Source organism: Mycobacterium sp. FW102-FHT13B02 (genome assembly GCF_058790275.1).
Genome location: NZ_JBYTCM010000024.1, coordinates 1 through 57,364, shown reverse-complemented (window position 1 = coordinate 57,364; position 57,364 = coordinate 1). Strand labels below are relative to the sequence as shown.

At 67.2% G+C, this 57,364-nt stretch carries 51 protein-coding genes and 3 pseudogenes (1 of these 54 cut by a window edge); 39 read left to right on the top strand and 15 right to left on the bottom strand.

Features of this window, described 5'->3' with window-relative positions; all coding sequences use genetic code 11:
* The 9 genes from AC3WTE_RS27915 to eccE form a co-directional block, all read left to right on the top strand.
* A protein-coding gene (locus AC3WTE_RS27915) for a PE domain-containing protein (RefSeq protein ID WP_492442744.1) crosses the window boundary here: on the top strand, positions 1-141 show its end. 159 nt of this gene lie to the left of the window's left edge; 141 of the gene's 300 nt are visible here — the last part of the coding sequence; its start codon lies beyond the left edge, outside the window; it ends in the stop codon at positions 139-141.
* Between the two features lie 4 nt (positions 142-145).
* The gene (locus AC3WTE_RS27910) at positions 146-1,516 is read left to right on the top strand and encodes a PPE domain-containing protein (protein ID WP_492442743.1); all 1,371 of its coding nucleotides are present in this window, start codon (positions 146-148) and stop codon (positions 1,514-1,516) included.
* Positions 1,517-1,599: 83 nt separating this feature from the next.
* On the top strand, positions 1,600-1,899 hold the full coding sequence (locus AC3WTE_RS27905) for a hypothetical protein (protein ID WP_492442742.1): 300 nt from the start codon (positions 1,600-1,602) through the stop codon (positions 1,897-1,899).
* 55 nt (positions 1,900-1,954) lie between these two features.
* Positions 1,955-2,239, top strand: coding sequence for a hypothetical protein (locus AC3WTE_RS27900; RefSeq protein ID WP_492442741.1), 285 nt, complete (start codon positions 1,955-1,957; stop codon positions 2,237-2,239).
* A 52-nt stretch (positions 2,240-2,291) separates the two neighbouring features.
* A complete protein-coding gene (locus AC3WTE_RS27895) occupies positions 2,292-3,209 on the top strand; it encodes an ESX secretion-associated protein EspG (protein WP_492442740.1) in 918 nt (305 codons plus the stop codon).
* A 122-nt stretch (positions 3,210-3,331) separates the two neighbouring features.
* Complete coding sequence (locus AC3WTE_RS27890; RefSeq protein ID WP_492442739.1) at positions 3,332-5,149, top strand: MinD/ParA family ATP-binding protein; 1,818 nt, start codon at positions 3,332-3,334, stop codon at positions 5,147-5,149.
* The gene (eccD, locus tag AC3WTE_RS27885; protein ID WP_492442738.1) at positions 5,146-6,660 is read left to right on the top strand and encodes a type VII secretion integral membrane protein EccD; all 1,515 of its coding nucleotides are present in this window, start codon (positions 5,146-5,148) and stop codon (positions 6,658-6,660) included. The genes AC3WTE_RS27890 and eccD overlap by 4 nt, the downstream gene beginning before the upstream one ends.
* The gene (mycP, locus tag AC3WTE_RS27880) at positions 6,657-8,387 is read left to right on the top strand and encodes a type VII secretion-associated serine protease mycosin (RefSeq protein WP_492442737.1); all 1,731 of its coding nucleotides are present in this window, start codon (positions 6,657-6,659) and stop codon (positions 8,385-8,387) included. Before eccD ends, mycP begins: the two co-directional genes overlap by 4 nt.
* On the top strand, positions 8,384-10,039 hold the full coding sequence (gene eccE, locus AC3WTE_RS27875) for a type VII secretion protein EccE (protein ID WP_492442736.1): 1,656 nt from the start codon (positions 8,384-8,386) through the stop codon (positions 10,037-10,039). Before mycP ends, eccE begins: the two co-directional genes overlap by 4 nt.
* 25 nt (positions 10,040-10,064) lie before the next feature.
* On the opposite strand, the gene AC3WTE_RS27870 is transcribed toward eccE, so the two are convergent.
* The 3 genes from AC3WTE_RS27870 to AC3WTE_RS27860 all read right to left on the bottom strand — a co-directional run bounded on the left by AC3WTE_RS27870 (position 10,065) and on the right by AC3WTE_RS27860 (position 12,179).
* A complete protein-coding gene (locus AC3WTE_RS27870) occupies positions 10,065-10,964 on the bottom strand; it encodes a hypothetical protein (protein WP_492442735.1) in 900 nt (299 codons plus the stop codon).
* A 68-nt stretch (positions 10,965-11,032) separates the two neighbouring features.
* Positions 11,033-11,815: a hypothetical protein gene (locus AC3WTE_RS27865; protein WP_492442734.1), complete on the bottom strand. Its 783-nt coding sequence runs from the start codon at positions 11,813-11,815 to the stop codon at positions 11,033-11,035.
* Positions 11,805-12,179: a helix-turn-helix domain-containing protein gene (locus AC3WTE_RS27860; RefSeq protein ID WP_492442733.1), complete on the bottom strand. Its 375-nt coding sequence runs from the start codon at positions 12,177-12,179 to the stop codon at positions 11,805-11,807. Before AC3WTE_RS27860 ends, AC3WTE_RS27865 begins: the two co-directional genes overlap by 11 nt.
* A 115-nt stretch (positions 12,180-12,294) precedes the next feature.
* Between AC3WTE_RS27860 and AC3WTE_RS27855 the strand changes: the two genes are divergently transcribed.
* The 18 genes from AC3WTE_RS27855 to AC3WTE_RS27770 all read left to right on the top strand — a co-directional run bounded on the left by AC3WTE_RS27855 (position 12,295) and on the right by AC3WTE_RS27770 (position 30,859).
* Positions 12,295-12,717 (top strand): hypothetical protein, encoded by a 423-nt coding sequence (locus AC3WTE_RS27855; RefSeq protein ID WP_492442732.1) that lies wholly within the window; start codon positions 12,295-12,297, stop codon positions 12,715-12,717.
* A gap of 481 nt (positions 12,718-13,198) precedes the next feature.
* On the top strand, positions 13,199-14,347 hold the full coding sequence (locus AC3WTE_RS27850; RefSeq protein ID WP_492442731.1) for a hypothetical protein: 1,149 nt from the start codon (positions 13,199-13,201) through the stop codon (positions 14,345-14,347).
* Between the two features lies 1 nt (position 14,348).
* Positions 14,349-15,278 (top strand): conjugal transfer protein, encoded by a 930-nt coding sequence (locus AC3WTE_RS27845; protein ID WP_492442730.1) that lies wholly within the window; start codon positions 14,349-14,351, stop codon positions 15,276-15,278.
* Positions 15,279-15,337: 59 nt separating this feature from the next.
* Positions 15,338-15,595, top strand: coding sequence for a hypothetical protein (locus AC3WTE_RS27840; RefSeq protein ID WP_492442729.1), 258 nt, complete (start codon positions 15,338-15,340; stop codon positions 15,593-15,595).
* Positions 15,596-15,680: 85 nt separating this feature from the next.
* Positions 15,681-15,962, top strand: a complete 282-nt coding sequence (locus AC3WTE_RS27835) for a hypothetical protein (protein ID WP_492442728.1) — start codon at positions 15,681-15,683, stop codon at positions 15,960-15,962.
* A 136-nt stretch (positions 15,963-16,098) separates the two neighbouring features.
* Positions 16,099-16,458: a hypothetical protein gene (locus tag AC3WTE_RS27830; RefSeq protein ID WP_492442727.1), complete on the top strand. Its 360-nt coding sequence runs from the start codon at positions 16,099-16,101 to the stop codon at positions 16,456-16,458.
* Entirely contained in the window at positions 16,458-19,001 is a 2,544-nt protein-coding gene (locus tag AC3WTE_RS27825; protein WP_492442726.1) for an ATP-binding protein, read from the top strand. The genes AC3WTE_RS27830 and AC3WTE_RS27825 overlap by 1 nt, the downstream gene beginning before the upstream one ends.
* Complete coding sequence (locus AC3WTE_RS27820; RefSeq protein ID WP_492442725.1) at positions 18,998-21,076, top strand: hypothetical protein; 2,079 nt, start codon at positions 18,998-19,000, stop codon at positions 21,074-21,076. The genes AC3WTE_RS27825 and AC3WTE_RS27820 overlap by 4 nt, the downstream gene beginning before the upstream one ends.
* A gap of 3 nt (positions 21,077-21,079) precedes the next feature.
* A complete protein-coding gene (locus tag AC3WTE_RS27815) occupies positions 21,080-22,870 on the top strand; it encodes an AAA family ATPase (RefSeq protein ID WP_492442724.1) in 1,791 nt (596 codons plus the stop codon).
* A 2-nt stretch (positions 22,871-22,872) separates the two neighbouring features.
* Entirely contained in the window at positions 22,873-23,172 is a 300-nt protein-coding gene (locus AC3WTE_RS27810; RefSeq protein WP_492442723.1) for a hypothetical protein, read from the top strand.
* Positions 23,173-23,270: 98 nt separating this feature from the next.
* Positions 23,271-23,495 (top strand): hypothetical protein, encoded by a 225-nt coding sequence (locus AC3WTE_RS27805; protein WP_492442722.1) that lies wholly within the window; start codon positions 23,271-23,273, stop codon positions 23,493-23,495.
* Between the two features lie 6 nt (positions 23,496-23,501).
* On the top strand, positions 23,502-24,983 hold the full coding sequence (locus AC3WTE_RS27800; RefSeq protein ID WP_492442721.1) for a serine/threonine-protein kinase: 1,482 nt from the start codon (positions 23,502-23,504) through the stop codon (positions 24,981-24,983).
* A 39-nt stretch (positions 24,984-25,022) separates the two neighbouring features.
* Positions 25,023-26,531, top strand: a complete 1,509-nt coding sequence (locus tag AC3WTE_RS27795) for a site-specific integrase (RefSeq protein ID WP_492442720.1) — start codon at positions 25,023-25,025, stop codon at positions 26,529-26,531.
* On the top strand, positions 26,528-27,010 hold the full coding sequence (locus AC3WTE_RS27790) for a hypothetical protein (RefSeq protein WP_492442719.1): 483 nt from the start codon (positions 26,528-26,530) through the stop codon (positions 27,008-27,010). The genes AC3WTE_RS27795 and AC3WTE_RS27790 overlap by 4 nt, the downstream gene beginning before the upstream one ends.
* A 145-nt stretch (positions 27,011-27,155) precedes the next feature.
* Positions 27,156-28,316 carry a hypothetical protein gene (locus tag AC3WTE_RS27785; protein WP_492442718.1) on the top strand — a complete coding sequence of 387 codons (1,161 nt, stop codon included), beginning with the start codon at positions 27,156-27,158 and terminating at the stop codon, positions 28,314-28,316.
* Positions 28,313-29,338 carry a hypothetical protein gene (locus AC3WTE_RS27780; RefSeq protein WP_492442717.1) on the top strand — a complete coding sequence of 342 codons (1,026 nt, stop codon included), beginning with the start codon at positions 28,313-28,315 and terminating at the stop codon, positions 29,336-29,338. Before AC3WTE_RS27785 ends, AC3WTE_RS27780 begins: the two co-directional genes overlap by 4 nt.
* Positions 29,235-30,455: a hypothetical protein gene (locus AC3WTE_RS27775; protein ID WP_492442716.1), complete on the top strand. Its 1,221-nt coding sequence runs from the start codon at positions 29,235-29,237 to the stop codon at positions 30,453-30,455. Before AC3WTE_RS27780 ends, AC3WTE_RS27775 begins: the two co-directional genes overlap by 104 nt.
* A complete protein-coding gene (locus AC3WTE_RS27770; protein ID WP_492442715.1) occupies positions 30,452-30,859 on the top strand; it encodes a hypothetical protein in 408 nt (135 codons plus the stop codon). Before AC3WTE_RS27775 ends, AC3WTE_RS27770 begins: the two co-directional genes overlap by 4 nt.
* 349 nt (positions 30,860-31,208) lie before the next feature.
* On the opposite strand, the pseudogene AC3WTE_RS27765 reads toward AC3WTE_RS27770, so the two are convergent.
* The 3 genes and pseudogenes from AC3WTE_RS27765 to AC3WTE_RS27755 form a co-directional block, all read right to left on the bottom strand.
* Positions 31,209-32,713, bottom strand: a pseudogene (locus AC3WTE_RS27765) (multicopper oxidase family protein).
* 217 nt (positions 32,714-32,930) lie between these two features.
* On the bottom strand, positions 32,931-33,128 hold the full coding sequence (locus tag AC3WTE_RS27760; protein WP_492442771.1) for a cupredoxin domain-containing protein: 198 nt from the start codon (positions 33,126-33,128) through the stop codon (positions 32,931-32,933).
* A gap of 583 nt (positions 33,129-33,711) precedes the next feature.
* Positions 33,712-33,891: a hypothetical protein gene (locus AC3WTE_RS27755; protein WP_492442714.1), complete on the bottom strand. Its 180-nt coding sequence runs from the start codon at positions 33,889-33,891 to the stop codon at positions 33,712-33,714.
* 271 nt (positions 33,892-34,162) lie between these two features.
* Between AC3WTE_RS27755 and AC3WTE_RS27750 the strand changes: the two genes are divergently transcribed.
* The 4 genes from AC3WTE_RS27750 to AC3WTE_RS27735 all read left to right on the top strand — a co-directional run bounded on the left by AC3WTE_RS27750 (position 34,163) and on the right by AC3WTE_RS27735 (position 36,976).
* The gene (locus AC3WTE_RS27750; RefSeq protein ID WP_492442713.1) at positions 34,163-34,468 is read left to right on the top strand and encodes a hypothetical protein; all 306 of its coding nucleotides are present in this window, start codon (positions 34,163-34,165) and stop codon (positions 34,466-34,468) included.
* 169 nt (positions 34,469-34,637) lie between these two features.
* Positions 34,638-35,039, top strand: a complete 402-nt coding sequence (locus AC3WTE_RS27745; RefSeq protein WP_492442712.1) for a BlaI/MecI/CopY family transcriptional regulator — start codon at positions 34,638-34,640, stop codon at positions 35,037-35,039.
* A gap of 42 nt (positions 35,040-35,081) precedes the next feature.
* Positions 35,082-35,960 (top strand): M56 family metallopeptidase, encoded by an 879-nt coding sequence (locus tag AC3WTE_RS27740; protein ID WP_492442711.1) that lies wholly within the window; start codon positions 35,082-35,084, stop codon positions 35,958-35,960.
* An 86-nt stretch (positions 35,961-36,046) separates the two neighbouring features.
* Positions 36,047-36,976: a heme o synthase gene (locus AC3WTE_RS27735; protein ID WP_492442710.1), complete on the top strand. Its 930-nt coding sequence runs from the start codon at positions 36,047-36,049 to the stop codon at positions 36,974-36,976.
* A gap of 198 nt (positions 36,977-37,174) precedes the next feature.
* On the opposite strand, the pseudogene AC3WTE_RS27730 reads toward AC3WTE_RS27735, so the two are convergent.
* The 6 genes and pseudogenes from AC3WTE_RS27730 to AC3WTE_RS27705 all read right to left on the bottom strand — a co-directional run bounded on the left by AC3WTE_RS27730 (position 37,175) and on the right by AC3WTE_RS27705 (position 42,059).
* Positions 37,175-38,170, bottom strand: a pseudogene (locus tag AC3WTE_RS27730) (COX15/CtaA family protein).
* 155 nt (positions 38,171-38,325) lie between these two features.
* A complete protein-coding gene (locus AC3WTE_RS27725) occupies positions 38,326-39,567 on the bottom strand; it encodes an NAD(P)/FAD-dependent oxidoreductase (RefSeq protein WP_492442709.1) in 1,242 nt (413 codons plus the stop codon).
* Positions 39,564-39,824, bottom strand: coding sequence for a ferredoxin (locus AC3WTE_RS27720; protein WP_492442708.1), 261 nt, complete (start codon positions 39,822-39,824; stop codon positions 39,564-39,566). The genes AC3WTE_RS27725 and AC3WTE_RS27720 overlap by 4 nt, the downstream gene beginning before the upstream one ends.
* Positions 39,825-39,828: 4 nt before the next feature.
* Positions 39,829-40,458, bottom strand: coding sequence for a ferric reductase-like transmembrane domain-containing protein (locus AC3WTE_RS27715; protein WP_492442707.1), 630 nt, complete (start codon positions 40,456-40,458; stop codon positions 39,829-39,831).
* 199 nt (positions 40,459-40,657) lie between these two features.
* Positions 40,658-41,323 carry an MspA family porin gene (locus AC3WTE_RS27710; RefSeq protein ID WP_492442706.1) on the bottom strand — a complete coding sequence of 222 codons (666 nt, stop codon included), beginning with the start codon at positions 41,321-41,323 and terminating at the stop codon, positions 40,658-40,660.
* A gap of 64 nt (positions 41,324-41,387) precedes the next feature.
* Entirely contained in the window at positions 41,388-42,059 is a 672-nt protein-coding gene (locus tag AC3WTE_RS27705) for an MspA family porin (protein WP_492442705.1), read from the bottom strand.
* Positions 42,060-42,271: 212 nt separating this feature from the next.
* Between AC3WTE_RS27705 and AC3WTE_RS27700 the strand changes: the two genes are divergently transcribed.
* The 8 genes and pseudogenes from AC3WTE_RS27700 (at position 42,272) to AC3WTE_RS27665 (ending at position 48,629) form a co-directional block, all read left to right on the top strand.
* Entirely contained in the window at positions 42,272-42,664 is a 393-nt protein-coding gene (locus tag AC3WTE_RS27700) for a BlaI/MecI/CopY family transcriptional regulator (protein WP_492442704.1), read from the top strand.
* A gap of 121 nt (positions 42,665-42,785) precedes the next feature.
* Positions 42,786-44,102 carry an MFS transporter gene (locus AC3WTE_RS27695; RefSeq protein ID WP_492442703.1) on the top strand — a complete coding sequence of 439 codons (1,317 nt, stop codon included), beginning with the start codon at positions 42,786-42,788 and terminating at the stop codon, positions 44,100-44,102.
* Positions 44,103-44,220: 118 nt separating this feature from the next.
* Positions 44,221-44,760, top strand: a complete 540-nt coding sequence (locus AC3WTE_RS27690; RefSeq protein WP_492442702.1) for a DUF3558 domain-containing protein — start codon at positions 44,221-44,223, stop codon at positions 44,758-44,760.
* Positions 44,757-44,921, top strand: coding sequence for a hypothetical protein (locus AC3WTE_RS27685; RefSeq protein WP_492442701.1), 165 nt, complete (start codon positions 44,757-44,759; stop codon positions 44,919-44,921). The genes AC3WTE_RS27690 and AC3WTE_RS27685 overlap by 4 nt, the downstream gene beginning before the upstream one ends.
* A 43-nt stretch (positions 44,922-44,964) precedes the next feature.
* Positions 44,965-45,344 (top strand): annotated as a pseudogene (locus AC3WTE_RS27680) (YkvA family protein).
* 746 nt (positions 45,345-46,090) lie between these two features.
* Positions 46,091-47,521: a type IV secretory system conjugative DNA transfer family protein gene (locus AC3WTE_RS27675; protein ID WP_492442700.1), complete on the top strand. Its 1,431-nt coding sequence runs from the start codon at positions 46,091-46,093 to the stop codon at positions 47,519-47,521.
* A gap of 113 nt (positions 47,522-47,634) precedes the next feature.
* Positions 47,635-47,826 carry an ATP-dependent DNA ligase gene (locus AC3WTE_RS27670; protein WP_492442770.1) on the top strand — a complete coding sequence of 64 codons (192 nt, stop codon included), beginning with the start codon at positions 47,635-47,637 and terminating at the stop codon, positions 47,824-47,826.
* Positions 47,827-47,852: 26 nt separating this feature from the next.
* Positions 47,853-48,629, top strand: a complete 777-nt coding sequence (locus AC3WTE_RS27665; RefSeq protein ID WP_492442699.1) for an ATP-dependent DNA ligase — start codon at positions 47,853-47,855, stop codon at positions 48,627-48,629.
* Between the two features lie 65 nt (positions 48,630-48,694).
* Here AC3WTE_RS27665 and AC3WTE_RS27660 read toward each other — a convergent pair whose 3' ends face one another.
* From AC3WTE_RS27660 to mobF, 3 genes are all read right to left on the bottom strand, one after another.
* Positions 48,695-49,987 carry a hypothetical protein gene (locus AC3WTE_RS27660; protein ID WP_492442698.1) on the bottom strand — a complete coding sequence of 431 codons (1,293 nt, stop codon included), beginning with the start codon at positions 49,985-49,987 and terminating at the stop codon, positions 48,695-48,697.
* A 210-nt stretch (positions 49,988-50,197) separates the two neighbouring features.
* Entirely contained in the window at positions 50,198-51,169 is a 972-nt protein-coding gene (locus AC3WTE_RS27655) for an IS481 family transposase (protein ID WP_492442697.1), read from the bottom strand.
* 100 nt (positions 51,170-51,269) lie between these two features.
* Positions 51,270-57,116, bottom strand: a complete 5,847-nt coding sequence (mobF, locus tag AC3WTE_RS27650; RefSeq protein WP_492442769.1) for a MobF family relaxase — start codon at positions 57,114-57,116, stop codon at positions 51,270-51,272.
* Between the last annotated feature and the right edge of the window lie 248 nt (positions 57,117-57,364).

Here is a 57,364-nt window from a genome sequence, read left to right as displayed (position 1 = left end):
ATCCAAGCGCATAACGCGCAGTTCCTCGCTGAGACGACGGCCAACGTTGCCGATCGCGAAATGTTCGCTAGCAACGTCGGCATCTCCGGGGTGATGTCGGTGGCGACCGAGGCCGTCAACCAGGCCTCACTGCTGCTCTGAGCATATGGTCGCCAACTACTGGGGCATCACTCCCGAGATCAACGCGATCCGGTTGACCACCGGACCCGGCGCAGCGGCCATGACTTCGGTCATCGCCGGTTACCAAGCCGCGGGCGTTACTCACATCGAGCAGGGTGCCCAGATGATGACCACCGCAGCCACCACGGCCGCCGGCAGCTGGTGGGGCCAGGGCGGCACGGCCATGCTGGCCGCCGCGGTGCCCAAATCAGAGTGGCAGATCCAGGCCGGCGCACACGCCCAGGTGGCGACGGGCCTTATCGGGGCCGCCGCTGCCGCGCACACGGCGGCAGTAGCCGCGACCATTCCCTACCCGGTGGTCATTGCCAACCGCGTCCGGGAAGCGACCCTTCAGGCCACCAACTTCATGGGGTTCAACACCGGAGCCATCCTGCAAGCCGACACTGAGTACGGCGAGTACCACGCGCAGAACGCAACGGCGATGACCGGGTATGCCACTGCCGGGTTGGAGATAGCCACCGGACTGAGCACGCCATTGCCACCACCGATGGTGAGCGGAGCCAACCCCGCCGCGCTGGGCGCGGGCTTGGCCAGCATGGGCGCGCAAGGGGCGCAGGCTGGGGTTCAGGCGTCCATGCAGGGACTCAGCGCCCCACTGCAAGCAGCCGGTCAGGTGGCCTCGGCCGCGCCGGCCGCCTTGTCGGCGGCCACCAACGCGGGCACCGGCCAGTCGGGTGCCGATGGTGACGTGGGCACGACCGGGGCGCCTCAGCTCGCTCAGCCGGGGGGAAGCGATCTACTCGGCTCCAGCCAGTCGATGATGGGCATGGCCAGCTCGCTGCCGTCCATGGCCCAGGGTATGACGCAGCCGCTCTCGCAGCTTGCGCAGGCTCCGATGCAGATGGGCGGCCAGCTCAGTGGCCTGATGGGGTCGATGGGCGGGATGGGCGGTGGGCCGTTCGGCGGTCTGTCGGCCAGCGCTCCAGGCGCCAACCTCGCCGCGTCGATGAACGGTGTCAGCGGAGGCTTCGGCTCCGGCGGCGGACCGGTGACGGCAGCGTTCACCAAACCCGCTGGCGTCGGCATGGGCGGCGGCCCGATCGGGACGCCCTCCGCCTGGTGGGGGCCGGCTGCCGTTGACGGATCGGGCGCAGCGGGCCAGAACAAGCCCACCGCGGGCGCTCGGGCCGGCATGCCCGGCATGGGCACGGGAAGCCCGATGGGCTCCGGCATGGGCGGCATGATGCCGATGGGTGCGGCCCGGGCCGGTCAGCGCCGCGATCAAGGCGCAAGCCGCGGCCAAGACGACACCTCGCTGTCGGTGGTGCTCGACGACGCGGACGCCATCCCCATCCTCACCGCCAACGGTGTGGTCTACACAGACGGGGGAGGGTGATCGCCCGGCGGCAACCGGCCCAACACATGACATCAAAACAGAACAGACAGCACGTAACGGACTATCGAAAAAGGAAGTGAAGCATGGCATTTCAGACAGACTCAACCAAGATGCGCGAGGCGGCGCAGCGCTTGGATGACATCAAGACCGAGACACTCAACTCGTTGGGCCGCTACATGTCGATGAACCAGGATCTCGGCGGTGCGGCGTTCCAGGGCATCGCCTCGCTGGCGTCGATGAAGACGACCGAGGACGTCGTCACCACCGGACGCCACGTGTCCGCGCGGTTCGATCAGGTCATCCAGGCCCTGAGGACCGGCGCCGACGAGTACGACCGCGTGGAGCACGAGAACCAGGCCAGCCTGTCCAGCGTCCAGACGTAACCCCCAGGTACTGACAACTACTTTCGAAAGGAGCCCCCCCATGATGGGTGGAGGTATGCGGTACGACCAGGCGGCGATGATGGACCACGTGGCGGCCCAGGGCGGCGTGGTCAATCACATGAACGACCTGAAGCAGCAGGCGCTCGGCGTGCTGGCACAGACGGCCGACTTCTGGTCCGACAAGGGCGCGAACGCCTACGCCGAGGCGCAGCGTTCGGTCGTCGTGGCCTACGAGCAAGTGTTCGAGACGATCACGCGCCACGGCGGTGCGCAGAGCGGGGCCGTGCACAACACCGATCAGGGCGACGCGTCCAGCGCCGCGCGGTTCGTCGGGATCTGAGCACGGACTGACCATGGGAGCGCAGCTGTCAACCACGTCTGAAGGCTTGTGGTTGACAGCTGCGCTCTCGGGCGTCACTCGGCTTCCCGCAGCGCTGCGGATACGCCCTGTAGGCGGCACCGAGGCCACCCTGGCCTCCCATCCGGGCCTGCAGGCCCTCGAAGAGGCGGGGGTGTGCCAGGGCCGCACACTCGACGCCGACGTGCAGGAATGGCTCTTGACCCTAGGCCGGTGCGACATCGACGTGTCGATCAGGGTGACCCGTCCGGACGAACGAGCCGAGCGACTCACCGGCCCCCCAGCACTTTTCACGCCGCCGGCGGATCCGCTCAAGGAACCCCTCGCCGCCGCGGCCGCGCTACGCGAATGGCGCGCGCACCAATCTGCCGATCGTGCAGCGGTTCTGTGCCGCCGCGACGGCAAATGGGTTGTCGCAGCGCGCGTGTGGCAGAGCGGCGCGGAGCCGCTCGACGAAGTGACCATCAGCCCCCTAGAGGGCGACACCACGGTCTTCCAAGCCGTCAACGACCTGCTCGGCGACGAGCCCGGCGCCGAATTCGAAGGCGTCAACATCGAGTCGCAGCGGCTGGAATCGGTACTGAGCAGCTGGCAGGCCGATCCGCCGGCCTACGACGTCATCGGTGAGTTGCTCAAGTTGGGCCTCACTGCCCGTCAGGCCCGCGTGATCGTCGCGGTGTCCGACACCGGCGCGGTGCGTGCGGCAATCGGCGCAACCCAATACTCGATCGACGGCCCTGAGTTTGCCACCACGGGAGCGATGGTCGTCGACTCGCTGATGGGCCGGGTCGTCATCTCCTCGAGCACCACTGATGATCAGCAGAGCTGGACGATGCTGTTCCCCGGTACCACGGCGCGGGTCGCTCGGGCCGTCAGCGACGTGTTGAAGCAGCTGCCCAGTGGCGAGGCCTGGGAGCACCACCAAAGAATTCAAACATTTCACGCACACTGATGTGGCTAACGTCGTGGACGCTTGAAATGTGTGGTTGGTAGTCTTTCTGCGACGGTGATATTCACCGATTCGAGGAGCCTTGAAGGTGCTCCCCGGTGAAGATCGCAGGAGGGCGGGGCTAGATGACCGAGTCCAGAGACCAACAGTTCTTCGAGCGGCTGAGCAGCACGGGCCGCGGCGACGACGAGGCGCACACGGGTGCACCAGACACCTCGGACGCCGCAGACCCCGCGGCACCGGCTGAACCGGTCGGTCCACAGGGGCCATTTGCTGCAGACGATCCGGGCGGCGACCCTGCCGGCGGTCGCCACCACGTCGACCCACCCACTCCCACGGGCGGCGCGTGGGGCCAACCGTTCCCGCCGGCAGGGGACACCGCTGCACCGCCGTGGCACAACAGCGCGCCACCTCAGGGTTCCTCCGTACCCGCGTCGAGCCCTGACATGCCCGCCTCCCCACCACCGTGGGGGCAGAGGCTGGACGGGCCCTTCCAGAGTATCGACGCGAGCCCGCTGCAGTCTGCGCCGGGATTCTCCGAACCGCCGAATGAGCCGCATTCCCAGCAGATTTCGACCGGCGAGCCGACAACCGGGGCCGAGGGTCCAGGTCATCCCGCTGCGGCGGAGGGGACGCCGCTGCGTAGCCCGCAGCCGAGCAGGCCGCCAGCCAGCGAGCAGCGCCAGCAGACCGAACCGCCGGGGCGGCCCACCCCCCGCCCGGTTCCTCCTGAGGAACGCACGCAGTTCCTCTCGCGTGAGTCGCTTCGAAGTGCGCTGGGCCCCAACGCCGCACCGCCCCCACCTCCAGGGTGGCCAGCTCCCGGTGGGCCGCCGCAACCTGGCGGGGTGCCGCAGCCCGGCGGGTGGCAACGCGCCACCCAACCCCCGATGTCCACTCGGGGCCCCGACATGCGGCCCGCCGAATCCACCCCGCCGCCGGCCGGGCCGCGACCGCCGGAGTGGAACTGGAGTCAGGGCACCGGGGGCGCGGAACTGCGCAGTGAGCAGATCTCGGCGTCCGAACTCAACGCGCCACGCAAGATCCCGTCGTCACGGGGATGGCGAAAGTGGCTGTACTACGGGACGTTCAAGCTCATCAACACTGGCGAGTCGCCGGACGAGCAACTGCTGCGCAACCTCAACGCGACGGTGGCCGGCCACCTGCGAGGCACCTATTCGATCGTGGTCCTGGGCGGTAAGGGCGGCGTGGGCAAGACCACGACAACCGCCTCGATCGGGTCGACGTTCGCCGCGCTGCGCAAGGACAAGGTGATCGCGATCGACGCGAACCCCGATCGCGCCTCCAACCTCGCCGACCGGATCGACCCGAAGGCGACGAACTCGTACACCGATGTGCTTGCCGACCGGAACCTGAACGGATACAGCGATATTCGGTCTCACGTCGGCATGAACGAAGCGGCGGGCCTGGATGTCTTGAGCAACCGCTACCAGCCCGACCGCCCACCCCTGTCGGCCACGGTCTACACCGACACCCATGCCGTGCTGCAGCGCTTCTACAGCGTGCTCATCAGCGACTCGGGCACCGACGTCGACCACCCGGTGATTCCCGGCCTGATGGGCCGTGCCGACGCGCTGATCATGGTCGCCTCGACGGCACCCGACGGCGCCAAGGGCGCTGCCGAGCTGATGGACTGGGCGTACGAGGCTGGCTACCACAGACTGCTGCAGCGCACCGTGGTCGTCATCAACGACGTGCGGGGCGAGAGCGGTAAGGCCCACCGCAAGCTAGTCGACTCCCTCGTCGAGAAATTCTCACGGTGGGTCAGTCCGCAGCGCGTATTCGTCGTCCCGTTCGATCCTCACATTGCCTCGGCTGGAGTGATCGACATCAACGAGCTCCGCCCGGAGACCCGCCGGCGATACCTGGAGATCACCGCGCGTTTGGCCTCCGGCTTCAACAGCAGTGAGGGCGCACAGTGAGCCCCGCGGAGTCGGCCCCCGCGCTGTGCCGGGTGGCGCTGCTGGTGGGGGAGGACTTCGAAATCGACTACTCGCTGCCCGCGGGGGTGGCGCTGATCGCGGTGACCGAGGACCTGGTTGCCCGCGTCAACGAAGTGCTCGGCGAACGCGGGCGCCCGCTGCTCGACGCCGAGCAGAGCTACCGGCTCTGCCGCGCGGACGCCCAGCCGCTGGACCCCCAGAAGACCCTCGACGAGTGCGGGGTTCTCGACGGGGAGCAGTTGTGGCTCCTGCCGGCGACCTCGGCCGAGACCTACGAGCCGGTCACGGAGATGGTGTCGACGGCCATCGCCCGCGCGGCCAACCAGCTGCTGGCCACCATGACACCCGATGTGGGTCGCAAGGTGGTCAGCTGGCTCACCGCGGCAGTGGTGGGCTGGGCCTGCCTGATTCTGGTGAACTGGTGGTGGAGCAGCGGCGGCACCGATTCGCCCTACGGCTGGGTCGGCGCGGCGACGGCCTGGGCGATGCTGATGGCGTTGGTGGCCGCAGCACGGGGGTTGTCGAGGGCCGATGCGTCCACCACGGCGGGGCGCGAGCGCCGCGCGGCGGGGCACGCGCTGTCTTGGGTCGCCCTGCTTCCCGCGGCCGCGGCGGCAGCCATGTCGCTGCCCGGCACACCGGGGCTCTGGCACGTGGCCGCACCGCTGGTCGCGGTGATCGCGGGCGTCATCATTCTCGCCGCGATCTGGGGCCGCCACATCGTCGCCATCGCCGCCATCCTGACGGTGAGCGTGTTCGCCTTCGGCGCCTCGGTGGTCGGCGCCTCCACCTGGGAGGTCCGCCCCGAACGTGTTGCAGTGATTGCCCTTATCGCAGTGATCGTCGCAGTCACCTGGGCCACCAGCACGGCCGTGGCCGCCTCGGGCGTCCCCACCCCGCTGTTTCCCTCGGTGACCAACCGCGGGGTGTTCGAGCGGCTGCCCGGCCAGCCCGCCGACACCGTGTCGCCTGTCGGGCCGACAGGGGTGGCCACCGCCGAGCAGGTCCGCAACTGGGTGATGCGCGGCAACAACACCTTGACGGGGCTGATGATCGGCTTGGCCGTGGTGACGGTCGTCGCTGCGCGCTACGCCGTGGTGCCCGGTCAGCCCGGCGGCTGGCGCTACACCGCATTCGTCGGTGCGGTCTCGGTGATCCTGGTGCTTCGTTCCCGCTCGTTCGTGGATCGCTACCAGTCCGTCACGTTGCTGGTCGCGGGGATGGGAGCCGCAGCGGTCACGATCGGCCGCTACGCCGCCAACGACGCCACCAGCTTGAAGGTGGCGATGATATGTGTCGCTGTCACCCTCGGGTTGGCCGCGATGGGCCTAGTGACGGCGCTTGTGATGCCGTTCCGTGAATACACCGCGCCGATAAGGCGATTCGTCGAGATGATCGAGTACGTGCTCTTGCTGGCCCTGTTGCCCTGGGCGCTGTGGTTGCTCAACCTGTACCCGGTGATCCGCAATGCGGTCAGGCACGGGATATGAGCCGCAGGCCTTTTCGGGCCCGCGCGCGGGTCGGTGCCGCGTTGGTGGGTACGGTCGCCCTGTTGGCGGCCACAAGCGTGGGGGCGAGCTGGGCGGTCACCCCGCCGGTGGTGCCTCCCGGCCCGCCGCCGGCTGATCCTGCGCCAGGCCCGGACTGGCCGATGAAGCAGACGCGTGCCTGCACGCTCACCGGAGTGATGCCGGGCAGCGATCTCCGCGAGATGCCCCCGGCACTGCCGCTGCTCGACATGCCCGCGGTGTGGCAGGAGTCGACCGGTGCTGGAGTGGTCGTCGCCGTCATCGACACCGGAGTTGCGCCCTCCCCACGCCTTCCGCATCTAGTGGCCGGCGGCGATTACGTGATGGGCCAGTACGGCGACGGCCTGGCAGATTGCGATGCCCACGGAACCCTGGTGGCGTCCCTGATCGGGGCGGCACCCTCCGGAGCGCCGCTGCCGGTGCGTCCGGAAGGCGCACAGGTCGCTCCGCCGCCCCCCGCAGCTCCCGCGCCCGAACCAGTCCCGCCGCCCCCACCGCCGCCGACGATCACCATCACCAAGACCACCGAGGCGCCGCCGCCTCCGCCGCCCCCGCCGCCCCCGCCGCCGCCGACGATCACCATCACCAAGACCACCGAGGCGCCGCCGCCTCCGCCGCCCCCGCCGCTCCCGCCGCCGCCGGGAGATCTGCCGCCAGGGCCACCCCCGGCCTGGGGTCCCAGCGGCCCGGTCGCCCAGGCACCACGGCTGCCCGCGCCGCAGCTGCCCCCTCCGACCGGCGGACCGGACGGCTTGATCGGAATCGCCCCGGACGCAGTCATTCTCGCGATACGCCAAAGCTCACAGAACTTCGGCTTGAAGGACCCGCGTCTGGATCAGGACGCGGAGCAGACCCGCAGAACCGGCGACATCAACTCACTGGCGCGCGCCATCGTGCACGCCGCCAACCTCGGCGCGCGTGTCATCAACATCTCGCTGGTGTCGTGTATCCCGGTCACCAAGCCCACAGACCAGTCGGTGTTGGGTGCCGCCCTTCGCTACGCGGCCGTCGACCGCGACGCGGTGATCGTCGCCGCAGCGGGCAACGCGGGCACCCAAGGGTGCACCCAGAATCCGCAGCCGCCGAGCGGGGCGTCCGGGTGGGACGAGGTGACGACAATCGCCTCACCGGCCTGGTTCGACGATTACGTGGTGGCGGTGTCGGCCACGGACAATTTCGGTGCGCCGCTGATGGGGCAAGCCGCCTCGCTGCACGGGCCGTGGGTCGACCTTGCCGCGCCGGGGGCTGACATCGTCGGCCTGTCGACGTCGGGCAACGTCATCAACGCCTCGATCGACGAGGACAAGTTCAAACCCATCATCGGCTCCTCGTTCTCGGCGGCCTACGTCTCCGGTGTGGCCGCACTGGTGCGGGCCAAGTTCCCGCAGCTCTCCGCGGCCGAGGTCATTCACCGGCTCACCGCCACCGCGCACGCGCCCGCCGGCGGGCGCGACAACGTGATCGGCTACGGAGTGGTCGACCCGCTCGCGGCACTGACATGGGATGTACCCCCGGCGCCCGCCAAAGCTCCCACGGCCACCGAAATGCCGCTGCACGTTCCGCCGCCGCCACCCCCGCCCGATCCGCGCCCAGCGCGCATGCTGGCCGCCCAAATCGGCGCCGGTGTGGTGCTGGTCGGTGCGGTGCTGTGGGGAACGACTGTCTGGCGAAAGAAGAAGCAACGATGAAGGAACGCACCTGGAGTGCACGCGCCGATCTGCGCGCTGCACTGCCCACCGAGATCCTCGCCGTGTTGGGAACCGGCATCGCCGTCGCGTTCGGCGCACCGTGGTGGGCCGGGGCCGCTGGCGGGGCGGTCCTGGGGGCCCTGCTGTTCATGGTCAAAGCGGCCCGGCTGACCCCCTGGCAGTGGTTCACGCGGTCCATCGCCCGACTGCGCCACAAAGAGCACCGAGTCCACACCGGTGAGCCCGCCGACAACGACGCACACGGCAAAACCGGTGAGTCCGCCGACAACGACGCACACGGCAAAACCGGTGAGTCCGCCGACAAGCGAAGCCACGCCAAAACCGGCGGGTTCGTCGACGTCGACAGCGACGGCCAGCCGCTGGGACTGCACACTGACGGACACACCCTGGTCACCATGATCAACGTCTGGGGTCGGCCCTACATCCCCACCCTGCTGCGCCCGCAAGGTGCCGAAACCCCGAACACGCTACCTCTGACCGTGGTTGCCGAACAGATGCAGCGCGTCGGCCTCGGAGTGGACGTCGATGTCATCGCCCAGGGCCGCCGCACCGCCAGCGACAACTACGGCCAGTTCTACGCCCAGCTGCTCGCCGACCGGCCCGCCGCCGGGCAGCGCAGCACCATTCTCATCATCCGCATGGACACCCGCGCAGCGGACACCGCGGCCGGGTTGATGTGGCGCACCGATGCCGCGGCCGCGGTCGCCGCGGTCACCCGACGCATCACGCGCGCGCTGCGCCAAAGTGGTTGTCGCGCCGAACCAATGACGGCCGAGGACATGCGCCAAGCCGTAGTGGACATGCACGGCGGAAGCCAGGAGGACATCCAAAGCACCTTCCACGAAGGATGGAAGGACCTCACCCACCGCGGCACGCACGTCACCAGCTACTACCTCAGCGCCGAGGACCTCACCGCCGAACGCATCGACGACATGTGGGCGATCGCCTCCGATCACACGCTGCTCGCGCTGCACTTGCGCCGCTCGAGCGAGGGGATCACGGTGTCGGCCACGGTGCGCTTCACCACCGCACAGCCGCTGCTCACACCGCCGGCGGTCATCCTCAACCGCTACACCGGCCGCCAGTGGTGGGCGCTGTCGGCGTTGCTGCCCGGTTCGGAGCGGATCACCGGAATGCCGGCACGGCCGCTGACCGACGATCTCGACGCCGCGGTGGCCATCGGCTCCTCGGGGGTCATGCTCGGCAAGGTCGACGACGCGCTGCTTCTCATGCCGCTGCGCGATCCGGCCGGACCCACGCGCATCGTCATCGACGCCGACGACGACCTCGCGGTCCGGCAGATCATTCGCCGCGCGTCGGCCAGCGGTGAAATGGTCGCGGTGTACGACCCGCGCCGCCGCTGGGCCATGGGCGCGCCCTCATCGAGGATCTGGAACACCGCCGACCTGCGGGCTCAACCACCGCGACCGCCAACAGTGGTGGTGCACAACGGCTCCAGCAATCCCTATCCCGGCGCGCCGGTGAGCATCAGCGTCGGCGCCGGCACGCGGTCGGCTGAGCCCGATGTGCGAATCACTCAGCGCAACGGGCGGATTCGCATCGAAACCGAGCGGTTCACCGCACGCGTCGATGCTGTGAGCTTCCGCAGCGAGCAAGTCTTCCTCAACTAGGGGCCAAACCGCCGATGGCCCTGCCTCACTCACCGCCAGGGGTCTGGAGCCGACTCCGGGCCAGGTCGATCACCCGCTGAGACCATGGTGTGTACGCGGGGATGTGAGGTCCGGGCCCATCGCCAGGCGAGTTGGCGATGGCACGCAGGCCGGACTTACCTGCGAACATGTCGTCGAACTCCGCCACGGCTTGACATGCCGACGACATGCTGTCCAACAACTTGGTCTCGATGGCCTTGTTCACCGTGGCCAGCGGCTCGGTGATCTCATCGGCCAAGTCGAGCAGGCTGGGGTTATGACTCAGGGCCACGATTTCGGTCTTGACCGGTTTCTTCATGTCGGATTGAGCAACGAAGGTCCGGTCGACGGTCACTTTCCAGTTGGATTGGACCTTGCCGCCGACTAGAAGCTGCTTGACGGCCGCCGTGACCGCTTCCATCGACTCGTGCACCATGACGTTGCGCAGGTCGTACAAGAATCGATAACCGGCGAATCCGTCGTACAGTCCGTGAAAATCACCTTTGACCTGGCTGTATTCCGGGCTTTCCTCCCCGTAGGCCTTCTCGATACGCCGCAGCATTTGGTCCTGGTGATAGACGACCGACAGCGACAGCGCGGTTGCGCGCAAGCTGGTCAGCCACGTGGCGAACGAATCGGGAGCCGAGTTGAACTGGACCAGGCCGACGTCCGAAGCCTGGTTTGCAGCCATCACGGCCGACCGCAGCAAGCTCTTCGACGAGCTGAAGTACGTGTAAATCGAGCCAAACACAAGCCCGGCGATTTGCTTGTAGGCGTCTTTGAATCGCGTGTATTCGTCACTCGACAACACACATATCTGCTCGAAACTCACGGCCTGGCCCGAAGAATCGGTCGTGATCAGTAGGGCGCCGCGTTCATCGGTCGGCGGGCCGCCAGGATTCGTCATGCCTCCAGCCTGCCCCGCCTGTCCCGCACCCGAGATGGCAGGCTGCGGTTCTGGGCTGATGGCCGCGGCTACGTGCCGGCGAGCGCGGTGGCCGGAAAGTGGGCGAGGGTCGTCGCAACCGCGGCTAGGTACCAGAGGCTGCCCAGGGCAGCGACGGCGGCGGGCATGGCCAGCCGGGTCCAGTTCACGGGTGCTGGTCGTCTGCGTGGGACACGCAAAGCGTCTGACAACGGCTTATCGGCGGCTGGGTCGGGGTCGAGCAGGGTCGGCATGGAGACGGGAGCCGGGCCAAGGATGAGGGTGTCGTCGACATCGCGCTGGGCGGGTGCCAACGGCCACCAGTCGCTGGAACCGTCGATGGCCAGCCACCCTTCGAGAACACCGTAGGCGGCGGCCGAGGCGAAGGTGGCGGGAATCTGGGCCAGCAGCCACGGGATGATCAGGGTGCTCATCAGCGACGGGTTGGGGTCGTAGAGCAGCGGTAGGGGAGCCCCGCAGAGGATCGCAGCGCCGAGCAGCGCCGCGATCGGATAGGCCTGCAGACGCTCGGGGATCAGCCCGGTGATCATGGTGTAGAGCATCCGGCCGGCCGGCCACCCGATGGGGGCGGCTGCAGCAAGGGCTGCCGCGACTCCGGTTTCGACGGCGCCGGTGGTGGTGGAGGACGTACGGAAGATCAGCGGCGGTGTCACCTGGTCGTCGTGCGGGTCGGGGCGGGCACCCACCTTGGCACGGCTACGGGCCCGGATGCGTTTGCCTAGCAGTTCCGCGCGGCGCTTCTGGAACATCCAGATTCCGGCACGCGCGGCGATCCAGGCGCGGCGCTCCTCGTCGTAGATCTCAGCGGGCATGGCCGGACCCGAGCAGACCTTCCACCAGCTCCAGGGCGGTATGCAGCTGTGTTCGGGTGCTTTCCAGGACGGTGACGACGTGTTCGTGCGCCGGACAGGCCGCCTCGCTGGATGCCGGGATGCGTGAGGTGGGGGTACCGCCGTCCATCACGGACTCCGCTGAGCCCGGCGCCCATCCCAGTGCGCGATCGATGCGCTCCAGGGTCGATCGCGACAGGCCACGGTCTCCGGTGAGGGCCTTGTTCATCGTCGATGGCGACGGCCCGCCACGGGCGAACATCTGCGTGCGGCTGATTCCCAATGCGCGGCGACGCTCGGTCACGAAGTGGTGCAACCGCTCGATGCCCTGTTCTGGTGCCTCCATGAGCTAACAGAACCATATTTCGCCCTTAGTCGTCCATGAGTGTGGACACATTTACTCCTTAGTGGATACGGTGCGGCTACAGAGTTGGTCATTGATCGAACCGAGGAGGCTAGCCGTGAAGACCGTGCTGATGGTGGCGGCAGGGGTGGTGGTCGGGTTCACCGTCGTCATCGCCGTGCTCGTCCAGATACTCGTGCAGCTCGCTCCAATCCTGTTGGCGGCAGCGGCCGCGGTCCTGGTGCTGCACCTGGTGCGCAGCCGCCGGCCGCGTCGGAACGGCCAAGTCCTTCCCGCTGCACCGTGGACGCCCCCGTACGTCGCGCCCGCGACCCCGGCGCCCATCTCGGCTCCCCGCGCTGCCGCGCTGCCGGCGGCCGCTGCTGCCCCCGTGGAGGACCTGTACCTGCGATGGGGCGCGTCCGAGACGGAGGGCCTGGACGCCGCTCCAGAGTTCACACCACGCGCCGCGGTGCCGCCGGGCCGGCGTACCCGCGCGGGCAACCGCCCGACCGGTAGCGACCGGGGTCGACGGCCATGACGCATGCGCTGACGACTTGGCATCGGGCCAGGCGAGACTTTTCAACGGCATCGCGGGATCTGTACGCCTCCATCTCCACGGCGACGGGGCAGTCGAGGCCCGCACCGGGGCGAACCGCTGCGCAGCACGGCCGAACCGACACCGAGGAGTGGCTGAGGCAGATCGACGCGCTCACCTTCCTGGACTCTTGCCCAAGCGTCTATACGAACGACCGTGTCGCTCAACAGCTTCAGGAGTGGTTCGCAGCGCGCGACGTCCTCACGAACGCGCCGTGGAACCTGAGGGAGCGGTTGCGGCGCAGCGTTGCCGCTCGATGGTCGTTCACCGTCATCTGGGGGCCGACTGTGCGAAACCTTGTCCTGCGACCCCGGTCGTGGCGTCCATCGACGGTATGCGCCCTCGCCGCCGTGATGGGGGTCGATCTGATCGAAGGCAGTCGCCTTATGGCGCGTTGGCGAGGCGTGGTCGATGCGAGGCTGTCATGACGGGCCACATCGACAACGACGAGTGGCTCAAGCACATCGGGGCGATCAGCGTTCACGACGGTGACGAACACGACGACGGCCGGGACCAGGGCGGCGACCTCGCCACCTCGGCCACGGTTCGGACGCCGCGCACCGCGACGGCGACGAGGAACCCCGACCTCGAATCGACCGACATCCTGCCGCAAGCGACCCCCTCGGAGGAGTCCGGCGACGACGCCGAGGAAGAAACAACATCGGAGTACGGCGAATTCGATTACGACGACGATGACTACGACCCCTCCGGGCACGACATGCTGTCCGGTTCGCCGCTCGACGTCCGCGGGCCGGCGGTGGAACTGGACAACGGCCCCGCCGACGCCCGTTCCCAGGATGGGCCGCCGCGCCGGTTCACTCCATGGGTTCTCGCCGCGTTCGGCGCCGTGGCCGTCATCGGCACCGTCATCACGCTGGTCGTGACCATGGCCAACTCACCCAGCGAGCAGCCTCCTCGACCGACTGCCGCGCCGGTGGCACCTCGGACGGCCGACGTGGCGCCGCCGACCACGCCACCGAATACCGATGGTCCGCTGCCCTTTACGGCGTCCTCGGACTGCCCACCGGGCTCCACGTCGGCGCAGTCGGTAGCCGACCCCGCCTCGACCACCCCGTGGATCTGTGTGCGATCGGTCGACGGTCAGGTCCTGCAGATCGACCTGGGGCGCACGTTCGTCATCACGGCGGTGTCGATCGTGCCGGGCGCGGTGAACAAGACCGACGTCGGCCCCGACCAACCCGATCCGTGGCTCCAGCACCGCGTGGTCACGCGGGTGCAATGGCAGTTCAACGACACCGACCGCACGGTGAAGAATCAGAACACCGGCAACGTCCGTGGCGAAGCCGTGGAGTCGATTCGGCCCGGCGTCCTGGCATCCAAGATCACCGTGATCATCCAGGAGACCAACCGCCCGCCCGCCATCGCACCGTCTAGCACCGGTCCCACACCCCCTCCCGGCGCAGGACCGTCGATCCTCGGCGACATCCTCGGCGGTGATCACGGTGCGGCAGCTCCGGCACCCGTGCTGCCGGGTGGGGACTCCTCGCGCGATCCGGCGGACGGAACCTTCGCGGTATCGACTATCAAAATCATTGGGCACAAGGCGGTTTGACATGCAGCTGACGAATACCTGGCGGCGGCGCCTGACCACGACCGGCCAGGGCGGCGCCAAGGTCATCGTGACCATCCTGGTGGTCTGCTCGGTGGTCAGCGGAGCGTCCACGCTGTGGCGGTGGGTCTTTCCACCCGACGAGACACCAGTGGCGGTGACGGCGCGCTCGGTCGGCAACGAGACCGCCTTGGTGGAAAGTTACGCGATCGACTGCGTGACGGTGCTTTTGACCGCCAGCAGCAGCCGGGCCGCAGAGGTAGCACGCTGCTTCCCCGACACCAGCGACATGTCGCTGCCCACGACCTCCCCGCTGATCGTCTCGGCGCAGGCCGCCTCGGCGACGTTCGTCGGGGAGACAGCACCCAGCGTCGCCACCTACGGCGTCATCGTGGCCGTCACCGAGCAGTCCTATACCAACGCCCCTCCGGTTCGGAGCTACTACCAGCTGCCGGTCAGCGTGTACAACGGCGGCGCGCCCCGTGCGATGGCCAAGCCCGCACGCCGCGACCCCCCACCCCCAGGGGTCGACGTGTCGCTGGACTATCCGGTCACCATCACCAACGACGCCGTGCTGGCCGGGGTCATCACCGGCTTCGTGACGTGCTACCTCACCGATGCCAACGGCATCGAGCGGTTCGTCACCGTCGACTCGGGGCTCGGCCCGCTGCGCGCCTACGCCACGGCCACCGTGACCTCAATTCGCGCCCAGCATCAGGTTCCCGACGCCCCGGCCGAGGGCACCGAGCTGCGCGTCTGGGTGACGGTAAGTGCCCGCGCCGCCGACTACACCACGACCCCGCTGCAGTACCCGCTAACCCTGCGAGCGAGCGCCGGCGCATGGTCGGTCGCCGCAGTCGACGTGGTCCCCGCAATCGACCCCGACGCCCCGCCAACCCCCGTCGCCGGCGGCACCGCGATGAGACCCCGCTAGCCGCTGATGGCGCCATCTCATCGGCTCAGTCCATCCAGTCCCACACCGAAGGAACCACGATGATCATCCACTCGGGCACAACACTTTCCACGACGCAGGCCATCGCGGGCGTGGCCCCGGAAACCGTACGGCTAGTCGTCGTCATCGGCTGCCTGGCCAGCACCGCACTCGGACTCCTGGCCAGCGTGACACTCGGAGTCACCGTAGGACGCCGCGCCGGCGTGCAGCACGGCCTCGAAGCGGCGATCGGTGGACTCGTCGCCGGGACGGCGCTGTGCCTGGTCTTCGCCAGCACTGCGAGGTGCCTCGGTTCATGAGGCCCCGCCACCTCCAGTCCCCGGCGCCGGCACCGGCACCGCGCCATCGGCATAGAACATCCAACATCACACGAAGGGAAGCGTAATGATCATCCACTCGGGCACAACAGTTCTGGCGGCGCAGGGGATCGTGGGCATGTCCCAGGAGATCTTCTCCATCGTCGTCGTCGTGGGCGGCTTGGCGGCGATGGCGCTGGGCATCGCGGTCGGCCTCCGCAACGGGTTCAAGCAGGGCATCGGATCGGCCATCGCCGCCGTGGTGGGTGGCATCATCCTGTCGCTGATCATCGCCAACGTCGCGGGATTCCAGCAGTCTGGAAATCAGGAGCTGCAGCAGCGCGGCATCGTGTCGGTCTACGGGCATTGACGAATCGACCGGCTGAGATGAGCGCGTCCCTTCTGGGCGCCCTCGTCGTAGCCGCTCTGATCTACGGAACCACTGAGCTAATCGACGATACGAACGACCAGCCCATCCTCATCAGCAATTACGAAGAGAGCTGACCATGCCAAACGAGGTTCCCACCGGAGAGCCGGCCAAGGTCTTCACCGGAATCCGCGATGTCCCGATCTACGCGGGGGAGTCTTCGACGGGCAATCGACTGCCCGGCGGGCCCTACCGCGCTCCCGAGCTGATCGCCATCGGCATGATCGTGCTGCCCGCACTGTGGTGGTTCCGAACACACGAAGGCTCCGGGTTCGGGGTGCTCGGCGGCGCGGCCGTCGCGGCGGTCCTGGTGACAGTGATCCTACGAATGGTGCTGCCCAAACGGCGGCCATCCCTTTCTGCCCGCGTCTCTTTCGCCTTGACGACGATCCTGCCCAAGCATTCGTGCGCGGCACGCACCCACGCCAAGGAGCGCTGATGGCCCGCAACGCTGAACCGCGCGTCGATCATCTCTACGATCCACCGCTGGCGGTGATCGGCAACCTGCGTTTCACCCGCGGCGGGGTGTACGCCGACTACCTCATCGACGGGCTACCCCTGGTGCTCAGGCCGCTGCGCACCCATGAGCGGGGAAGCCGCTACTACCGCAACCTGGCTCGCGCGCTGCCCTCCGGATGGTCGCTGTCCGGACTCTTGGACACCACCGATCCGAACCGCCTGCTGCGCAACATGGTTGGTAACCACGGCCACCAACCGGGCTGGGTGGAGCACTGCCGACTGTGGGAGCCCACCTTCAATCCCGCCGCCGCACCGGCTGGCGCGCCGGTCTTCCTCGAACAGCGACGGCGCGGGTGGCTGACGTTCCCGGTCGACAGCGGCCGGGGCGGGCGCAACGCAGCCGGAGCGGCCACCAAGGCCAAGGACTGGGTCGTGGGCCGCGACGTCGACTCCGACACCTCGGTAGCCGCCTACGCGCGCCTGGCCGCTGAAGTGGTCGCCTCACTGCCCGCACAATTCAGCGTCCGTCCCGCCAGCCCGCTGCAGATCCTGTGGCAGCACCGCCACCAGGTCTTCCGTGGTGCACTGCACGAACCGATGCCTCCGTCCGCGGTCGGCCCGGACCGGCTGACCTCTGCTGCCTTCGTACGCCCCGGCGTCGACGAGGGCGCCAACGCCGTGCGGTCGTCATGGTGGCCGACGATGCGCCCCATCGTTCGCCTGTACGACGCCGATCGCCCCGATGGTCCGTGGAGTTACCAAGCGCTTCTGCCGGTGACGCACTTTCCGGACACCGGCCTACGGTTCACCAAGGCCGCCTACCTGTACGCACTCGATAATGTCGAGACCGACGCGGCCATCGACTGGATGCAGCACGTCACGGTCCGCAGCCCCGACCGCGCCGAGGCGCTCAACGCGCGCGCGGCCAAGAACATCAAGGACCAGATGCGCCAGCGCGGCCGCATGATCGAAGAGGACGACGAACTCGACATCAAACTGGCCAACACCCGTGAGTACAACGCGCAGATCAAGGCCAATCCCAGCGAGCGCGAGTTGGACGTCGCGACGCTGATCGCCGTGGGCGCACCCACTTTGGAGATGTGCGAGGACGCTGTGAAGCAGGTCCGCCACGAGCTGGACCAGGCCGAGATCGCCGTCAGCCGCTGGCGTGGCGCGCAATCCAAGCTGTGGGCGGCGTTCACGCCCGGCAGCGAAAAGCATGCTCACCTCGACGAGTTCCGCGATCCGACCTCGGCGCACCTATGGGGACGATTCACTCCACTGATCTCCACCCGAGTGGGTGACTCCCGCGGGACACCGCTGGCCGAGAACCAGAACACGTTGCGGCGCAGCCTGATCCTGCACGATCCGGAGGGATGCGCCCGCCGGCAGAAGAACACCGGACTCATCGTCATCGGCGATCCAGGGGCCGGCAAATCCAACCGCGCCAAGCTCTCCGGGATCGAGGTTGTGCTGCGCGGCGGCAAGGTCGACGTGTTCGACCCCGGAACTCACGGCGAGTGGGGCCAAGCCTTCCGCAACGTCACCGACACCACCACCGTCGACCTCGGGGATTCCCGGTTCAGTCTCGATCCGCTGCGCATGTTCCCCTTCGAGGAAGCCGGAGACGTCGCGGCCAACCACATCCTGCCGATGATCGGTGTCCCCGCCGACAGTGACATGGAGAACCGCTTCACCCTTCTGGTTAGCCCAGACATGCGTCACAGCAATGGAATCCACTCCATGCGCTCGTTGATCGGCTATCTGCGTGACCAACCCGACGCCAGCAACGACATGCTGCTCGCCCGTCTGGAAGCCTGGGCCACACAGCCAGCAGCGCGGGCCATCTTCGACGAGACGTTGCCGCCGTACTCGACATCGCAGTCCCTGGCCACGATTTGGCTGACCAACCGGCTCGGCCTACCCGACGCCGACGACATCCTCAATCCCCACCTCTACGACAAGCTGCCCAAGAGCGCGCGGGCCGGGATGGCGATCTACGGGCTGATCATCGACACTGTGCAGCGCCATCAGTTCCTGCGCCGCGAGCAGTTCTCGACGATGATCTTCGAAGAGGCAGCCGAGCTGATGGCCTACCCCGCCGGTGCGCGCACCGCGCACCGCATCACCCGCCAGGGCCGCAAGCACGCCACCGGCATCTGGCTGATCTCCCAGGACTACCGCGACTTCGAGCGGATGGGCGACAAGTTCATCACCCAGAAATGGCTGTTCGCAATCCGCAACGAGGAGTTGGCCACCAAGACGCTGGAGTGGGCCGGTGTCGACCCCGCGCTGTACCCCGAGGTCGTGCAGTCCTACTACGAGGACACCAGTCCGGCCGAGTCAGCCGACGACGAGGACAGCGACGACGACGCCTTCGGCAAGGTTCACCCCTCGCGGATGGGGGAGGGATTCATCGTCGACGAGCGCGGCCGGCGGGCGCGCTGCCGCTTCCTGGGTGCCCCGACCACCCAGCTCGCCGCCGACGTCGACAGCACCCCACCCCAGGCGGTATTCGCATGACCTCGGGCGCTCTCACGCTGTGGCTGGCCGACCACCCACGGGCACGCCGCACGGTCGTGACGATGACGGTGACCTACACGCTGTCCTTCGTGGCGCTGCTGTGCGCGCCGAACGCCGTGGCCGCGGGCGGTTCGGCCGCGCTGGGCTGGACCGGGCTGCGCGACACCGATGGTGTCCCGCTCGCGTTCTACTTCCTGTCGATGGTGTCGGTCCGAGAAGCCGCGACCAACAACGGGCAGGACGTCTCGATGCTCGACCCGAGCACGTGGATGCCCTGGATGGCTGCGGCCATGGAACGTGCCGTCGACAACGCGACGGCCTCGTGGTGGTTGGGCATGATCGCCGGAACCTTCATCTTCATCATGGCCGCCGCGCTGTGGTTTCTGCGCTTCGCGCTGTCCACCGGCTGGCTGGCCGCCGTGGCCACCTTCGCCGCCCCGCTCTACAACGCCGTAACTGCCCTAGTCCATTCGATGATGTTGGGCCCCATCGCCATTACAGTCTGCGTCACCGTCGCTGGCTATCACATACTGCGGGGCCAACCGGGCCGCGGATGGGCAATGCTCGGGACTGCCGGCGTCCTGACGGTGCTCCTGGCCACGGTGTTCTCCGATCCCATCGGCGACCTCTACAGTGACCACGGCCTGCTGGCGCTGGGTCGTGGTACCGGATTGGAGATCGCCCAGGCCGCGACCGGGGCGCCGTTTGCCTCGGGCGGCTCGCTGGACGCCAAACTCGATGCCTTGATGGCCAACGTCGTGACAGCCGGTGTGCGCCACCCGTTGCAGGTCCTCAACTTTGGCATGGTGGTCGACGACCTCGGCGGGTGCCGACAAGCCTGGAATACGGCCATCATCGGTGCGGGCGGCGTGGATGGCCCCGGCCCGGCCCACGCCATGGCAAGCTGCGGTGCGCCACAAGCCCTGGCCTACGCTCAGCGCCTTGGGGGCTCCGACGCCACGATCGGCCTGCTGCTGGTCCTAGTGGCGATCGTGGTGGCCTTCTTCTACTTCTACGTCGGCCTGTCGGCGATGATGGTGGGGATCAAGTCGCTCTACTTCGGCATCCTGGTGGGTCCGTCCTTCCTGATCGGGATGCTCGGCTTCGGGCGGGCGCTGGCGTTCGCGAAGCACTGTGGCACAGAGCTTTTCATGCACGTCGTGCAGCTGATGGTGTTCGAGGTCTACCTGGCCGTCTCGGCGATCGGCATCACGTGGGTGCTGACCACCGACGCGTTCGGCGCGGCCACGACGACGGCCATCCCACGGGTGCTCATCATGGCTGTTGCCGCGGCCGCACTCTGGCTGGGCTTCCGGTTCGTCGACCGCTCGTTCCACGCCGACAGCACCGGCACCATCGGCCGCCAGATCAGCAGTGCCTGGCACGCAGGCACTGGTGCCGTGCGCGAGGAGACGGCCCTCTCGGCCGCGCGGGGGATCGGCGCGCGCCGCAAGGCCCGTCGCGATGCCGCATCCGACGAACAGGACGCCGACAGCGGTTCAGAGGCCCGCCCCACACCGGGAATGGAGTGGTTCAAGCCGCGGTCGGCGCGTTCGTCGCGCACCGTGGTCACGGGTAGCGGAGCCGACACCGGCGCCAGCACCACACCGGCGAAATCCGCAGCCAAGTCCGCAGCAACCACCGCGGCCATAGGCGCGGTGAAGGTGGCCGCACCCGAGGTGGCTGTGCCCGCCGAGGCCGCCGCCAAAGCGGCTGGCGTCGCCGGCAGCGCCGGGCACGTGCTGCGCTCCGGTAAGAACGCCAACGGCGCGCCGCCGTCCCGACCCGCTTCCTCGGGGCCCGCCGACACGTCGTCACCGGCCCCGCTGCGCCAGTCCCGCCCGGACACCGCAGCTACCTCGTCGTCACCCGCCCGTGCGCCCGCGCAGGCCTCCACGATGGCCAGTCGCAGCGCGAGCCAGGCCTCCGGCCCAGAGCCAGCGGCTGGGTCTGCACCGGCGCGCGGCGGCAGTACCTCAGCGGGGACAATTGACCTCGACGGGCCACGCCAGGGCGACATTGCGGCGCCTCGCGCCGCCCGACCGCCACGACCACCCCGAGAGATTGGGTCATAGACGATGAGCACTGCGCGCGACTACCTCGACGCCGGATTCGACGCCTTGGGGCTGCTTGGCAACCCGGCCGACCCGAACGCCGCGCAAGAGCGGTTTCGGCGAGCGGTCAGCATGGACCCCGGCATGTGCGACGCCTGGCTGGGACTGATCGCCACCGGTGATCAGTCCAGCGAGACGCTGCGTCACGCCCACGAAACCAGCGCCACGCTTCACCGCGAGACACGGCGCCTGGGGCTCCAAGACACCGCCTTGGAAGCCTCGGTGCCCTCGCCTGGCTTCATCGAGGTGTTCCCCTACACCCCGGCGTCGATCACGCTGGCCTACATCGCGGCGCTGCTGAGCCAGCAGGACTACGACACCGCCGAGAAGCTGCTGGAATCCTTCGACACCGCACGCGAGCCCATGCAGTCGCCCATTTGGCGTTGCCTTGGCGCCACCCTGCACTACGTCACCCAACGCTGGACCGACGTGCTGGACTGGGCCGCCCGACCCGTCAGCGGGACCTTGCGGGTCGTAGATGCCGCCACCGACCTGATGGCTGGAATAGCCCACGTTGGACTCGGTGAGTTCGAGGCCGGGCTGGTCCTGCTCAAAGGCGTGCCCTCCGATCAGGTGAGCCCCCACGCCGGCGCTCTCGCAGCGCTGTACCGGGGGTACGCACTGCGCTGGCTGGGCCGCGAGAACGACGCGCGCGTCGAGTTCGGCATGGCCACTGTCGGTGGGCGCATGCTGCCCGACGCCTCGGCGGCCCTGTCGGACACCACGTTCGGCCCCAAGACGACAACCGCGGAGGCCATAGCCGCCCGGACCAGCCGTTGGGACCCACAGTCCGGGCCGAGCACCGAGGAGCTGCGGCAAGCCGAACAAGCGCAGGCCGCGGCCGCCGTCCTCGAGGAGGCCGAGCGCGACCTGCAATCCTTCATTGGGTTGGGCGGAGTGAAAGCCCACATCAACAAGCTCAAGAACGTGCAGATCTACGACCGGGCCATGGCCGCTCGCGGGGAGGGAGTCGGGCAGCGCAACGCTCTGCACATGACCCTCGTCGGTCCTCCGGGAACGGCCAAGACGTCGATCGCTCGCGTGATGGGCAAGATGTACTTCGGCCTGGACATCCTTGCGTCGCCGGAGTTCATCGAGGTCTCGCGCAAGGATCTCGTCGGCGGAGTGATCGGCGAGACGGAGGCCAAGACCGGCGCGATTCTCGACCGCGCCCGAGGCCGCGTCCTATTCGTCGACGAGGCGCCCGAACTGTACAAGGCGGACAACGACCGCGACTTCGGACGAATCGCTCTCGACGTCATCATGAAGTTCGCCGAGGATCACCGCGACGACACCATGATCGCGCTGGCGGGCTACGCCGGCGGGATGAACCGGCTCCTGTCGGCCAACCCCGGCCTGAGGTCGCGGTTCCCCACCCAGCTGGAGTTCAGCTCCTACAGCGCCGACGAGCTTGGGCAGATTGCCGCCAAGTTCGCCGAGAGTTACCGCGTGTTCGTTCATCCCGAAGCGGTCGACACCTTCGGCCGATACACCAGCTGGCTCACCACCACCTCGACCAACAATCCCGAAGATCCCGCTGAGACGCTTGTCGACATCGCCGGCAACGGCCGCTATGTGCGCAACGTCGTGTCCGAGGCAGTCGAGAAGATGAAGGCGCGGGTGGTTTCCGACGCGTCGATCGACCTGGCCACCGCTGACTTGAGTGTCCTGCGGACCGTGGTCGCCTCCGACATGGCCGATGCCATCGCCGCCATTCTCGCCAGCGCTGGGATTCAGACCCGCGAGCAGGGGTGACCGTGGCACGCAAACCGGAAGTGGCCGCGCTGCGGGCCATCGAAGACGCGTACCAACGGTGGACGGTCACCAGCGACCAGCTGCAACGGGCGCTTGAAAAGGTCCAGACCCGTGATGCAGCACCGGTGCAGTCCCTGCGCGCCGATTTCGACGCCCAGCTCGCCGTCACCCGATCGGTGGTCGCCTTCGCCGCCACCCGGACACCGGACCCGATGTCGACGGGCTGCCCGGAGCCGCCTTCATCCAGGCGCTCCACCACGCCGGCACCCAGCCCGGCCTGGATCAAAGCCTGGCCGATTTGACTCGCCGGTGGCACTCTTGGTTGGACGAGATCGGCCGCTGGTCGCCAAAGCCGGGTACCCCGCCACCGGTCCGACCCACCTCGGATGCCCACACCAGAGTGTTGGCCGCAGTCGACGGCTGGTGGGGCTTCGGGGCCGATCGCCTGCATGAACAACTGGTCGAGTCGCTGACCGCCCAGGGGCACCACGTCGTGGAAACGACTACCGCCGGTGCGCACGGCGAGCTGATCCAGTCAGCGCACGTGACTTTCGAGCGTGACTCGTCGACTCCGGGCCCGTGGGCTCGGCTGCGAGGGCGACTGCATCTCCGCAATTGCCGGTAACCAGTCATGAATATCAAGACAGCATCGGACACGCCCGGCCGCACCGAACGGTCCACCTCCCCGCCGGTAGACGATGCTGTGTGTGTGTTCGAAGTGGGCTCCCTGGTGGGGGGATATCGAATCGAGCGGCTGGTGGCCACGGGCGCCACCGGCACCGTCTACGTGGCCAAGAACCCGACCCTGCCCCGCCGCGACGCCCTCAAAGTGCTCAGCGCCGACCTTTCCCGCGACGCGCCTTTTCGAGAGCGGTTCGTACGCGAAGCCGACATCGCCTCACTGTTGAACCACCCGAACATCGTCTCCATCCACAGCCGCGGCGAAGCCGACAACGGCCAACTCTGGATCGCCATGCAGTACGTCGAAGGCACCGACGCCGAGGCTGCACTGCAGGCAGGCACCATGACCACGCCACGAGCAATGCGCATCGTCGCCGAGGTCGCCAAGGCCCTGGATTACGCCCACCAGCGCAACGTCGTCCACCACGACGTCAAGCCCGCAAACATCCTGTTGGCGCCCGGACCTCCCAATGAGGAGCAGGTACTGCTCAGCGACTTCGGGGTGGCCAGGGCAGCCGGCGCAGCAGAGGACTCCGACGACGCGACACTGGCGGTCACCCTTGCCTACGCCGCCCCGGAAGTGATCGCCGGCGGCGCCGTCGATGGCCGCGCCGACATTTACTCCCTGGCGTGCACGCTGTTTCGATTGCTCACCGGCAAGCAGCCGTTCTCCGACGCCGAGGGGACCACCGCTCTCGCGTTAGCCCATCTGCGTCAGCCGCCGCCGCCGATCTCCGAGCACCTGCCTGCGGCGAGCCCGCAACTGGACGCGGTGATGGCCCGAGCGTTGGCCAAGAATCCGGCCGACCGATACGGCTCGGCGCGTGAATTCGCCGCCGCGGCCTCAACCGCGGCGACGCTCGCGCCGCGCCGCGCGCCTACAGTCCCACCGGTGCCCGGAACCCCGCCGCGCACGCCAGGGTTCCGCAAGAGTTTCGATGACCCGATCAGCGTGGCGCCAACGCTGCGGCGGCGCACACCGGCGAAACCGGTGCTCATCCTCTGGGCGGTCTTCGCCGTCGTAGCGCTAACCGCCGGTGTCCTCTGGTTTAAAGTCATTGCCGGATGGTCGGATTCGCCGACCGACGCATCAGCATCCACATCCACATCCACATCCACATCCACGACGGCGGTGACGAGCCCCGCCGCTCTCCAGCTCGACCGGCTACTGCCCTCGGGTTACCCCGTAGGGACTTGCGACCCCGCGCCGGCCGACGGAGGTGCGGCGGCCGCAGTCGCGTGCGGCCCCAACGTCGACCCCGGCGGCCCTACGTCGTCGACCTACACGCTCAGCAGGGATCTGCCGGCACTCCGCGCGTCGTTCACCGACGCCATGAATCGCTCCATCGCTCGAATCTGCCCGCCGAACATTCAGTCACCGGTTCTCTGCCCGACAGGCGTGTCGAGAACGTTTGGGGAAGTGCGTCGGTGATGATGGGAGCCATGGTCGCGAGGTAGGAGGGGACCGGGGATGGTTCGTGATTCGGCTGATGGTTGGACTCTTCATTTCTACGACTTCCAGCAGCGGTTCGTATCGGTGGACGACGTGATTCCAGGGGTGGGTGATGTCGAGACGTGGGCGAAGCGAAATGGCGCGCGTGATGGCACTCCGTTCTTTCTTGATCCGTCGGGCCGGGCCGATGCGCTGTTGAACGCCTACTGGCGAGATCCGCTGGTGAGGGGACGAGCAACGGGGACGTTGCGTCGTTACGCCCTATCGCTGAAGGTGTGGCTGGATTTTCTGCACGCGATAGGCGTCCGATGGGACCAGGCGTCGCGATCGGAACTGGCTGCATTCAAGGAGTGGCGGTTGTCGGCTGAGAAGAACCCTCAGCATGTGAGTGCCAATAGTTTCTGTGTCGATCGCGCGGCGATCCGCAATTTTTACCTGTGGGCGGCCGAGCAGCACGGAATCGACAACCCCGTCCGAGCCCGTGCGATTGCCACGTCTCGGGTGGGTGGGCGCCAGATCGTGTTGGAGAGCACTCCGTCGGGGATGCGAAGGGCCGACGTGAAGTGGCTTACCCCGCAGGCATTTCGGTTGTGGCGGAACCTGGGGTTGCGCGGCTTCACGATGGAGGGTTTGCCGCGCCACGATTGGCGGGGACCGACTGAGGATCGCGACATCGCGTTCGTGGAGGGGTTGTTCGGGACGGGTTTACGAATCGGTGAGTGGTCCAGCATGTTGACCATCGAAGTGCCGAAGCCGGGTTCCGAGGGGCTCGTGCGTTCGCGCGTGGCGTCCCATTGCGCAAAGGGTGGTAGCGGGCGACCGTTCTGGATGCGCCGCCGCGTCGCTCAGCAAGTTCACTTCTACCTGCAGGAAGGTAGTCGCACTGCTGCCATCGCCCGCGCGCAACGTGCTGGTCGGTATGAACACATTGCGGATCGTTGGATCCTTGAACGGGTTCGGCGAGATGGGCAACTGGAGGTCGTCGATGAGAATGGAGCGCGTCGTACGGTCCGACTGGACGCGCTCGGGCCGTCGACGCGGATGAAGATGTTCCACATGGGACCTGATGGCCTGGAACCGATGTGGCTGTGGCTGAATCACGACGGGACGCCTCGCCCCAAACACTCCTGGTATAAGACATTCGACCGCGCGAACACCAGGGTCGCGAAGGCGCTTGCGCCATCGAGCGGTACGCCGTTGTGGTGCCGTCCCCACATGCTAAGGCATTCCTTCGCGCTGCGGTGGTATTGCATTGCCACGTTCGTCGCGTGGCGCCGTACCGACATGTTGACCAAGCAGGAGCAGCGCGACTTCCGCAATCAGCTTGGTGATGTCTGGTTTCTCCTGGCGACACTTCTCGGACATCGTAGTGCCGAGGTGACACGCAGCGTTTATCTCGAGCCGTTTCAGGTGCTGCAGGTCGAGGAGCTCATCGCGCTGATGGATGCCGATGATCGGCAATCCCTGGAGCGTCTCGTCGCAACGGTTGGCGTCGGTGAGTCGCGTGTGTTGACGGTCAAAACATGACGGGTCACCGGGCGGCGCAACCAGATTCGGCATGGCGGCCCGCATTGCGGCGACGCGGGCTGATCGTGACCTTCATCAGCGAGGACGGCACTCAGTCCAAGGACTTCGACTTCGGCTCTCTGCCGGGCAATGACGGGATCCGGCACGATTTCGCGATCGCGTTCGAGGATGCCACCGGTGTGCTCGGCGTTTCCAAGCGATTGAGGGGCGCCGGTGCGCTGTGGCAGTCGGCCCGGCATGCCTGCTGCTGGCTCGCCGAAAACCGGCCAGGGCTAGTGGGACTGGCAGAGTTGTCCGCCGCGGATGCCCGGCTCCTCGCCTTGTCGTGTCGGGTACCCAGCGGCCCTGGCCCGGCGCCGAGCCTCAAGACGCTGCTGCGCTGCAGTCCCGGCGTCTCAGACGAGGCACGCCAGGCGTTCGCACGCGTGCGTCACCAGAGGACAATCACTGCACGACAACCAACCCTATTCCTCCGATGAGATTCGCCCCATCACTGTCGTGGCACGTGGAATGGTACGGCGGGCGCGGGCCCGATTGCGGACTCATTGGACGATGGTCGCCGACTATCGTGCGGGGCGGTTCGATCACCTCCCTCGCGCAGACCCAAGTCGCAGTCTGGCCGAAGTGCTCGATCACTGCGCCCGTGAGGGCGATTTCCCCCGCACCGCCTCGGGTGCACGGGCTTACGTGACGCGGCGGGCGGTGACCGCGACCGGTGGATGCCGACTGATGTCGTTGCTGCATGTGAGTCCGGGCGAGGCATGGGCATTCGGTGTTCTCCTCGCGGGACTGACCGGCCTGAACCTGTCGACGCTGGACTCGCTGCCCGCCCCGCACCGACACGCCAGCAGCCCCGATGAACCCGGCATCGTGTTCGTCAGCGCCGACAAGCCCCGCCGTGGGAAACGGTCGGTCATGACGGTGCCGGTGACTGCGCTGCGCCCCGAACTGCGGCCGCTTGGCGGCGAGAATCGGCGGGCTGCAGTGCTCAACACGTCGCTGACTACCGCGTACGGGGTTTTTATGTTGCTGCTGGACCTGACCGAACCGGCCCGCGCGCTGACCGGGTCCCAGAACGCTTTCATCTACTACAGCGCCCAGCCCGACTATGTCGAACAGAAACTCTTCGGATACGGAACCAGCAGCACAGGCACCGGGGTGAATGCTCGACGACGGTGGATGGCGCCGTGGCTCACCGGTGACGCCGAGCATGACGGCCTGCTCCTCGGGATCAGTATGGATCGGCTGCGCAAGACCTACCTGGAGCAGGTCCGAAAACCCACATCCCACACCCCGGCCACGTTGGCTCGCTATCTGAGCCGTATGGAGCCTGTCAGGAACGAGGGATTCCAGATCGTCGCCGAGGCCCTCGATGAGCAGGTCGCCCGAGCACTGGCCCGACGGTCGATGACGGTGCAACCGGACAACCACGACAACGGATCCGGCCAGGACGCCGTGCTGGGCAATTGCGCCGATTTCGAGCACTCGCCGATCGACGGTAACCGGTGCCACCAGTCGTTCATGGCATGCCTTGACTGCAGCAACGCCCGCGCCTTCCCGCGCCACCTACCGGTTCAACTGGTCGTTGCCGACCGGCTTCGCGGCCTACGCCAAGAGATGCCCATCGGGCAGTGGATCGCCTATCACGCGGGTCCTCTCGCGCAACTCGACGACATCTTCGCCGAGTACGAGCAGGCCCAGCTGAGCGCCGCGCGAGCCGAGATCACCGACAGCGATCACCAGACGGCCAACCTTCTGCTGACGGGAAACCTCGAAGCATCATGACGCACACAGCTGAAGCATTCGACGTCGTGGCAGGCATCGACGTCGGTCCCGAAACAGAGGTCGTGATCAACCGCACGCTTCACATCGACGGGATCCGATGCCGATTCGGCGACCCGGTGTGGGATCTGTCCGCGGCGATCGAGGACCGACACAGCGCAAGACAAGCCGTGCATTGGGAGGGATTTCTGATGCCCTTTCGCCACGCCTGCAAGCTCTACCTGTTCGCCCTGCTCAACATCGTCGACGACGCACCCCGCCTTGACAGTGCCCGATCGCTCTATCCGCACATCAAGACGATCTTGGCCGAGCTGGTGCCGTTACGCCGGTTCACGACGTGGCTGGCGGAGCGGGGTGTCACATCGTTTGACCGGGTCAGCGCCGAACACCTCGACGACTACCTGCGCCACGTCACCGAGACCAGCGGTGTCAGCGCCCAATCCAAACGCTCGGCGCTACAGGCCATCAAGCGTCTGCACCTCTACCGAGATGCCTTGCCCGCGCATTGCCGGCTCCCCGCCGGCCCGTTGTGGGGCGGTGCGAGTGCACGAGGGCTCGCCCACTACGAGTCATCCTGGGGCAAACCGAACACGACCCCTCGCATCCACCCCGATGTCATGGAGCCGCTGCTCTCGGCAGCGTTGGTGGTCACCCACACGGTCGCCGCCGATCTCCTTCCCGCAGCGCGCAACCTTCTCGCGATGCGGCACCTCGCCCATCAGATCGCGCCGGACATTCGTCGGGCTCCCACTCGTACCGTGTCGGTGTTCGAGACCACCAAGGCCCAACTCGAATGCCTGCTTGCGGCACTGGGCCGCAACGACGCCTCACTTGCCTGGTATCCGGAACGGCGACACGACCAGTGTCGATCTGATGGGGTTGGCCGTGGGTGGATGGCTGCACCACACCGAACTGAAACGCATGAAAGAGACCCCGGTCCTGCTAGCCAAGTATGGGTTGCCGATCGACGTGGACATGTTGCGCACCAACACCTTCAGCGCCATCGGCACCCACTGCTGGCGTAACGACCCCGTCGGTGCGGATGAACTCGTCGAACTGGTTCGTCATGTCACGACGGCCTGTTTCCTCGTAATCGCCTACCTATCGGGTGTTCGGACCGGCGAGGCACTCAATCTACGACGCGGCTGCATCAGCCGGGACTCGAAGCTGGCGTTGACACTCATGTCCGGCCACCAGCTGAAGGCCGATGAGCAGCGCCGGCACCGATCGCCCGCCACGATCCCATGGGTCGTGACCGACGAAACCGCCCATGCCGTCAGCGTTCTTGAGCAGATCACGGTGAGCGATCTGCTGTTTCCGGCTTTCAATTTCTGCTCCCAACAGCGATTCCTCGTCGGCGCTACCCGGACCAGAACACCCGGCTCCATCAACGCCGACATCACCAGCTTCATCGAATGGTTCAACCGCGATATCGGCCCTGCGCTCAGCCATCCGCTGATCGGCGCCGACCCGCACGGCACAATCCAAGTGCCGCGCCTGCGCCGCACACTGGCATGGCACATCGTCCGGCGGCCCGGTGGAACGATCGCCGGCGCAACGCAATACGGCCACCTGCACACCCAAATGATCCAAGGCTATGCCGGCGGAGCTGATTCGGGATTCCTCGACGACATCACCTTCGAACAATTTCTCCACCGTGCCGAAATCATCCACGACGATTGCCAACGACTCGAGCGCGGCGAGCACGTCTCCGGTCCGGCCGCCGATGAGTACCGGGCCCGTATTGCCAGGGCAAGCACCTTCGCGGGCCTGACAGTGACTACCAAGACTCAGATCAACAACGCACTATCGAACCCCGACTTGCAGATCCACCACGGCGCAGTCGTAACCTGCGTGTTCCGGCGCGCCACCGCAGCCTGCCTCGAACCCGCCGACAGCGCCGCCAAACCCTTCTGGAGTCGATGCCGTCTGGGCTGCGTCAACGCCGCCCGCACCGACCGCGACGCCGCCAACCTTCACCTGCATGTCGAAGCACTCCAACAAGACGTGGCGACTCTCGGACTCCCCGAACCGCTGCGGCAACGAATTCAGGTACGCCTGACCGAGCACCGAAAGGCCCTCGCCGAGCACGAATCCAGCCGGCCGATGACAATCCCACGACAGAACGAGGAACGCGAATGACCCTCATGGGCGATGCCGGCGCAGGCAACGATGAGGAACGTCAGCGGGTCCGAGCCGCCATGAGCCGCCTCCGAGACAACAAAGCCGAGCGGAGCGACGGCGCGCGCACCGTGGTGGCCTTGGCTGACGAATCGGGAATACCACGGCAGAGACTCTACGAACATCACAGCGACCTGCTCAACGAGTTCAAGGCGACGCTCGGGTGCGGACCCGTCACCCCGAATGCCGAGGCTCCGCAACGACAACTTGCACAGGCCCGTGATCACAACCAGGAACTGGCCAACGAAAACGCTCAACTGCGAAGCAAGATCAGAACGCTCTCAGCGGTGATCACCGAACTCACCCACGAAACCTCCGGAGCCAACGTCGTTGTCCCGATGCCACGCAAACACCCGGGACGGTGAGAATTGGAGCGTCACTTTGAGTCAGCTCAAGGTCCCGCAGTCCGCTGATTCCACTGGATCCCAGCCGAAGGCAACGGCGCTCGAGTGAACATCACAAACCGATGGACAAGTGGCGCACGATCGGAATGGGCCGCTACTCCCCGAAGGAGCCGCGACGAAATCAGCGGTCCACCCCCGACCGGTATTTCCACGGACTGTTCGCAAACTTGTCGTCGAACCGTGACCGGGCATTGGTGTCGTTTTGGATCTCGCCGAGAGCCCGTGCGCCGGAACTACTCGGTCTCCGTCCCGTCGATGTCGATCCGGGACAATGCCGCGGCGTTGAAAGCGAGTGCGAAGTCGTCATATCTCATGTGGTGTAGTTCAGGCTGGTCATCATGCCAGCTTCTTGGTGGTACGTGTTGTGGCAGTGCAGCATCCAGATGCCGGGATTGTCGGCGATCACGTCGACGCTGACTTTCTGCATGGGCAAGACGATGGTCGTGTCTTTGCGTGGTCCCCGACGTCCGTCGGCCTTCATGACTTGGAAGGTGTGCCCGTGCAGGTGCATCGGATGCCACATCATCGACCGGTTGGTGAACGTCAACGTTGCCCGCTGTCCCAGGCGCACAGGAAGCGGTGGGCCTGGGCGAACGGTACCCCGTTGATGGTCCAGGTGTAGTTGCTCATGGAGCCGGCCAGCTCGGCGGACAGCTCCGCGTCGGGCTTGGCTGATCCCAGGTCGACGGCGGGTGTGGCGGTGAAGGTTTCGACGGTGCCGAGTCGCCCGGTGAGTTCTGCAGGCTCGAAGTCCCGGGCCGGTAGCGTGCCGGCACCGGTAGACAAGACGGCTCGCGCTACACCGTTCTTTCCCTCGGCCAGCGCTACGAGGGGAAACACGCCGTCTGCGGCGGTGACGGTGACGTCGTAGCGTTCACCCATTCCGAGCAAGAGTGCGTCGACGTCGATGGGTATGACGGGGTAGCCGTCGGTGTGGGTAACGGTCATGGAATGTCCGGTCAACGCCACCCGGAACGCGGTGTCGGAGCCTGCGTTGATGATCCGGATCCGGATCCGAGCTCCGGCACGGGCGGTGAAGGTCGTTGGTGCCGCTGGGATACGCCCGTTGATCAGGTAATGCGGGTATTTGAGGTCGCCGGGGTCCCCGCCGAGCAGCCCGCTGGTGCCCACTCCGGTGCCATGGCCGGCATGCCCATTCCGGGCATGGTGTCCATGGCAGGCGTGGGTCGGTCGTGCAGGTCGGCATAGTTTTTGTTGGGGGGTTTTGCCGACGCCGTCGGTCCAGTCGTCGAGAACGACGATCCACTCAGCGTCGTAGGCGCCTGGCTCGGCCGGATCATCGACGATGACAGGCAGGTACAGACCGGTGTCGGCGTCCAAGCCGGTGTGTGGATGTGCCCAATACGTACCCGGGTGCGGCAGTGAGAACCGGTAGACGAAGTCGCGGCCGGCGTCGATGGTGGGGCTTGCCGGCTCTGCGCCGTCCATGTCGTTGCGCAACGCGATGCCGTGTCAGTGCACGGACGTTGCATGGTCGAGACGGTTGGTGACGGTGACGGCGAGTTCGTCGCCGACCGCGGCCCGAATCAGTGGGCCGGGAACGGTGTTGCCGTAGGCCAGGGTGGGTGCGAGCGGGCCGCTCAGGTCGATAGTGGCCGGCTGCGCTATCAACGTCGCGCTCACCACGCGGCCGGTTCGTGGGCGGGCCGCTTCAGCGGCGGCAACGGCGGTGGCTTCGTTGGGTCGGGCGGGGCCGCCCGGGCGGCCGCAGGCCGCCAGCGCGTACCCCCCGGCGAGTGCGGCGGTGAACTGCCGCCGGCTCAGCAACACGCGATCCGCTGATGCTCCGGTCATACCAACTCCTGGACAATTCTTGGGGTCATCGCTGTGGTTGGTTGCCCTGTTCGGCCTGAGCACCGTAGCCCGGCCGCCCACTGGCCAGGGCTGGGGCAGAGATATGGTCGGCTTCGGTTCGAGCACTAGTTCAGGGAAATCCTGCTAACTTAAGCGCGGATCGACGAACTCGTGCTGGGCAGCGGCCTTGTGATCTTTCCGGTGCCTTCGCGCGACGCTATTTGGTGACCGTCACATCGCCGGTCATTTCGGGGTGGATGGTGCAGGTGTACCGGATTGTGTCGGGTTCGTCGGTGGGATAGGAAAAGGATTTTCCAGCTGGTACTTCCACGTCGAACTTGGCACCAGCGGTGGCTGTCACTGTATGGGTCACCGAGTCCCGATTGACCCAAGTGATCGATTGGCCGGTGTTGATCGTCAGACGACCGTGTAGTTCTGGATCGTGATGGTGGCGGCACTATTGCCGGGGACGGCTGGTGTTGGCGTACTTGATGAGTTGCCGCCGGTCGCCGTGGGCGCGCGATCAGCCGAAGGGGCTCCGCCGCACCCGGTCAGAAAGGCTAAGAGGCTGGCGGCGATGGCAGCTGCACATAAGCGCATCATGGTTGTGGCCTTTGGCGTTCGATGTTTCGTCGGATCAGGCAGTTCTCCCAACCTTCTTACCACAATCACCTACAGCGTGTAGGAGATTGTTGGCAACCGCTAATTGGTGTAGGGACTCTCGCGAAGGTGTCGGTGGTGCTCCCTCAGGCGTGCGAGTTTTCAGATGCGTGACAGGCAGAAATTCTCAGCAAGTCCAATCCTGGCAGCGACGTCGGGCAACCGGCTAAAGCTCGGGCGCAGAACAGTAGGGCGCACGGCGAGCGGGGCCAACGCCACGGCTGGGTGGCCTGATCTGCTTCTGATCGGGGTGGGTGATCGGGTCGTAAGCGCTGCGGGGCGAGCAGTCCGTCGGAGCGACGCCTGCTAACTGCTAACAGTTCAGCTGGTGGGCGGCGCTATGAAAGTAGCCCGCACGCCGCGTCGGGCAGGCCGTAGTAGCGGGGGCCGAAGTCGAAGAACCTGCTGTGTTCAGACGCCAGCAGCGCGGTCACGAATGTCGCCGCAGCGGTCACTGAATGCGTCGCGACGGCGGCGGCGACGCGGGCCGGGCGCGATGCGAGCGCTGTGGTGGGCATGGACTGGTCGTGCTGTTCACCGACGATCGGGCGGAACGGGGGCTGGTGTGAGCGCTCGCGCGGTCGGGTTTGTCGGCTCGGCTGTTCATCGTCTGCACCAACCCCCGCCGGCGCAGGGATCGTTCGACGATGCATCCGCGCTTCCCTATCGAGAACAGCCCGGCACATCAAACCTACTTATTGTGAGAGGCCTACTCCTACATGTTGTAGGTGTACGATTGCGGACGACAGTCCAACGGCGGGCTGCTTCCTTACCTCGGAAAGTACGCACATGAAGTATTTCGCCACCACCTTTGCCGCAGGCGTGCTGGCTGCCGCCGCTATAGCAGCAGCTGGCACCGCATCGGCAGCGCCAGCCGACCCGCAGACCGTGGAGAGCACGATCAGCAAGTTGAAGTCCGACGGCTACGACGTGATCGTGGCGAAGGTGGGCAGCGCGCCGCTGTCACAGTGCACCCTCATGGGAGTCCGAGGGGCCCACACGTTCACCCGTACGGATCATGGGTTTCCCGGATACCAGACCCCAACCATACCCACCGTGGTGGACAAAATGGTCTACGTCGACGTGCAGTGCTGACGCGTACCGACCCCGCGAACGGCCCGACAAAAGGACAATGTTGGATGTAACGCCGATCCGCCCCCAGCCTCGGGGCGCTGGTACGTCGCGGCGGCACTCACCTGGCCCGCATCGACCAGAACGCCTACGATTCGTAGGTGCAAGCGGGATTGCGGGAGGAACTACTGAGATGACACGCGACGACGAACGGGACCGGCGGGGTCGCGGGGAGCTGGAAAGCGAGATCCTCGCCGCGCTATGGGCGACCGAGTCGCCGCTGACCGCGGCCGAGGTGCAGCAATGCCTCGATCACGGCCCGGCCTACAACACGGTGCAAACCATCCTGACCCGTCTGCACGACAAAGGCCTGGTGTGGCGGGAGAAGTCCGGTCGCGCCCACCTGTACCGGCCCACCCAGGGGCAGGCCGAATTGGCAGCGGAGATGATGCACAACGTTATGCACCGTGGTGTCGATCGCCAGGCGGTGCTGCAACGCTTCCTGGACCGCCTCGACCCTGCAGACGACGCCGCGCTACGCCGCCTCGTCTCCGACACGCCGGCCATCCCACCCTCCGGTCATGACCCAGTCTGATCGGGGCTTCGCCCCGGTAACCAACGATTCTAAGGAGCGAGTATGCGGATCAGTGTGTACCTGCCGCTACTGGCATCGCTAGCGTTCGCGATCGGCGCACCCCTACTCGTCCGCTACCTCGCCCCACCCCTGGCGACCCGCACTCTGGCCGTCACCGCAGTACTGTCGGCCGCCGCCAGCACCTGGGGCCTGACCCTGCTGGCGGCGACCCTGATCGCCCAGACCCCGCCCGCCCAGGAACAGGGCACCGTCGTCAACCCGGTCCCCACTTTGGTCGCCGTCGCGGCCGCGCTCACCATGTCGTGGTGTCTGCACCGCGCGGTGCGTACGGTGCAGGTACGGCGCGGCATCGAAGGGGAGCTGCGCGCCGTGTGCGCACTGTGCCAACCTCACGGTGAACTCGCCGTCCTCGTCGATGACACCCCGCACGCCTACGCCGTGCCCGGCCGCCCCGGCCGCATCCTGATCAGCACGGGGCTGCTGCGCACCGCCGACGCCAGCGACCGCCGCGTCGTCTTGGCCCACGAACGCGCCCATCTTTGCCATCATCATCACCGTTACCGCGCGGTCACCGACCTGGCCGCCGCGCTCAATCCGCTGCTGATACCAACCCGTGTGGCCGTCGCATATCTGGTCGAGCGGTGGGCCGACGAAGTCGCCGCGGCCGCCGTCGGCAGCCGGGACCGTACCGCTCGCGCATTGGCCCGCATTGCCCTGGCGGGACCGCGCCGACCGACCGTCTTGCTCGGGTTTCACCGCCACGCCGTGACCGCCCGAGTCCGGGCACTGTGCCGACCCCCGGGCCGCTCCGTGCATCTGATCGCCGTCGCATGGACTGTCGCTGGGCTCCTTTCCGCGGCAGCGGCCAGCGATGCGACGCTTGCGTTCGGCCGAATCCTCGCCCAGCTCACCGGGATCTGAATTTCGGTGCGGGCCAATGCCTACACCCTCTCGCGGGACTCGATAGTCCCCCTAGTTTCCGGGGCCGAACCCGAGAATTTATTTGCGTGAGTATTCGCGAGCGCGTCGCGACCGGCCGGATACGCACCACGCTGCTGGCCTATCTCGCGTTGACGAAGCCGCGGGTGATCGAACTGCTGCTCGTCACCGCGATCCCCGCCATGTTGCTGGCGGATCGCGGCACGGTAAATCCGCTGCTGATCGGCAACACACTTGTCGGGGGCATGCTGGCGGCGGGGGGCGCCAACACGCTCAACTGTGTGGCCGACGCGGATATCGACAAGCTGATGAAGCGCACCGCGCTGCGGCCGCTGGCGCGAGCGATGGTCCCGACCCGCAATGCCCTGGTGTTCGGGCTGGTACTGGCGATCGGATCGTTCTTCTGGCTGTGGTGGACGACGAATCTGCTCTCGGGTGTGCTCGCCATCGCCACGATCCTGTTCTATGTCTTCGTCTACACGTTGCTGCTCAAGCGCCGGACGTCGCAGAACGTGGTGTGGGGTGGTGCGGCCGGGTGCATGCCGGTGATGATCGGCTGGTCGGCGGTCACCGGGACAATTGCGTGGCCGGCCCTGGCGATGTTCGCGGTGATCTTCTTCTGGACACCACCGCACACCTGGGCGCTGGCGATGCGCTATAAGGACGACTATCGCGCCGCCGGGGTGCCGATGCTGCCCGCGGTCGCCACCGAAGCCCAGGTGACCAAGCAGATCCTGATCTACACGTGGCTCACGGTGGCCGCGACGCTGGCGCTGGGCCTGGCCACCAGTTGGCTGTATACCGCGGTGGCGGTGCTGGCCGGCGCCTGGTTCCTGGTGATGGCACATCAGCTCCATGCCGGCGTGCGCCAAGGTGAGGCGGTCAAACCGCTGCGGCTGTTCCTGCAGTCCAACAACTACCTCGCCACGGTCTTTTGCGCGCTCGCAATGGACTCGGCGCTGGCGCTGCCGACCCTGATAGACATTCCCGGGTTCTAGCGCGTCCAGCGGCGCCGGTGACGGGGGCCGCGTCGCGTACACCGATCCCGGGTTGGTAAGAGCCCGGGCATCACCGCTACCGGCTTCTTGTTTGCCGCTCGGGTGGGACGAGATTGGCGGGTCCGGCGACCCGCGCTCGTCCGGGAACTCGAACTCGTCGCGCGGGGCTGGCCCGGCTCGACCCACGTCGCGCACCCGTCAGCGGCGCGAGGCGATGCTAGGCGTGGAGTCGCTATGGATCGGCCGGCGTCGGCGCGTTGTTCGCATCGACGCCCAAAGCGCCGCGGTTGCCGCGGTTCACGCGGCGGCCCCGGCGGCGTGGATCGCCACCAGTGCCGGCGGGTACGGCGGTGAAGAACTGCACGGTGCCGACCAGGCCTTGGGCGCATACCAAGGCGAATAGCATGCCCAGCCGAACTACGACCGGTCGGGCAGCCCGCATGGCGACCAGAGCGACGCCGAGCCCGACCGGTAGTGACAGGTAGGCGATCAGCAGCGACGAGTGCACGTGCACCAGGGTGGTGATCTGTACTTCGAGCCGCGGCACGGTCCGTTGGGGCTCCTGTCGCCGGCGTGCGGCCCCGCGCCAGTCACCAGGGTGCCGGCGATCAGCACCGCGGCCAGCGCAGCCGCGCTCAGTAAAGTCAAGGCTCGCAAGGGTTTAGGGACGACAAGCGCCGCTACACTGGCCGGGTCGACATGATCGGGTTCACCGATCTTGACGTACAGCAGCACCGCGAGCCAGACCATCGTCATGGACACCAGCAGGTGGATAGCGACCGTCCACCAGAGCAGCCCGGTGAGAACCGTGACGCCGCCCAGTACCGCCTGCAGCACCGTCGACGCCGGCATCAGCCACGCGTACACCAAGACCTCGCGCCGACGGCAGGCCCGGGTGACGGCCAGCACCGCCAGCGTGGCGGTCAGCACCACCGCGAAGGTGATCATCCGGTTGCCGAACGCCACCGCCTGGTGGATTTGGGGCACCTCGGAGAAAGCGACGCGAAGGAAACTTCCGGGAAAGCACCGGGGCCAAGTCGGGTAGCCCGGCCCCGACGCGGTGACCCGCACGATGGCGCCGGTGACCGCTATCCCGCTCTGGGTGAGAATGACCGGCGCTGCGGTGACGCGCTGAATCTGCAGGCTGGGCAGGGGGAGCACATCGGCCAGTCGCAGGAATCGTCCGACGGGCACCGCCCTGGGGGAGCAGAACGACAAGGCGTAGTAGGGGCCGTGTCGACGCAGGATCGGATCACCACGTTGGTGGTGCTTCGTCTTCTCCGCGGTGATCAAGAAGCCGCGTCAGCTCCGGCCGGGGTTCACCGTGGCGCTCGGTCACCTGGCCGACCTCAGCGGCGGTGTGAGGTGCCAGCCTTGGGACCGGGTGAACTCAATGACTGCCCGATGTGGTCCTGGTAGCCCATCAGTGTGCGGGGCGAGTCGAAGGCGACGGCGCCGACGAGGATCGGCTCGCCTGGTCCGGGTCGGGTGAATCCGGCGACGAACTGTTTGCGGTCGGGTGAGCCGTGCAGGATGGTCATGTCGGTGCCCAGTGCGGGCATTCCGAGGGATTGGATGCGCACGCCGTGTTGGTGGGACCAGAACCGCGGAACCGGGGTGAATGGCGCCGCGGCGTTCGGGCCGGCGAGCAGAGCGGCGGCGGCGGCTTGACCCATTTCGATGGCGTTGATCCAGTGTTCGACACGCCGGGGTGTGGTGTCGAACCGCAGGTTCGGCCATCGGGCGATGTCACCGGCTGCGACAACGGTATCTCGGGGATTGCCCTGCGAGTCTTGGACATGGCAGGTGGGAGTGCACACGATGCCGTCGCTCAGGTCGAGGCCGGAGCCGAAGAGCCAGTCGGTGCGGGGATGGGTGCCGATGCCGACGACCGCGGCGTCGGCGGTGATGGTCTCGCCGTTGTCGAGGTGCACCTGAACGCCGGCGGGTGTTTCGGTCCAGCCGTGCACGCCCACACCCAGACACAGCTGGACACCGGCGTCGCGGTGGATGTCGCCGACGATGGCTCCGAGTGCTGGTCCCAGGGAGCCGGCGAGCAGGGTCGGGTTGAGGTCGATGATCGTCGCGTGTAGCCCACGGACGCGGGCGGTGACCGCGATTTCGCAGCCGATGAACCCGCCTCCGACGATCGCGACATGATTGGCTCTGGCGAGGGCGCGGTCGACGGCGTAAGCGTCGTCGAGGGTGCGTAGCATCCGCACGTGCGGCAGATGCACTGGCGCACCCGGGAGGTGGCGGGCTTCGACGCCGGTGGCGATGACCAACCCGTCGAAGCCCATGTGCTCCCCGCCGGGGAGCACAAGACGTTGATCGTCGAGGTCGAGCCGCAGGTTCCGAATCCCCAGACGCCAGGTGGCGTCGAGGTCGGTGTAGGTGCGCAGCGGCAGATCACGGCGGGCGACCTCGCCGGTGAGCAGGCCTTTGGACAGTGGTGTGCGGTTGTAGGGGTGGTGGGGTTCGTCGCCGATGATCACCAGCTGACCGGCGTAGCCGAGCTCGCGGAGCCGTTCAGCGGCCGACAACGCGGCCAGCCCGGCCCCGGCGATGACGATCCGGTGTCGGGCGCTCATGGGCGGCGTTCGGTGAGGGTGATGGCCTGGGTGGGGCAGCACCGTGCTGCTTGGCGCAACTGGTGAATATCGCCGGCAGCAGGTCGGGTGGTGTAGCGCAGCCGTCCGTCGGCGTCCAGGGCGAACACCGCCGCGGCTTCCTGCGCGCAGATGCCGTAGAGCTGGCAGTGGGATTTGTCGACACTGACCGTCACCGGCCGGCGCGCGGCCGGATCGACGGTGGGGAACTGGTGGGCGGGGTTGTGGGGGGCGGGCATCTCCCTAGGCCTCCTTGGGGGCGATGCGCAGGCCGCCAGCGGTGGTGGCGGGCAGGATGCGCAGCACCCACAGCAAGGCGCAGGCCGCGGCGAGCCCGAGGACGGCTTCCCCGATCAGGCCCAGTGATTGGACTTCCGCGGAGGTGGTGATGGTGTGGGCCAGCGACAGCGCGAACGCGGCGTAGGCCAGGTAGTGCAGCAGATGCCAGCGCCGGTAGCCCAGCCGGCGTTGCAGCACAATCGACACTGCGATCGCCACCGCCAACTCCAGGCCGACGATACCCAGCCCGACCTCCAACTCGCCGCCGGCCACGAAGGGGATCACGGCGTTGACGGGCGTGAAGTGTTCCCCGGTCTGGAAGACGTAGGACACCGCGTGCAGCACCCCGAACGTCAGGGTGCTCACCGCCAGCACCATGTGCGTGCTGGTCAGGGCCGGACGGGCGATCTGGCGCCGCGCCCAGCCGGTGGTGGTCAGGATCCCAAAGCACACCGTGACCGCCATCATCCCGTAGCACAGGTACCCGGCGATCGTCGCGATGTGCCGCACCCCCTGGTCATAGGGGGTGTAATCGCCTTCGGCCACCAGTTGTGCGCTCTGTGTCAGTGCGGTGTGTGTCGCCCACGCCAGCATCGTCATCTCCTACCCGTTACTCTCGAAGTGTTGTCCTACGTCCTGTAAGAGTCTTACACGATGCCGGTGTCGATGCCCGATATCCTCACCGCTCAATGCACGCACCCGCCGCGGGGCCTGACGATCGGTGTCGACTTGCGGTGTGGCCGACGCGCGCGTTCGCTTGCACGGCATCGGCGAGCGGTTGCGCGGTTGGGCGTTAGCCGATGCTGAACGGTTGACCATAGACGGTGATGTACGCCGCGTCGGTCTCGTTGTAGATTTCGACTTGCGCGAACGAACGGGCTTGGGCGTATCCGGCGCAACCGGTCAGCCCGATGGTGGAGTCGGTCCAGGTCAGGGACGGATTGTCGGACTTGTGGAACTCGGTGTAGTTGTAGTGCCGCTCGTTGCCGTAATCGTCGGGATGCTCGATATCCAGAATGTAAAAGGACTGTGCCTGTCCCGGGCCCAGGGTCAAGTTGCCGCCGACTCCGTTGGCATTGATCTCCGGCATCGTTCCCGCAAAGTCCGAGGAACTTCCGAACGCACCGGTCGGACCGCCGCCGCCGATGTCCACCTGGCAACCCACGATGTACCCGGCGTAGACCCGTCCATCCGTGGGAGCGGACAGGTTAAGGGTCGCCTTGCCCGTCACCCAGGCGTTGCGGTGTACCGGGGTGTCCCCGAGCGAGGGATTGATGATGGCCGATTCTTCGGTTAGGGACAGCGTGGCGACGGTGCCGTCACCCAGGGTCCTCACCACCTGGTTGTCCGGCAACGGGACAACGGTGTCGGCCTTGGCAGCAGCGACCGAGACGAATCCGAGGACAACGGTTGTCGCGACCGCGGCCAGCCGCGGCAGTCTCCTACGAGTGACGATCATGGGGTTCCCCTCATGGGTTGGGTTTCCTATCGGCGAGCAAGAGTGGTGATGGACTCGGACGGTGTCAGCCGAGGCTGAACGGCTGCCCGTAGAGGGAGGTTTTCGAGTAGTGGTTGCCGATGATCTCCACGACCGAGTAGGCACGTGCCTGCGCATAGCCGGCGCACCCTTGGATTTGGATTTCCATGTCCTGGTAATCGACGAAGTACTTGCCCGGTTTGAGGATCGGCGTGTACTGCAGTTGAACGAACACCACCTGCCCCGGCGTCAGGTTGATGTTTATCAGCCCGGCCCCGGAAAGTCCGTTACGCAGGCTCACCCCGCCCAACAGGCCACCTGAGATCGCGTCGGGTGCGATGTTCACCTGGCAGCCGATGATGTAGCCGGTGTTGACCTGTGACGAGCCGTGGGTCGACGAATTGTTCGTTCCGGGGAGGTTCAGTGGCCCGTTGTTAGGCCCGTTGACCCCCTCGGGGGTGGCGCTGACGTCGGCGGTTACCCGGCCCGAGACCATCGCCGTTCGCCCGGCACCGTTGTCGGCCAGTGACGGGGAGACGGTGGCGTGTTCATCGGTTCGCGTCAGCACGACGTCCGGGCCGACCTTCTGACCGTCGGGCAACGGAATGAAGTCGTCGGCGGCTGCCGCGCCAGACGACCATAGACCGATAGCGACGGCCCCACCCATCCCCAGGACGGCGCAACGCAGGTGGAGCAGAGTGCCGCGGTTCTTCCTCATCATTCTCCCTTCGAGGTCCCTTGCGTGTGATTCCAACTGAGAGGGGGTGTGTAGTCCGAAACTGACGCGAACGGTCAACCCAACCAGACTGCTCAGCGTTTTTCCTACATCATGTAGGAGTCTTACACGATGTAATAGTCTTACGCAAATAAGCAGAAGTGGAGTGGCGCAGCAACCCCAATACGAGTAGCGAAGTCATCGAGGTGATGGATGTGAAGCACAAACCGTCTCATGCGCGGCGCGGGTCGGGGGCGTTGGAATCAGAGGTGCTCTCGGCGCTGTGGGCCGCCGGGGCACCGGTTACCGCCGCCCAGGTCCATGAGGCATTGCACGCGCCGGATCTGGCGTACAAGACCGTGCTGACCGTGGTGTCCCGGCTCTACGACAAGGGCCAGCTGGAACGGGAGAAGGTCGGCCGCGCCTACGTCTACTGGCCCAAGAAGGGCCGCGCCGAACACGCCGCCGGCCTGATGACCGCGGTGCTGACCGGTGACGTCGACCGCCGCGCGGTGCTGCTGGGATTCGTCAACGCCCTGGGCGCCGACGACGAGGCGGCGCTGCGGGCAGCGCTGGACCGGCGACCCGGAAGCGGCGACGGCCGGTGATCTACACGGTGTATCTGCCGCTGATCGCAGTGCTGGTCCTGACCACCCTCGCGCCGACTGTCGGACAGCGCCCGCCCGGCACCGGTGCTGCCTGATGGCGGCTGATCGAGATCCTGCACCGATGAGCCGAGCCGGTGAACCGGTGGACACGGACGTCCGCGCCGCCGGGCTGATGAGTCCGTGGCGGTTCGTCGTCGCGTTCGGCACGATCAGCCTGCTCGCCGACTTCGTCTACGAAGGCGCCCGCTCCATCACCGGTCCGCTGCTGGCCTCCCTCGGAGCCTCGGCGCTGATGGTCGGGGTCGTCACCGGAATCGGGGAAGCCGCAGCCCTGCTGCTGCGGCTGGTCTCAGGCCCGCTGACCGACCGGACCCGGCACTTCTGGGCGTGGACCATCGCCGGATACGCCCTGACCATCATCACCGTTCCGGTGCTGGGTCTTACCGGGATCCTGTGGGTGGCGTGCGCCCTCGTGATCGCCGAACGGGTCGGCAAAGCCGTCCGCAGTCCCGCCAAGGACACCCTGCTGTCCTTCGCCACTGCCGCGACCGGGCGCGGGCGCGGGTTCGCCGTGCACGAGGCCCTCGACCAGATCGGCGCCCTGATCGGTCCACTGGTGGTGGCCGTCATGCTACTGGTGACCGGCGGGCGCTACGGGCCCGCGTTGGGTGTGCTGGCCGCACCGGGAGTCGCCGTCCTGGGTCTGCTGCTGTGGCTGCGGCTGCGCGTTCCCGAGCCGGCTATCTACGAACCTGCCACGGCAGCAACACAATCGGTTACCCAGACCGCCGACACTGCGACAAGCGATGCCGCGGCCGATGCGCCACGACGGTCCACCACCCGTTGGTGGGCGGCGATGCCGCGCCAGTTCTGGATCTACTCCATCTTCACCGGGGCCACTATGGTGGGGTTCGCGACCTTCGGCGTGCTGTCCTTCCACATGGTCGCCCGCGGACTGATCCCGACCGCGGCGGTCCCCCTGATCTACGCCGCAGCCATGCTCACCGACGCCGTCGCCGCCCTGGCCACTGGCTGGGCCTACGACCGCACCGGCCCCCGCGTGCTCATCGTCCTGCCCATCCTGGCAATCGCGATCTCCGTCCTGGCATTCACCACCACCGCCTGGTGGGTGATCGCCGGCGCCCTGCTGTGGGGTGCCGCCGTCGGCATCCAGGAATCCACGCTTCGCGCCGTCGTCGCCGACCTCGTCGCACCCGATCGCCGCGCCACCGCCTACGGCCTCTACGCCGCCGTCCTGGGGATAGCCACCGCCGGCGGCGGTGCCCTTACCGGGTACCTCTACGAACACTCCATCCCCACCCTGATCACCACGGTGGCCGTCATCCAGGTGCTGGCCGTTGCCTTCCTCACTGCCACCACCCGCCGCGACCGAATCGGACAAGACCATGCCTCACGCCCCCAGCGGCGCGCTCGATGAGCCGCGCACAGGTCACGACCGCAGGTTCCGGTCGCGACACCGAACGCATGAGTTACGTTCCAGCCCAACAGTTTCGCCGGTTCGTCGGCATGCGGCGGTGCGCAGCGGGCGCTGCGGCTTGCCGAGATGCACACTGGGAGCGTTGGCCATCGCGGCGACGCTGACGATCGCCGGTTGCTCCGGGAACTCGGGACCCAACAATCAAACCACCGCGCCGTCGCCCGCGACGTCGAACACCACCCACGGACCGTTCTTCCCCGAATGCGGCGGCATCAGCGACCAAACGATCTCCCAGCTCACCCGGGTGCCCGGTCTGATCGTCACCGCCCGCAACTCGGTCGGCTGCCAATGGCTGGCCGGCGGGAGCATCCTGGGCCCCCACTTCTCGTTCAGCTGGTACCGCGGCAGCCCCATCGGGAGGGAACGCAAAACCGAGGAACTCTCCCGCGCAAGCGTCGAGGACATCACCATCGACGGCCACGACGGCTGGATCGCCATCGGAACCGACGTCACCCTCGGCAACAATCTCTGCGAAATCGGCATCCAGTTCGACGACGACTTCATCGAATGGTCCGTCAACTTCATCCAGAAACCCTTCCCCGACCCATGCGACGTCGCCAAGGAACTGACACACCAGTCGATATCGGCGGCGAAGTGACCAGGTACGGCATCAACAGGCTGCCGACGGTAGCGGTGCTGGCGAGTGCGCTGCCCGACGTTGACCTGCGCGGGTCGTGGCCGATCCAGTCGCCGGCCCCCGGGCCTTCTACGCTGTCCGCGAGGGTCGGCCCGATCGTCATCACCGCCGCGCACCCGTGACCGGCAGGTGGGGGCAGACCTGCTCATCGGCATCTTCGCCGCGATGCTGCTGGCCTGGGTCATCCTGATGATCGCTCTGGTCACCGTCCGACCACGCGGCGGGCTGCTGCACGAAACCTTGCGGCTGCTACCCGACGTGTTGCGCCTCGTGCACAGGCTCGCCGCCGACAAATCCCTCCCGCGCGGAGTGCGGATCGCTTGGCGCTGTTGATGATTTACCTGGCCTCCCCCATCGACCTCATCCCCGACTTCATCCCCGTGGTCGGCTACGCAGATGACGTCATCGTCGTTCTGCGCGGCGTGGTGCGCCGCGCGGGCCTGCCCGCGGTCCGGGCGCACTGGCCGGGCACCGACGACGGATTCACCGCGCTGACCCGCATCACCGGACTCAGCGACCGGGTGACTGGTGCGGATCCGGCATAGGCCTGGCATCGGCAAAGCGGGCCCGGTCATCGCCGATCTCGGCCAGCACGCGTGCGCCGGTGGAGTCGGCCAGCTCCGGGAAACTGGTGATGACCTGGTAGTCGGGGTGCGTGTAGAACAACTCGGCCGACGCTTGGCCCCAAGTTCATCGACGTTGGCGCAGACGTTGTCGAGCACAGCCAGTAGCGCCATGGCGTGCTTACCCATCGCCGCTTCGACCTGAAGTGGTTGGCGTAGTTGACCTTTGCGCAACTCCGCTTTGATCTCTTTGGCCGCGGTGATCCGGTTTCAGCGACAGTGTTGCCGCGACGGCCGGGGTGGGGGCGATCGCCAGTACTGGGCCGTCTCGCTTCTAGAGATCGGTTGGGTGGACAACTGTCGAATGGGCGAGTGAACACCGGGGCCGTGGCGTCGCAACGACAGCCCGGACGTTGCACGGGGGACCGTCTTCTGCGGACTGCAGGACGGCCAACCCGTCGTGGTGTGGACCAACGACGACGAGCTGCTGCTCAGCGTCGTCCGTACCGCTCAACCCGCCGCCACTCTGGAAAGCCTCTACACGTGGTGGTCGTCGCACTCCTAACGCACGGGGTGTTCGACTTGCGCATAGTCGCCAGTTGAACGGCCGGTGGCCACCGATTCTCGTGCTTCTGCCCCCTGGGCCTGTTCATCCACGAAACGTCCCGGCTGGCGAATCCGGCTCTGGTGGTGGACTGCTGCGCGTGCCGCCCGCCACGATGTAGCCCATGAGCAAGCGGCCCGAGCCCTATAGCCCGTACTGCGGGTTGGTCGTCAACGCCAACGAGCAGTACGAGAAGGTCCAGGGTGCACCGCATTTGGCCATCAGCGCACCAACGCGCACCGGTAAGACACGACGCCTGCTGGCCCCAGCGGCGGTGTTGCATCCCGGACCCCTGGTAGCCGTGTCCAGCAAGGAGGACCTCGCCGAACTGGTGCTCATGCGCCGCGGGGTCACGGGGCCGACCGGGGTCATCGACCTGCGTCCGGAGAAGACGCTCGTCTGGCCGGAGGGGGTGCGGTCCATGGTCAGTGATCCCACCGCCTCGATCGGGTCGGCTGACGAAGCTCTCACGGTCGCCGAGACCATGCTCGCGACCTCAGGTGTCGGCTTCGGTGGAGCGTCGAGCGGCCAGACCGTAGCCGCTGGCGGTTTGTGGGAGTCGACCGCAAGCCGCCCGCTCGCGTGCCTGCTGTACGCAGCCAGCCCCCAAGGCAACAGTCAGGGGATGCCCTGGGTTCTCGAAGCCGTCGAGAACCTCGGGGTCGAGGACGAAGAGGACGGTCCCGGCAGCGGTCAGATGTCGCTGGAAGCCACACCGTCCTGGATGACCGCGGCCGCTCTGTGTCCGCACCCGATGCTCTCCGACCCCATGCAGCGCGTGCTCACGATGAACAGCCGCATGCGCGACAGCGTGGCCATCACCGTCTCCAAAGCGGTCACCCCGTGGGTGCGTCTCGGTCTCAGCGCCACCGAGCATCTCGACCGGCTCAGCGCGGTCGACGAGCTGAGCATCGAGTCCTTCGACGTCTCCATGCTCGACGAACCCGACGCCAGCCTGTTCGTCATCGCGCCCAACACCGGCACCGTAGCCGGCGCCGCGGTGGCGTTGATCGACTCCATCATTCGCCACTTCCGCAAGCGCACCGCGCAGCACCAGCTCGAACATCGACTGCTGCTCGAACTCGATGAGGTGTGCAACTCCTGCCCGCTGCCCGCGCTGCTCAACTACGTGGGCGAGTCGGCGGGTCTGGGCGTCAACATCATGGCCACCGTCCAAGCGTCCAGCCACTTCGACGTCGTGTACGGACCGAAGTACGCCGACGCGCTGCGTGACATCTTTCCCGGCACCGTCGTGATGTACGGCGCGCATGAGCGCCACTTGCTCGAACAGGCGTCGCACTGGCAAGGCCTGGGGACACGGCGCACCGAGTCTTATGAGCCGAACGGCGGAAGCCGTTCGCAGTCATCACAACTGGGCGCGATCATCGACTGGCAGGAATTGCTTCCACAAAGCTACGAGGAGGCCCAGTTGCTGCTCCGGGGTACGGCGGGGCGCCGTGTCCAGATTCCCGACTGGAGCCAGTTCATCGAGATCTACGACAGCGCGATCCAAACCCGCCAACGTCGGCAATGGACAGCCGCAGCGTCGGCCTGAGCAGGACGTGCGATTCCGGTACGAGACCATGTAGGTGAGCTACGTGGCGGGCGTACCGTCGATGAGTGGCCGCTGGGCGTTCTGTGGTGCGCCGGCGGGGGACGCCGGCGCCGATGCTGGCCACCCTCGGTCCGCCGCCCAGTGGTGACCGTTGGGCAGTCGAGTGGAAAATGGATGGGCAACGCGCCAACCTCATTGTCGATCGCGGCGATGTCGTCACGTTCTCCCGCAATGGTGCCGACCGTTTCCAAGCACATCCGAGACGTGTCGCATGCGACGAAAGACCGCACCATGAGCACCCCTAGAGAACGTGTCGCTGACCTTCCCGGAGATGGCTTTGGTGAGTCAGGCCGTGGGCGGCAGGGCGGTGGTGCTCGATGGGGAAATCGTGGCTCTCGATGCGCAGGGCCGGCCGTCGTTCACGCGGCTGCAGCGACGATGGCCACAGAACCGGCGGCCTCGGGCTGATCTACTCCGCTCAGTTCCCGTCAAGCTCCTAGCATTTGACGTTCTCGCGGTCGACGGCCGGGATCTCACGGACGAGCCGTACGTCAAGCGCCGTGAGGTCCTGGAGTCGCTGATCGTGGAGGAGTCCGCGGTGGTGACGGTGCCCAAGGCGTTCTTCGGTGTGCCCGCCGCGGACGTGTTGGAGGTAGCTGCTCAGCACCACATGGAGGGCATCGTGTCCAAGCGGGTGGACTCCCCGTATCGGGAGGGCCGCTCGCCGTGGTGGGTGAAGAGCCCAGTGCGACAGAGTGCCGAACTCGCAGTGGTGGCGTTCGCAGGTCCGCCGGGGCGGGTGGCGGCGCTGCTGCTGGCCGGGCACCGCGACGACGGTGCATTGGAGCTGGCCGGCCAGGGCGGCACGGGGTTCAGCGCGATGATGCGCCGACATCTGTTCGAGGTACTCAACCCCCTTGTGCGCAAGGTGCCCCCAGTGGTGAATCCGCCTGCGGGTGAACATGGTTGGCGGTGGGTAGAGCCTCGGCACGTGGGGGAGGTCGCGTTCCGCGAGTGGGCGCCGGGCCGGGGCCTCCGGCACGCCAGTTGGAAGGGCCTACGTGAGCAGGTCGACGTGCGCGCCACCCGGCTTCCCCCGGTGGTCTAGGAATCCGGCGGGACCGTGCTGCCAGTCAGCCGCCCCTGCCACCGACCGCGGTATCGGCGGCTTTTCTAACCGCGGCCGGCAGGGGAGCGCAGAACGACTGTGGACGACATCTCGCCGATACCGGCGGCGAAAGTCAGCAGCGGCAGCTGCGCTCCGGCGATTTGAGTCAATAGAGCTGTGCCCTCTTCTGTGGCGACCGTGGGATGCCCATCCGGGTGGGAGGGTTCCATGACCTCGATGAGGTGGTAGTTCGCCTTGCTGACGGCCGTGCGAACGGGGTCACGACCCACGACCAGGACGGGTGTTCTTGTCGCCCACGCGATGACGGCGGGTAGTTCGGGACTGATGTCCGCGTTGTGCAGGAGCATCGTTGCGTCCGAAAGCTGTTGGGGGAAAACGATGGACGGTCCTTCGTAGATCGTCCGCGATGGTGTGACGGACCTGTCCAGCTCGATGGTGATGGATTCGGTGCGTGCGGCGCTGAGTCCGGACAACAGGCGTGCTGCGATGTCGAAGGTCGGCTCGAACCTCGGGGGCCCATCGGGCAACCACTCCTGCCATGACGGGCTGAATGCCGGCGCCTCCGGCGGGACCAGAAACTTGTCGACGGTGAGGAGTTCGGTGCGCACGCTGGGACAACCCGGCGGTTTGCGCGGCTGAGATGCCAGGAAGAGCAGGGTCCAGGCGACCATGTAGCTGTGCGTGCCTTCGGGGATGGTTGCGTGGATTCCGTGGACCGCGCGTACCAAGGCCGACGCTTCGTCGCTGTTGGTCAGAAACGGGAGGGGGTCTATTGCCACCCGATCGGCGCCGTTGTGAAGGACGCCGGCTGCAATCGCGGTGCGGCCGGGCGATACCGCCTTCCATTCCGAAACCAACTGAGCCACCGTTGGGCCCGTGGATGTGTGCGATGAGTTTCTCCACTTCGGCCACTCATGGGTGGCATGCATTTCGGCCCGTTGCGCTGGCAAGTCGAAGACCTCGGTGTCGATGACGGCGATGCCGGGCCAGGCCGTGATGACGGGGATCAATTGCTCGGGGGCGACGGTCGTTCTCAGACGCTGCGGGACGTCGATGGGCCGGCCCGTGCTGGCGTCGTGTCCGAGGGTGCCTTCGTAGGGGCGAAACGGCAGGGCGGCAGCGTCGGTCGATCCGAGGATGCTCGCGGCGGTGCCGGAGGCCCAGCCGAATGCGGTGTCGTACTGGGCGAGAACGGAATCCTTCACGTCGAGGTCGGTGCCACGCTCGATCTTGGTCTGCATTTGCCGGTACGGGCCGCCCAGATCGGCTATCTCGCCCTGGTTGCGCGACCCACGTTCCCGCCGCACCGCCAGTCCGAACGCCACAGTGTTCTTCATTAACCCGTTCTACCATCGACTACCATAAAATACCCATCATTACCATACGAATTGGCACGTAGACCGTCGATGCGGTGGCGCTAATCTCTGCCGCCACGCATTAGGTTGCGGCGCGGTGGCCAGCGGCGATGACGAGGCCGTGGGGCTGCCGCGACCACGTTGATCTCACCCAGCCACCGCGTCTAGTTGTTGTGACCTGAGACGTTGTTGTCAGGCGGCGAGCCGGCTGATGGGTGGTTTTCCACCGAGGGCGGAGTGGCCTCGTTGAGTGTTGTACCGGCGGAGGAATCGGTCAAGGCCTCGGGTGCGCAGGCTGTTGGACGCCCAGGCCCGAGCGTAGGCCCATTCGTTGAGCAGGGTCCGGTTGAAGCGTTCTGCTTTGCCGTTGGTCCAGGGGCAGCCGGGTCTGATGAATCGGCGTTTGAGCTGCCAGGCGGTGCACACCCAACCCCAGTTCGTGCCGCGCCGGTAGACCATCGCGTTGTCGGTGAGTAGACGCCGCACGCGCACACCGTGGCCGGCGAACCAGGCCAATGCTCGGTGCAAGAATTCAGCGCAGGTCAGGTCCTTCTCGTCGGGCAGTACTTCGCTGTAGGCCAACCGGGTGTGGTCATCGATGGCGGTGTGGACGTAGTCGTAACCGATCCTGATCTTCTTGTGCCGGTTGGCAACTGAGACCGCGGTATCGCGGCCGTGCAGCCGCCACCCCCCACCGGTGGGTATACGGCCGAGCTTCTTGACGTCAACATGAACCATGGACCCGGGTGCGCGGTGTTCGTAGCGGTTGGCGCTGCGCCGCGATGAGCGCACCGACTCGCCGGTGATCGGGTCTATCGCCGACAGGTGCGGCACCTGGTGGCGGGCCAGGATCCGTCCGACGGTGGAGGGGTTCAAACCCAGTTCGGCGGCGAGCACCACCGCGCCCCGCTTGCGGCGTCGCCGGGCGGTTAGCACTTTCAGTTCAATCCGCGTGTTGGTGCGCTGTGGCATTCGGATCGGCCGCGAGCTGCGGTCGGCCAACGCCGCATCGCCGCCTTCGTCATATCGGCGCAGCCACTTGTACACCGTTGACCGTGAAACCCCCAGCTGTTCGGCGACGTGCGCGGGCGGCCAGCCAGCAGCGACACGCTCGACGATCAGTCGACGAGCGAACAGGTTGGTACGGGCGTTAGCGTGAGACACGAGGACCTCCTACGGGTGAATGCCAGACACATCCACTCCGTCAGGAGGTCCTCCCCATTTCAAGCAGGCACGCCGTCAACAACCTGCCGGGTCACGACATCTAGTCGTCAATTCCGGCGCCAAGTGTGTGCTCGGGACTGTCGAGTTCCGGGCCAGGTGTGCGCCATCCCAGTGCGAGGTGGCGGCGATGCGCTGCGCGCGCGGCGCGCGCGGCGCCGTCGTACTGGGTGAGGACGTGCCGCCACGGTTCGCTGAGATGCGTGCGGCCGAGGCTGTCTGCGAGGGCAACTGCCGGCACCGGCTCCAGCAGTGGGTCTGTGGGCTCGGTGGGGGCGTCGGTGAGGATGGTCTGCCAGGGCAGGGACCGAGAGAGAAGCCGTACCGCCGGCGCACTGGGTCCGCGGGTGGTGTGGGTGTCCAAGAGGATCACGCGGGCTTCCGCGGCCGCGGCGTGGCGTGCGATGTCGACGAGTTGGCCGGGGTCGGCGGCCGCGGGGTCGTCGATGATCACTATGGCTCCCGGCGGCAATGCCCACTGGTGGTTAGCGACTTGCTGATGAGCATGGCTGACCGTGGTGATGGTGTCGGCGAGCTCGGCGTCGCGGGCCGAGGCCGTCGCGGAGCCGGCGGCCGAGAGCCAGAGCACCTTGCGGTTGGCGGCGTTGGCCGTGCTGCGCAGGGTGTAGAGCGCCGCGGCGGTGTCGTGGTCGGTGACGTCGGCGCGGGTGACGCTGAGCCGATACGGCTGTGCCGCCAAGGCTTTGAGCTGGTCGGCGGTGAAGGGATCGTGTGCGGCCAGGGCGGCCGCAGGAATGTCCAGAGGCGTGCCGGTCAGGTCGACGCCGCCCGCCACCTGCAGGAGCGTCACCTCCGCGCGCGCCGAGTCCAGCAGCTGCTCCAGCGTCTCGGAGGACGCGGTTTGGGCGGCGGCGAAGGCGGTGGCGACGTCGCGCTCAGCGCGTCCGAGTTCACGGCGCAGTTCCTGGCGGCGCTCACGCAGCTGCGCACGGGCCGCCAAGTCCTCGCGCTCGGCCTCGCCGCGCGTGGCCTGAATGTCGTACTCGGTGACGATCTTGGCACCACCCGCGGCCGCGGTGCGCGCGGCCTGCGCATCGGCCAGGGCCTGCTGGAACTGCATCGCCGGCGGCTGATCCGGCAGCATTTCGGTGTAGAACGTGACGTCTTGACGGGCTGAGGCGAGGTCGAGTTCGTCGACGTCGGGGTCGGCCCGCAAAAGGTCGAGCCGGTGACGGGCGTGCTCGACCATGCGGAGCATGTCGTTGTAGGCGGCGTCGGCGTCGGCCCACTGCTCCATGACCGCGGCCAGGGCGAGGGCATACGGTCGATCGGCGTCGACCTGCTGGCGCATTTGGAGCAGCGCGTCGGCCAGTGCGCGCATGGCCGGACCGTTTCCGGCCCGAATGTCCGTGCTGAGGGATTTCAGATTTGCGCAGACATCACGGTATTCCTGCTGCAATTCATTGACCAATTCCATGGTGATGCCCAATTCCGGTGTGGGGCGGTTTGCTGTGAAGTCTTCGAATTGCAGTCCGTCGAATTCATCTGGCCCGTATTCGAGCCAGTCGTCGGAGGCCGTGGTGTCGAAGTAGTCGTCGAAGGGTGACGGTTCATCGACGTCGGGGTAGGGACTTTCCGGGTCGGGCGGGTACAGCGCTTCCTCGTCGGGGTGCGGCGGTGCCTCCTCGGGAGTGGGAAGGTCCGCCTCGTCGATGCCGAACCGCGCGTGCAGCCGGTGGGTGAAGGCATCGACGGTGTAGGTGATCAGCCGCGCGTAGTCGCCGGGGGGAATGGGGTGGTCGGCGTCGGCGGCGTCGGCGAGATGCTCGGCGGCGACGTGGAGGAGATCCCGCGGTGTCCACTTGCGCGGGTCAGCGGCGCTGATGGCGGCAACCAGCCCCGGCCAGGCCGGGTCGGAGGTGATGGTCTCGGTCAGCGTCGCCCCGAACACCGCGTCGACATCGACGATCCAGGCGGGCCGTAGGCGCGAATGCGTGGTGGCCAACGTGGCGGTCGGCGACAGTGCGCCCGCGATGCGCCACCACAGTGCTGCAGCGGGCAGCTCGTCTGGCAACGGGCCCTGACGCGCAGCGGTGGTGATGATCTGCCGCAGATCAGGAGCGGTGCGAGTGGCCTGGGCGAGTTGGGCGGCCAGCTGTGGCCAGTACGCATCCGAGCGCACGCGCGGGTCGATCGCGTCGAGGAGTTCGTTCCAGCGCGTCGTGTCGGCACTGCGCCGCCCGATGTCGGCCGCGGCGTAGCGCTGCAGGGTGGCTTGCACGTCGCGGGTCCGCACGGGGTACTGCCGCGCTCCGGTGAGACGCGTGTCGGCGTCGTCCACGCCCACCGCGGCGCGGAACACGGCGATTTCGGCGGTCAGCGCGGGATTCACGGTGATCAGGGGCCGCGCCCACGCGGGGGCGGTGCCATTGGTCCAGGCCCGCGCACGCTCACGGATCTGGTCGGCCAGGCCACCGACCAGTTGCTCACGCCGAGCCAGGTAGGCACCCCATTGGGGGTCGTCGGCCAGGGCCGGCGGGATGGCGGGAAGCCAGCGCAGCACGCCGATGCCCGCGGAGTGCGTGCCGGCGGGGTCGATGCGGTGATCGAGGACCGCGGCCGGGTCGGCGGCGTCGTCGACGCTGCCCTTGGCCAGCGCTTCGACCAGCAGCTCGCGGGGGTCGGCACCCCCGAGGGCCAGGACGGACAGGTTGCGGCGCAGCACCGGCCAGGCTTCACGCTCGCTGAGGCGGGGGATCACCTCGTCGGCGATGGCGTCCAACCGGTCGCGCGCACCGGCGCCCAGCTGGCTTTCCGCGGCCACGCCGAGGGCGTCGTAGAACATGTCGGCCGCGGCCTGCAGCCGCGTCGCGGGATCTTCTGCGCGGCGGGCTTCGGTGGTGGCCGACACCTGGGCACCGTCGCGGGCCAGCGTGCGGGTCAGGACATCGACGGCGGTGTCGGGGTGGGTGGCCTTGGGGGACAGCAACCGGTGCGGATCGCCTTCGGCGGTGGACAGGTACAGGTGGTTCTCGTCGGTCGCGCGGGTCATGGCCACGTAGAGGTGCTGGCGGGTCAGCGCGTCGGAGCCCACGATGTGGCAGGTGCCCGTGGTGTCGCGCCCACCGGCGGTCAGACCCTGAGCGGAGTCGATGGTCGCGGCGTAGCCGAGCGTGACGTGTTCGGCGATGTAGTCGGCGGGCAGCGTCACGATGCGTCCGCTGCGCAGGTGGCGGGCCTTCACGCCGCCGTCGCCGAGGACCTCGGTGATGGTGTAGCGGTAGCCGTTGCGCACGAAGTCGTTGCGCCCGATGCGAATCCAGCGAGCGTTCTTGCGGGTGCGGATGGTGTCTCCGACGCTGGCGTGCAACTGGTCGGCCAGCACGACCGTGGCCGCCCGTGCGGCCTCGGGATCGGCGGCCAATCGGTCGTCGCGGGCGCGCGCGTTGAGCGCGTTGATGACGTCGTTGGTGGGGGCGAGCAGGATGCTGTCTGCGCCGGCGGCGAGGTCGGCCCGCCACGCCTCGTACGCCATGTCGGCGGCGGTCTCGTCGGTGCCGACGTGCACGCGGTGGTGGTCGATGTAGAAGCCGATGCCCGCGGGGTCGGCGTCGTGCAGCGCGAGACCGGCCGCGGCTTCTGCCGGCGACTTGAACCGCACGACTTCACTGAGGGTCAGCGCGTCGGTGGCTTCGGCGATGTCACGCAGGACACCGCCGGCCGAAATGGAGGACAGCTGGCCGTCGTCACCGACCAGCCGCACGCTCGCGCCCTTGCGCAACGCGTCGGTGATCATCGCGTCCAGGCCCGCGGTAGCGGCCTTTCCGGCCTCGTCGACGACGATGAGCGTGTCCGGACCCACCTCGTCGAACCAGTCGGGAACGCCGAAGGCTGCGGCCTTGTCCGGGTCAGCGGAGAAGACGTACTTGTCGAGGGTGTCGGTGGTGGCTCCGAGGTCCTGCCCGAGCACGATCGCCGCGTCGGCGGTGGGTGCCAAACCGATGACGTGGCCGCCCGAACTGCGCCACGCGTGAGCCAGTGCGGCCATGGCGGTGGTCTTGCCCGTCCCGGCCGGCGCGAGCGCAAGTGCGACACGGCGCCCCGAGGTCGCCATCTCCGACACCAGTGCGGTCTGGCCGGGGTTGAGCGTGCGTCCCCGTGCCACCGAATCCGCAAGCGCCAACTCCACATCGGCGGGCGTGGCGGCGCGGCCGTCGCAGCGGTGCACCGCGTCTAGAATGCGGCGCTCAGCGGCGAGCGTTTCGCGGTTGGTGTAGAGCTGCACGCCGTGGCGGGAATAGACACTGGCACCGTCGCGGCGACGCAATGCGACAGGCTCGTCCAGCTCAGCATCGGCCACCCGCGCGTGCGGCACCGAGAAGCCCTCTCCAAGAGCGGTTTCGGTGAGACGTTCGACCAATGCGACATCGTGCCCCACCCCGTGGGTTCGCGCGACGCGCAGCGCCTCGGCGCGCACGTGATGCGGCTGCCAAGTGGACCGCGACTCGGACACGGTGGCGATCAGTTCGCCAGCACGCGACATGAGCCATTCCCGGTCGACGACGGGGGCGCTGCGGGCGCGGTCGGGACCGGCCAACACACCAGCCAACATGCGATGCACGCCATCGCGCCCCAAGGCCTCCACGGCCTGCGTGCGCCACACGTGGCGCTGCTCGGCCAGCGAGCGCGGTTCGTGCTTGGCTTCGCGCGATTCCAACGTCGCCTGCTGGGCCAGCGCGATGATCTCGGTGTTGGTGGGTTCGCGGCCGTGAGCGGCCTGAAACGCCTTGGCCAACTCGGCGGTACGCGCCTCGATCGCCACGCGCCGACTCGACCACCGCGCCATCAACTCCGCCGACATCCCATCGACTTCGCGGACCGGGCGTTTTCCCCGCCCACGGGACCGCTCGACGAAGCCCACCCCCAGGCGCTCGATCATGTGCGCTTCGAGCCGAGTGTTGTACAACTCCGAGGCCGCCACCGTCACCCGGTGCAGCGGCTGACCGTCCAGCGCGAGCCACCGGCGCACGCCGTTGGCGTCCACGTAGGAGACCTTGTTGGAGATCGCGACGTGGGTGTGCAGATCGGGATCACCGGCACGCGAATCGCGATGGGTGAACGCCGCGGCGATCAGCCCCTCGGTGTCTACCTGGGCGATACCCCCGGCGCCGGTACGGGTGAACGTGGCTTGATCCTGCAACCACTCCAGCACGTCGGCGACCGCGGCGTCATGGGCGGCCTCGATCCGATCGGCCACGGCAAGGGGGGCGATGGCCCACAACGCCGACACCGACTTCACCGGTGAGAACGTCAGGTCGTAGCCGGCGACGGCGGTGGTGGCCGCGCGCGTGTTGCGGGCGATGAATCCCGACAGCTCCCGGTCGTCGGCCGGTGGGCGGCCGTACTCCTCGGAGAACAGATCCAACGCCACACGGGTGCGGATCTGCGCGCGGATCTCGGGATCGATCGTGGCGTTCCAATGCACCCCGGTCTCGGCGTTGTGGTCGCGGAACGCGACCGCCAATCGACGCGCGAACTCCGGTTCCCCGTCGACCACGCGAAACTTCCGTCCGAGGCGCCCCGCGGCCCGTTCCGGGCCCGCACCGCGCCCGTTGACGTAGGTCGAGATGGCATCGGCGTTGGGGTGCAACCCCACCCCGTAGAGGTTGCGCATCTGCGATTCACTGACGCCCGACCCCTCATCGACCGTCCAAAGATCGTCGCGCGCTTGCGGACTCACTTCGCAACGCCCGGAGTCCGACAGCGCGGCCAGGCCGCGGCCCATCCACCGTCCCGGCGATTCGCCCTTGGCCGAGTAGTAGTCGGCCAGCGTGGACCGGCCCCGCTCGGTGCTGTCGGCGGCAGCGACCTGCCGCACCAGGTACAGGTATCCGTCCCCGGCTGTCAGCTTGTGCAGCGTCATCACCATGACGCGCACGCACGGGTCCGCATGCGCCGCACGCTACGAACAGCACGCCCGGCGAAGCCACCACCAAACCGGGGGTTCTTAGAAAACTCTTAGACGGGGGCTTCTCCTGAGTGCAAGAGGTGTGTGGTCTGTCGGTGGGCTGTAAACGGGGGGTGCGAGGAGGGTGGCTGGTGTCTGGTCCCAGTGAAGGTTGCGAAGTCTCGACTTAGGTTGCGAGTGACGTTGCGAATGTCTCGTTGTAGGTTGCG

What these genes read in the sequence shown, in the direction of transcription:
- AC3WTE_RS27750 (WP_492442713.1), top strand. Translation starts at nt 34,163, where the DNA reads ATGAAGTATTTCGCCACCACCTTTGCCGCAGGCGTGCTGGCTGCCGCC.
- AC3WTE_RS27770 (WP_492442715.1), top strand. Translation starts at nt 30,452, where the DNA reads ATGACCCTCATGGGCGATGCCGGCGCAGGCAACGATGAGGAACGTCAG.
- AC3WTE_RS27660 (WP_492442698.1), bottom strand. Translation starts at nt 49,987, where the DNA reads ATGAAGAACACTGTGGCGTTCGGACTGGCGGTGCGGCGGGAACGTGGG.
- AC3WTE_RS27870 (WP_492442735.1), bottom strand. Translation starts at nt 10,964, where the DNA reads ATGACGAATCCTGGCGGCCCGCCGACCGATGAACGCGGCGCCCTACTG.
- AC3WTE_RS27860 (WP_492442733.1), bottom strand. Translation starts at nt 12,179, where the DNA reads ATGGAGGCACCAGAACAGGGCATCGAGCGGTTGCACCACTTCGTGACC.
- mycP (WP_492442737.1), top strand. Translation starts at nt 6,657, where the DNA reads ATGAGCCGCAGGCCTTTTCGGGCCCGCGCGCGGGTCGGTGCCGCGTTG.
- AC3WTE_RS27830 (WP_492442727.1), top strand. Translation starts at nt 16,099, where the DNA reads ATGCCAAACGAGGTTCCCACCGGAGAGCCGGCCAAGGTCTTCACCGGA.
- AC3WTE_RS27910 (WP_492442743.1), top strand. Translation starts at nt 146, where the DNA reads ATGGTCGCCAACTACTGGGGCATCACTCCCGAGATCAACGCGATCCGG.
- AC3WTE_RS27865 (WP_492442734.1), bottom strand. Translation starts at nt 11,815, where the DNA reads ATGCCCGCTGAGATCTACGACGAGGAGCGCCGCGCCTGGATCGCCGCG.
- AC3WTE_RS27905 (WP_492442742.1), top strand. Translation starts at nt 1,600, where the DNA reads ATGGCATTTCAGACAGACTCAACCAAGATGCGCGAGGCGGCGCAGCGC.
- AC3WTE_RS27715 (WP_492442707.1), bottom strand. Translation starts at nt 40,458, where the DNA reads ATGCTGGCGTGGGCGACACACACCGCACTGACACAGAGCGCACAACTG.
- AC3WTE_RS27780 (WP_492442717.1), top strand. Translation starts at nt 28,313, where the DNA reads ATGACGCACACAGCTGAAGCATTCGACGTCGTGGCAGGCATCGACGTC.
- AC3WTE_RS27820 (WP_492442725.1), top strand. Translation starts at nt 18,998, where the DNA reads ATGACCTCGGGCGCTCTCACGCTGTGGCTGGCCGACCACCCACGGGCA.
- AC3WTE_RS27675 (WP_492442700.1), top strand. Translation starts at nt 46,091, where the DNA reads ATGAGCAAGCGGCCCGAGCCCTATAGCCCGTACTGCGGGTTGGTCGTC.
- AC3WTE_RS27725 (WP_492442709.1), bottom strand. Translation starts at nt 39,567, where the DNA reads ATGAGCGCCCGACACCGGATCGTCATCGCCGGGGCCGGGCTGGCCGCG.
- AC3WTE_RS27745 (WP_492442712.1), top strand. Translation starts at nt 34,638, where the DNA reads ATGACACGCGACGACGAACGGGACCGGCGGGGTCGCGGGGAGCTGGAA.
- AC3WTE_RS27835 (WP_492442728.1), top strand. Translation starts at nt 15,681, where the DNA reads ATGATCATCCACTCGGGCACAACAGTTCTGGCGGCGCAGGGGATCGTG.
- AC3WTE_RS27710 (WP_492442706.1), bottom strand. Translation starts at nt 41,323, where the DNA reads ATGATCGTCACTCGTAGGAGACTGCCGCGGCTGGCCGCGGTCGCGACA.
- AC3WTE_RS27670 (WP_492442770.1), top strand. Translation starts at nt 47,635, where the DNA reads ATGCTGGCCACCCTCGGTCCGCCGCCCAGTGGTGACCGTTGGGCAGTC.
- AC3WTE_RS27840 (WP_492442729.1), top strand. Translation starts at nt 15,338, where the DNA reads ATGATCATCCACTCGGGCACAACACTTTCCACGACGCAGGCCATCGCG.
- AC3WTE_RS27695 (WP_492442703.1), top strand. Translation starts at nt 42,786, where the DNA reads ATGAGCCGAGCCGGTGAACCGGTGGACACGGACGTCCGCGCCGCCGGG.
- AC3WTE_RS27795 (WP_492442720.1), top strand. Translation starts at nt 25,023, where the DNA reads ATGGTTCGTGATTCGGCTGATGGTTGGACTCTTCATTTCTACGACTTC.
- eccE (WP_492442736.1), top strand. Translation starts at nt 8,384, where the DNA reads ATGAAGGAACGCACCTGGAGTGCACGCGCCGATCTGCGCGCTGCACTG.
- AC3WTE_RS27900 (WP_492442741.1), top strand. Translation starts at nt 1,955, where the DNA reads ATGCGGTACGACCAGGCGGCGATGATGGACCACGTGGCGGCCCAGGGC.
- AC3WTE_RS27705 (WP_492442705.1), bottom strand. Translation starts at nt 42,059, where the DNA reads ATGAGGAAGAACCGCGGCACTCTGCTCCACCTGCGTTGCGCCGTCCTG.
- AC3WTE_RS27775 (WP_492442716.1), top strand. Translation starts at nt 29,235, where the DNA reads ATGAAAGAGACCCCGGTCCTGCTAGCCAAGTATGGGTTGCCGATCGAC.
- AC3WTE_RS27755 (WP_492442714.1), bottom strand. Translation starts at nt 33,891, where the DNA reads ATGCCCACCACAGCGCTCGCATCGCGCCCGGCCCGCGTCGCCGCCGCC.
- AC3WTE_RS27800 (WP_492442721.1), top strand. Translation starts at nt 23,502, where the DNA reads ATGAATATCAAGACAGCATCGGACACGCCCGGCCGCACCGAACGGTCC.
- AC3WTE_RS27845 (WP_492442730.1), top strand. Translation starts at nt 14,349, where the DNA reads ATGCAGCTGACGAATACCTGGCGGCGGCGCCTGACCACGACCGGCCAG.
- AC3WTE_RS27890 (WP_492442739.1), top strand. Translation starts at nt 3,332, where the DNA reads ATGACCGAGTCCAGAGACCAACAGTTCTTCGAGCGGCTGAGCAGCACG.
- AC3WTE_RS27665 (WP_492442699.1), top strand. Translation starts at nt 47,853, where the DNA reads ATGGCTTTGGTGAGTCAGGCCGTGGGCGGCAGGGCGGTGGTGCTCGAT.
- mobF (WP_492442769.1), bottom strand. Translation starts at nt 57,116, where the DNA reads ATGGTGATGACGCTGCACAAGCTGACAGCCGGGGACGGATACCTGTAC.
- AC3WTE_RS27825 (WP_492442726.1), top strand. Translation starts at nt 16,458, where the DNA reads ATGGCCCGCAACGCTGAACCGCGCGTCGATCATCTCTACGATCCACCG.
- AC3WTE_RS27790 (WP_492442719.1), top strand. Translation starts at nt 26,528, where the DNA reads ATGACGGGTCACCGGGCGGCGCAACCAGATTCGGCATGGCGGCCCGCA.
- AC3WTE_RS27740 (WP_492442711.1), top strand. Translation starts at nt 35,082, where the DNA reads ATGCGGATCAGTGTGTACCTGCCGCTACTGGCATCGCTAGCGTTCGCG.
- AC3WTE_RS27850 (WP_492442731.1), top strand. Translation starts at nt 13,199, where the DNA reads ATGACGGGCCACATCGACAACGACGAGTGGCTCAAGCACATCGGGGCG.
- AC3WTE_RS27720 (WP_492442708.1), bottom strand. Translation starts at nt 39,824, where the DNA reads ATGCCCGCCCCCCACAACCCCGCCCACCAGTTCCCCACCGTCGATCCG.
- AC3WTE_RS27815 (WP_492442724.1), top strand. Translation starts at nt 21,080, where the DNA reads ATGAGCACTGCGCGCGACTACCTCGACGCCGGATTCGACGCCTTGGGG.